The sequence below is a fragment of the Mesorhizobium sp. B2-8-3 genome (genome assembly GCF_006440815.1).
Taxonomy (GTDB): Bacteria; Pseudomonadota; Alphaproteobacteria; order Rhizobiales; family Rhizobiaceae; genus Mesorhizobium.
Genome location: NZ_VFTW01000009.1, coordinates 172,525 through 221,101, shown reverse-complemented (window position 1 = coordinate 221,101; position 48,577 = coordinate 172,525). Strand labels below are relative to the sequence as shown.

42 protein-coding genes and 1 pseudogene (1 of these 43 cut by a window edge) are annotated in these 48,577 nt (G+C 64.8%); 31 read left to right on the top strand and 12 right to left on the bottom strand.

What is annotated here, in order from left to right:
• The 4 genes and pseudogenes from FJ418_RS16505 to FJ418_RS16490 all read left to right on the top strand — a co-directional run.
• Positions 1-81, top strand: a pseudogene (locus tag FJ418_RS16505) (aldehyde-activating protein); the annotation flags it as partial.
• Between the two features lie 487 nt (positions 82-568).
• On the top strand, positions 569-1,552 hold the full coding sequence (locus FJ418_RS16500; protein ID WP_140651196.1) for an ABC transporter substrate-binding protein: 984 nt from the start codon (positions 569-571) through the stop codon (positions 1,550-1,552).
• A gap of 191 nt (positions 1,553-1,743) precedes the next feature.
• Positions 1,744-2,547: an ABC transporter permease gene (locus FJ418_RS16495; protein ID WP_140867306.1), complete on the top strand. Its 804-nt coding sequence runs from the start codon at positions 1,744-1,746 to the stop codon at positions 2,545-2,547.
• A 122-nt stretch (positions 2,548-2,669) separates the two neighbouring features.
• On the top strand, positions 2,670-3,428 hold the full coding sequence (locus tag FJ418_RS16490; RefSeq protein WP_210243151.1) for an ABC transporter ATP-binding protein: 759 nt from the start codon (positions 2,670-2,672) through the stop codon (positions 3,426-3,428).
• A gap of 309 nt (positions 3,429-3,737) precedes the next feature.
• Here FJ418_RS16490 and FJ418_RS16485 read toward each other — a convergent pair whose 3' ends face one another.
• Entirely contained in the window at positions 3,738-5,339 is a 1,602-nt protein-coding gene (locus tag FJ418_RS16485) for a GMC family oxidoreductase N-terminal domain-containing protein (RefSeq protein WP_140867300.1), read from the bottom strand.
• Positions 5,340-5,359: 20 nt separating this feature from the next.
• Positions 5,360-6,991, bottom strand: coding sequence for an amidohydrolase (locus FJ418_RS16480; protein WP_140867297.1), 1,632 nt, complete (start codon positions 6,989-6,991; stop codon positions 5,360-5,362).
• Positions 6,992-7,272: 281 nt separating this feature from the next.
• Here FJ418_RS16480 and FJ418_RS16475 point away from each other — a divergent pair, with 281 nt between their 5' ends.
• From FJ418_RS16475 to FJ418_RS16455, 5 genes are read left to right on the top strand one after another with little or no spacing between them, the layout of a single operon-like run.
• On the top strand, positions 7,273-8,547 hold the full coding sequence (locus FJ418_RS16475) for an NAD(P)/FAD-dependent oxidoreductase (protein ID WP_140651205.1): 1,275 nt from the start codon (positions 7,273-7,275) through the stop codon (positions 8,545-8,547).
• 35 nt (positions 8,548-8,582) lie between these two features.
• Positions 8,583-8,999 carry a RidA family protein gene (locus tag FJ418_RS16470; protein WP_140640275.1) on the top strand — a complete coding sequence of 139 codons (417 nt, stop codon included), beginning with the start codon at positions 8,583-8,585 and terminating at the stop codon, positions 8,997-8,999.
• 5 nt (positions 9,000-9,004) lie between these two features.
• Positions 9,005-9,679: a DUF1028 domain-containing protein gene (locus tag FJ418_RS16465; RefSeq protein ID WP_140651206.1), complete on the top strand. Its 675-nt coding sequence runs from the start codon at positions 9,005-9,007 to the stop codon at positions 9,677-9,679.
• Positions 9,680-9,703: 24 nt separating this feature from the next.
• Positions 9,704-11,194 carry an aldehyde dehydrogenase gene (locus FJ418_RS16460; protein ID WP_140651208.1) on the top strand — a complete coding sequence of 497 codons (1,491 nt, stop codon included), beginning with the start codon at positions 9,704-9,706 and terminating at the stop codon, positions 11,192-11,194.
• A 45-nt stretch (positions 11,195-11,239) separates the two neighbouring features.
• Positions 11,240-12,169, top strand: coding sequence for a LysR family transcriptional regulator (locus FJ418_RS16455; protein WP_140651210.1), 930 nt, complete (start codon positions 11,240-11,242; stop codon positions 12,167-12,169).
• Between the two features lie 6 nt (positions 12,170-12,175).
• On the opposite strand, the gene argE is transcribed toward FJ418_RS16455, so the two are convergent.
• Positions 12,176-13,333 carry an acetylornithine deacetylase gene (gene argE / locus FJ418_RS16450; protein ID WP_140867294.1) on the bottom strand — a complete coding sequence of 386 codons (1,158 nt, stop codon included), beginning with the start codon at positions 13,331-13,333 and terminating at the stop codon, positions 12,176-12,178.
• A 221-nt stretch (positions 13,334-13,554) separates the two neighbouring features.
• Here argE and FJ418_RS16445 point away from each other — a divergent pair, with 221 nt between their 5' ends.
• From FJ418_RS16445 to FJ418_RS16430, 4 genes are all read left to right on the top strand, one after another.
• Positions 13,555-15,624 carry an NAD(P)-binding protein gene (locus FJ418_RS16445; RefSeq protein WP_140867291.1) on the top strand — a complete coding sequence of 690 codons (2,070 nt, stop codon included), beginning with the start codon at positions 13,555-13,557 and terminating at the stop codon, positions 15,622-15,624.
• A 209-nt stretch (positions 15,625-15,833) separates the two neighbouring features.
• Entirely contained in the window at positions 15,834-16,613 is a 780-nt protein-coding gene (locus FJ418_RS16440; protein ID WP_140855938.1) for an SDR family NAD(P)-dependent oxidoreductase, read from the top strand.
• The gene (locus FJ418_RS16435) at positions 16,610-17,206 is read left to right on the top strand and encodes an SDR family oxidoreductase (protein WP_246680718.1); all 597 of its coding nucleotides are present in this window, start codon (positions 16,610-16,612) and stop codon (positions 17,204-17,206) included. Before FJ418_RS16440 ends, FJ418_RS16435 begins: the two co-directional genes overlap by 4 nt.
• Positions 17,190-18,098 carry an aldose 1-epimerase gene (locus FJ418_RS16430; RefSeq protein ID WP_140855936.1) on the top strand — a complete coding sequence of 303 codons (909 nt, stop codon included), beginning with the start codon at positions 17,190-17,192 and terminating at the stop codon, positions 18,096-18,098. The genes FJ418_RS16435 and FJ418_RS16430 overlap by 17 nt, the downstream gene beginning before the upstream one ends.
• Here the strand turns inward: FJ418_RS16430 and FJ418_RS16425 are convergent.
• The 4 genes from FJ418_RS16425 to FJ418_RS16410 form a co-directional block, all read right to left on the bottom strand.
• Positions 18,095-18,856, bottom strand: coding sequence for an SDR family NAD(P)-dependent oxidoreductase (locus tag FJ418_RS16425; protein ID WP_140855934.1), 762 nt, complete (start codon positions 18,854-18,856; stop codon positions 18,095-18,097). The two genes, FJ418_RS16430 and FJ418_RS16425, sit on opposite strands and share 4 nt — an antisense overlap.
• The gene (locus tag FJ418_RS16420; protein WP_246683067.1) at positions 18,853-20,388 is read right to left on the bottom strand and encodes a sugar ABC transporter ATP-binding protein; all 1,536 of its coding nucleotides are present in this window, start codon (positions 20,386-20,388) and stop codon (positions 18,853-18,855) included. The genes FJ418_RS16425 and FJ418_RS16420 overlap by 4 nt, the downstream gene beginning before the upstream one ends.
• 83 nt (positions 20,389-20,471) lie before the next feature.
• The gene (locus FJ418_RS16415) at positions 20,472-21,446 is read right to left on the bottom strand and encodes a substrate-binding domain-containing protein (protein WP_140855930.1); all 975 of its coding nucleotides are present in this window, start codon (positions 21,444-21,446) and stop codon (positions 20,472-20,474) included.
• A 113-nt stretch (positions 21,447-21,559) separates the two neighbouring features.
• Positions 21,560-22,552, bottom strand: coding sequence for an ABC transporter permease (locus FJ418_RS16410; protein WP_246680716.1), 993 nt, complete (start codon positions 22,550-22,552; stop codon positions 21,560-21,562).
• Positions 22,553-22,820: 268 nt separating this feature from the next.
• Between FJ418_RS16410 and FJ418_RS16405 the strand changes: the two genes are divergently transcribed.
• On the top strand, positions 22,821-23,861 hold the full coding sequence (locus FJ418_RS16405; RefSeq protein WP_140855926.1) for a LacI family DNA-binding transcriptional regulator: 1,041 nt from the start codon (positions 22,821-22,823) through the stop codon (positions 23,859-23,861).
• 62 nt (positions 23,862-23,923) lie between these two features.
• Here the strand turns inward: FJ418_RS16405 and FJ418_RS16400 are convergent, their stop codons facing one another.
• From FJ418_RS16400 to FJ418_RS16385, 4 genes are read right to left on the bottom strand one after another with little or no spacing between them, the layout of a single operon-like run.
• Entirely contained in the window at positions 23,924-25,105 is a 1,182-nt protein-coding gene (locus tag FJ418_RS16400; protein WP_140867285.1) for a mandelate racemase/muconate lactonizing enzyme family protein, read from the bottom strand.
• A 7-nt stretch (positions 25,106-25,112) separates the two neighbouring features.
• Positions 25,113-26,102: a transketolase C-terminal domain-containing protein gene (locus FJ418_RS16395; protein WP_140867282.1), complete on the bottom strand. Its 990-nt coding sequence runs from the start codon at positions 26,100-26,102 to the stop codon at positions 25,113-25,115.
• Positions 26,099-26,947 (bottom strand): transketolase, encoded by an 849-nt coding sequence (locus FJ418_RS16390; RefSeq protein WP_140867279.1) that lies wholly within the window; start codon positions 26,945-26,947, stop codon positions 26,099-26,101. Before FJ418_RS16390 ends, FJ418_RS16395 begins: the two co-directional genes overlap by 4 nt.
• A 7-nt stretch (positions 26,948-26,954) precedes the next feature.
• On the bottom strand, positions 26,955-27,749 hold the full coding sequence (locus FJ418_RS16385) for an SDR family oxidoreductase (RefSeq protein ID WP_140867276.1): 795 nt from the start codon (positions 27,747-27,749) through the stop codon (positions 26,955-26,957).
• Between the two features lie 108 nt (positions 27,750-27,857).
• Here FJ418_RS16385 and FJ418_RS16380 point away from each other — a divergent pair, with 108 nt between their 5' ends.
• The 17 genes from FJ418_RS16380 (at position 27,858) to FJ418_RS16300 (ending at position 48,068) form a co-directional block, all read left to right on the top strand.
• Positions 27,858-29,078 carry a mandelate racemase/muconate lactonizing enzyme family protein gene (locus tag FJ418_RS16380; protein WP_140867273.1) on the top strand — a complete coding sequence of 407 codons (1,221 nt, stop codon included), beginning with the start codon at positions 27,858-27,860 and terminating at the stop codon, positions 29,076-29,078.
• Positions 29,079-29,292: 214 nt separating this feature from the next.
• Positions 29,293-31,689: a thiamine pyrophosphate-dependent enzyme gene (locus FJ418_RS16375; protein WP_140867270.1), complete on the top strand. Its 2,397-nt coding sequence runs from the start codon at positions 29,293-29,295 to the stop codon at positions 31,687-31,689.
• A gap of 23 nt (positions 31,690-31,712) precedes the next feature.
• Positions 31,713-32,723, top strand: a complete 1,011-nt coding sequence (locus FJ418_RS16370) for an NAD(P)-dependent oxidoreductase (RefSeq protein WP_140867267.1) — start codon at positions 31,713-31,715, stop codon at positions 32,721-32,723.
• Positions 32,720-33,433 carry an E3 binding domain-containing protein gene (locus FJ418_RS16365; protein ID WP_140867264.1) on the top strand — a complete coding sequence of 238 codons (714 nt, stop codon included), beginning with the start codon at positions 32,720-32,722 and terminating at the stop codon, positions 33,431-33,433. Before FJ418_RS16370 ends, FJ418_RS16365 begins: the two co-directional genes overlap by 4 nt.
• A 93-nt stretch (positions 33,434-33,526) precedes the next feature.
• Positions 33,527-34,297, top strand: coding sequence for a GntR family transcriptional regulator (locus tag FJ418_RS16360; protein WP_140640235.1), 771 nt, complete (start codon positions 33,527-33,529; stop codon positions 34,295-34,297).
• A 201-nt stretch (positions 34,298-34,498) separates the two neighbouring features.
• Positions 34,499-35,563, top strand: coding sequence for a substrate-binding domain-containing protein (locus FJ418_RS16355; protein ID WP_246683066.1), 1,065 nt, complete (start codon positions 34,499-34,501; stop codon positions 35,561-35,563).
• A 68-nt stretch (positions 35,564-35,631) separates the two neighbouring features.
• Positions 35,632-36,699: a substrate-binding domain-containing protein gene (locus tag FJ418_RS16350; RefSeq protein ID WP_140867261.1), complete on the top strand. Its 1,068-nt coding sequence runs from the start codon at positions 35,632-35,634 to the stop codon at positions 36,697-36,699.
• Between the two features lie 167 nt (positions 36,700-36,866).
• Positions 36,867-38,369, top strand: coding sequence for a sugar ABC transporter ATP-binding protein (locus FJ418_RS16345; RefSeq protein WP_140867258.1), 1,503 nt, complete (start codon positions 36,867-36,869; stop codon positions 38,367-38,369).
• A gap of 42 nt (positions 38,370-38,411) precedes the next feature.
• Entirely contained in the window at positions 38,412-39,401 is a 990-nt protein-coding gene (locus FJ418_RS16340; RefSeq protein ID WP_246683064.1) for an ABC transporter permease, read from the top strand.
• A complete protein-coding gene (locus FJ418_RS16335; protein ID WP_140867251.1) occupies positions 39,398-40,366 on the top strand; it encodes an ABC transporter permease in 969 nt (322 codons plus the stop codon). Before FJ418_RS16340 ends, FJ418_RS16335 begins: the two co-directional genes overlap by 4 nt.
• Positions 40,367-40,368: 2 nt before the next feature.
• Positions 40,369-41,250 (top strand): SMP-30/gluconolactonase/LRE family protein, encoded by an 882-nt coding sequence (locus tag FJ418_RS16330; RefSeq protein WP_140867248.1) that lies wholly within the window; start codon positions 40,369-40,371, stop codon positions 41,248-41,250.
• Positions 41,251-41,515: 265 nt separating this feature from the next.
• On the top strand, positions 41,516-42,556 hold the full coding sequence (locus tag FJ418_RS16325; protein WP_140867245.1) for a proline racemase family protein: 1,041 nt from the start codon (positions 41,516-41,518) through the stop codon (positions 42,554-42,556).
• A gap of 216 nt (positions 42,557-42,772) precedes the next feature.
• Positions 42,773-43,765, top strand: coding sequence for a cell division protein FtsZ (ftsZ, locus tag FJ418_RS16320; protein WP_040996104.1), 993 nt, complete (start codon positions 42,773-42,775; stop codon positions 43,763-43,765).
• A gap of 219 nt (positions 43,766-43,984) precedes the next feature.
• Positions 43,985-44,272, top strand: coding sequence for a YciI family protein (locus tag FJ418_RS16315; protein ID WP_140651249.1), 288 nt, complete (start codon positions 43,985-43,987; stop codon positions 44,270-44,272).
• A 14-nt stretch (positions 44,273-44,286) separates the two neighbouring features.
• Positions 44,287-45,348 carry a maleylacetate reductase gene (locus FJ418_RS16310; protein ID WP_140867242.1) on the top strand — a complete coding sequence of 354 codons (1,062 nt, stop codon included), beginning with the start codon at positions 44,287-44,289 and terminating at the stop codon, positions 45,346-45,348.
• Between the two features lie 31 nt (positions 45,349-45,379).
• Entirely contained in the window at positions 45,380-46,288 is a 909-nt protein-coding gene (locus FJ418_RS16305; protein ID WP_140867239.1) for an intradiol ring-cleavage dioxygenase, read from the top strand.
• Between the two features lie 88 nt (positions 46,289-46,376).
• A complete protein-coding gene (locus FJ418_RS16300) occupies positions 46,377-48,068 on the top strand; it encodes an extracellular solute-binding protein (protein ID WP_140855893.1) in 1,692 nt (563 codons plus the stop codon).
• A gap of 173 nt (positions 48,069-48,241) precedes the next feature.
• Here FJ418_RS16300 and FJ418_RS16295 read toward each other — a convergent pair whose 3' ends face one another.
• Positions 48,242-48,577 carry the end of an SDR family oxidoreductase gene (locus FJ418_RS16295; RefSeq protein WP_140651256.1) on the bottom strand. It continues 471 nt past the right edge of the window, so only the last 336 of its 807 coding nucleotides appear in the window; its start codon lies beyond the right edge, outside the window; it ends in the stop codon at positions 48,242-48,244.

Below are 48,577 nucleotides of genomic sequence, written 5' to 3'. Positions count from 1 at the left end.
CCCTATGACTGCCTCAGCCCCGGCCTGATGGACTATATCGCCACCTGGACCGCCAAGAAGTCGGGCGCCTTGGCGGCATAGTCCGCATTGCCACGTCGGGGGGCGTGGCGATCGCGCCGAAAATCTCCGGGTTGCGGCCGACGAGGCCGCATCCCTTGACAGTGCCCCAAAGCGCCTGAATTTGCCACTCATCCTGGCGCCGCCGTCGATTTCCCGATGGTCGAGAGCGCCTTCGATCGGGCGAGCGTCCCCACCGCAAGAATCTCTTTGGTCAGCAAGCCGTCCACGGTCATTGGCGCATCTGCCGGCGCCATCGGAACCGCGGTCGCCTGGCGCCGTCAATTCAAGCGCGTCAACCATGCAGGGTCCGCTGCTTCGGTTTCGGCGAAGCAAAGGACAGAAAAAGACTTCTTTTTGCGATCCGGCCCGGATGCTCTCTTGCGGGACCTAGAACAAGGCCCGCCTGGGAGGGCGACGCATAACAAGAGAGCGGCTGCCGAAACGACAGCCTGGCATACGCCACTCGAACGAGGTCGATGCCGGTAACAGCCATAGGGGAACCACGACAATGAAGACATTTCGAAATTGCCTGATGACCGCGGTCAGCGCGGGCCTGCTGGGCCTGGGGCTTGCCGCTCCCGCCAACGCCGGCGCCATTCGCCTCGGCATGACCACCTGGGTGGGCTACGGGCCGCTGTTCCTTGCCCGCGACCTTGGCTACTTCAAGGAAGCCGGCGTCGATGTCGACCTGAAAGTCATCGAAGAATCAGCGCTTTACATGGCGGCGGTGGCTGGCGGCGATCTCGACGGCGCCGCCTCCACCGTCGACGAGCTGATGAAGTACCGCTCTGACGAACTCTGCTTCAAATACGTGGTGGCGCTTGACGACAGCCATGGCGGCGACGGTGTCGTCACGCAGGCCGACGTCAAATCGCTCAAGGATTTGAAAGGCCAGCCCGTCGCCTTGAACGAGGGCTCTGTTTCCGAATTCTGGTTCAACGTGCTCCTGAAAAAGGAAGGCATGACCGAGGACGATGTCAGTGTCACCAACATGACCGCCGACGATGCGGCGACCGCCTTCATCGCCGGCCAGGTTCCCGCCGCCGTGACCTGGGAGCCGCACCTCACCGAAGTCCGCAAGGGCGGAAAGGGCAAGGTGCTGATCGATTCCACGACCACGCCTGGCCTGATCGTCGATGTGATCGCGCTCAAATGCGACCTGATCGAGAAGCACCCCGAGGATGTGAAGGCCCTCATCAAGGGCTATTACAAAGCGGTCGACTACATCAAGACCAACCCGGAAAAGGCCTATGAGATCATGGCCAAGGGCATTGGCGGCTATCTCGAGAAGCCCGAGGATTTCGCGGCCGGCGCCCAGGGCGTGCGCTACTATGACCGCGCCCGCAACCTGGAATTCTTCGGCACGCCGCAGAAGAGCGAAGCGTCCGACCTGGTGAACTTCGCGCAGGACATCTGGGGCAAGGCCGGCAAGCTCAAGATGACGATCGACTCGAAGACCATCCTCGACACCGATTTCATCAAGGAACAGTGAGCCTTCGGGATAGCCGGGATCGGCCCGCCCGGGCCGATCCCGGTTTCTCGAACGCCTGAGCTTCGCGCCTGGGTCGGTTCACCGTTTCACCGAAACGGCGAACCTTTCTATCTCTTGTTTTGACGTAATTCCGAACGGAAAACCGCCCTCACTTTTCCTGGAATTGCTCTAAAATCAACGGAGGCCATCTTATGGCACAAAGGCGGACGGCGTGGACACGCCTGACGACCCCATTCGCCAACATCTCCGCCAGCACGGCAACGACACTCGCGCTGGCGATGTGGGTGGTCGTTATCGGCGGTTGGGCGTTGCTGTCCTATGGCCGCGTCGTGCCGAACATGTTCCTGCCGACGCCTGGAACCGTGCTGCAGACGACCTATCGCATGTCGCTGGACGGCAGCCTTTTCTACCACACGCTCACCAGCGCCAAGGTGGTCATCCTGGGCTTCATCGTGTCCTCGGTGATCGCGGTGCCGCTGGGACTGTGGATGGGGACCTACCGGGCGGTGCAGGCACCGCTGGAGCCGCTGGTCAATTTCATCCGCTACCTGCCGGTGACCTCCTTCGTGCCGCTGTTCATCCTTTGGATCGGCATCGGCATCGAGCAGCGCATCGCGGTCATCTTCTTCGGCACCTTCTTCCAGCAGCTCGTGATGATCTCCGACTGCGCGCGCGGCGTGTCCAGGGATCTGGTCAACGCCTCCTACACTCTGGGCACCAAGCGCTCGGAGGCGGTGTGGCACGTCATTTTCCCTGCCGCGCTTCCCTCGATACTCGACACGCTTCGCGTCACCATGGGCTGGGCCTGGACATATCTCGTCGTGGCGGAGCTCGTCGCGGCATCGAGCGGCCTCGGCTATATCAGCCTCAAGGCGATGCGCGGCTTCCAGGTCGATGTGATCTTCATGGCGATCGCCGCGATCGGGCTTCTCGGCCTGATCACCGACACGGCATTCCGCATTCTCCGGGCAAGGGTCGCGCCATGGGCACCTTGATGTTGAACGCATCCTCGCAAACCGCAGCCGGATCAAGGGTAGTGATGACCGAAACCGTCAAGGCGAACATTCCGGCCGGCACGGCCCATGCGGCCGGCGATCCGCATTCGACCGGCACCACGATGGCCATCGAGGACGTGACGCTGCGCTATGGCGACGCCAACGGCGTGCTGGCGCTGGACGATGTGTCGCTGAAGGTGGCCAAGAACGAATTCTGCGTCATCGTCGGCCCTTCGGGATGCGGCAAATCCAGCCTGCTTTATCTCGCCGCCGGCCTCAATGACGCGACCTCGGGCACCATCAAGGTGGACGGCAGGGAAGTGATCGAACCCGGCCCCGACAGAGGGATGGTGTTCCAGAGCTACACCCTGTTTCCCTGGCTCACGGTGCGCGCCAACATCGAATATGGACCCAAGCGCAAGGGCCTGCCGGGGGAGCAGCGCAAGCAGATCGTCGACCAGTATCTCAACGAGGTCGGCCTCGCGCCCTTTGCCGACCACTATCCCGCGCAGCTGTCCGGCGGCATGAAGCAGCGCGTGGCGATCGCCCGCGCGCTCGCCAATGATCCGGCCGTCCTCTTGATGGACGAGCCGTTCGGCGCGCTCGACAGCCAGACGCGCGGCACCATGCAGAAGCTGCTTTTGCGCGTCTGGGAGCGGCAGCAGAAAACGGTGCTGTTCGTCACCCACGACATCGATGAGGCGCTGGTGCTTGGCGATCGCGTTCTGGTGATGACGGCCAGGCCCGGCAAGATCAAGGCCGAGATCAAGGTCGACATCCCGCGGCCGCGCTCGATGGACGTGATCCTCGAACCCGACTTCATCGCGCTCAAGCGCCGCATCCTCGGCCTCCTGCACGACGAGATCGACGAGGATCACTAAACCAATCTCGTCGCGGCAGGATTTCACCGTTCATTTCCGTGAAATCAGCGCAGCCGCTGGGGATTGACCAAAGCCTCTCAGCTTCGTCATCCACGGGCGGAGCGGACGCGGAGACCCGAGGATCCATTCCGTAACCTTGGCCGAGGCGCAGCGGAGCAGAATTCTTCACCGCGGCGGCGCCTCGGCGTCACGGAATAGATTCTAGGGTCTGCGCGCGTCGCTCCGCCCCTTGCTCCGCCCTAGAATGACGCTGTTTGGGGGACAAGCCAATTCCAGACGTTTGCGATGGTTCACCGAAACAGCGGCGACCTATTTGCCGAGGATCATCTCCGAAGCCTTCTGCCCGATCATCATGCTTGGCGCATTGGTGTTGCCGCCGATCAGCTTCGGCATGACCGAGGCATCGGCGATCCGGAGCCCGTCCACGCCGCGCACCTTGAGCGTCGCCGGATCGACGACAGTCATATCGTCGGTTCCCATCTTGCAGGTTCCGACGGGGTGATAAACCGTCAGCGCCTCGGCGCGCAGATAGGCGAGGATCTCGTCGTCGCTGCGGACATCCTTGCCCGGCAGCATCTCCTTGCCGCGCACCGCGTCGAACTCGGGCGAGGCAAAAATCTGGCGCGCGATCTTGATGCCTTCGACCAGCACCATTGCGTCGTCTTCATGCGTGAAGAAGCGGTGGTCGATCAGGACGTCGCGGCGGGAACTGTCGCGCGACAATTTGATCTCGCCCACGCTTTTCGGCCGGAGCACGCAGGTGTGAATGGCGTAGCCGTGGCCGTATTCGATCAGCCTGCCGCGATGGCTGCGATAGCCGGGCACGAAGTGGAACTGGATGTCGGGAAGGCCGTTCGCGAGCCTGGTCTTCGCGAAGCCGCCGGCTTCGACATAGTTGGTAGTGAGCATGCCCTTGCGGCGCGCGAAATACTGGAAGGGCGCCGCCGCGATACGCGGCAGGTTGGCGATCGACAAGCCGAGCGTCCTGGTGCTCCTGGAGCGCACCGTGATCATGCCGTCGACATGGTCCTGCAGGTTCTTGCCGACACCCGGCAGATCAAGAACCGGCGTGATGCCGATCTGCCGGAGCTCGGCTGCGGGGCCGATGCCGGACGCCATCAGGATCTTGGGCGAATTGATGGCGCCGGCCGAGAGCACGATCTCGCGGTTTGCGGAGAGCGTCTTCTGCTGGCCCTCGTGCCGCACGCGCATTGCCGTGGCGCGGCCTTCGGCAATGACGAGGTCGATCACCTCGCATTGGCTGAGCAGCGTCAGGTTCCTGCGGTCGAGCACTGGGCGCATGAAGGCACTGAAGCTGCTGAAGCGCTGACCCCTATCTTGCGTGACGTTGTAGATGCCGAGGCCGAACTGGCTTTCGGCATTGAAGTCCGCGTTGGCGGGCAGGCCGGCGTTCCTGCCGGCCTTGACGAACATGCTGGAAAGCACGTTCGGATGACGCGGATTGTCGACCAGCAATTCGCCGTCGTCGCCATGATAGCGCGGGTCCTGTCCGAGCAAATTGCGCTCCAGTTTCCTGAACACCGGCAGCACGTCGCGATAGGCCCAGCCGGCGCAGCCGAGTCCTGCCCATTCGTCATAGTCATCGGCCGCGCCGCGAATATAGACCATCGAGTTGATCGAGCTCGATCCACCCAGCGCCTTGCCGCGATTGACCGGAATGCGGCGGTTGTTGAGCTCAGGCTGCGGGACCCCGACGAAACAATAGTCGTAGGCCGGGTTGCCGTAGAGCGAGAGGATGCCCGCCGGCACCTTGACCCGCAGGCTGTTGTCGCTGCCGCCGGCCTCGATCAGGCACACTTTGACCGACGGATCGGCGCTCAGCCGATTGGCGACCACGCAACCGGCCGAACCCGCGCCGACGACGATGTAGTCAAATTCAGCCGCTTCCATCCAACCCCCAAGACGCGGCCTCAAGCCGCCGGTTCGTCCCAGACCGATCTGCCGCCGACGATCGTTTTCAGCACCTTGATGTCCGCGATTCTGTCCGGCTCGACCTGCAGCGGATCATCGGAAAGGACGATGAAGTCGGCGAGCTTTCCCGCCGCCAAACTGCCCTCGTCGTTTTCCCGGTGGCAGGCAAAGGCCGCCCCCAGCGTATAGGCATGAACCGCCTGCGCGACGCTGATCCTCTGCTCAGGGACCCAGCCGGCTTCCGGCTGGTGATCCCAGCTCTGGCGCAACACTGCATTGCGAATGCCGATGAGTGGATTGAGGTCGACGATGGGCCAATCGGTTCCGAACGCGACGGCGCCCGCGGCCTCGAGGATGGAGCGAACCGGAAAGGCCCGCGGAAGAGATCCGGAGCCGACACGCATTTCCCAAAGCCCTTCCATCCCGAGCCATTGGTCTCGTGGATAGATCATGGCGGGCTGGAAGCTGGCTATCGCTCCTATCTCGCCAAAACGCTCGATGTCGCGCGCGGTGGGTATTTCGCAATGCTCTACCCGCGGCCGGCGCTGCCGCGAGCGTTCCCCGTCCGCGGCATAGGCGTCGAGGGCCATTTCGATGGCGCCCGTCCCGATCGCGTGTGTCCAGACCTGAAATCCTTCCTGCTGCGCACGGCTGACGGCCGCGTTGTAGGCCGATACCTTCCAAAGGCATGTTCCGGTTTCGCCCGGTTTGTCGGCATAGCCCTGGGGCATGAAGCCGGTGTGGGATTCCAGCACGCCGTCCAGGAAGAATTTGATGACACGCCCATCGAGAAAGTCAGGGTCGAGGTCACCCCTCCATCCCGATACGCGCGCAATCACCTCGTCGAGGTTCGAATCCGGATTTGCAATGCTCGAAAGCGTGAACCGCAGGCTTAGCTCGCCATTCGCGAATATTTCAGCCAGCAAGGGGACCGCTTCGTCGTCCATCCCGGCGCTTTGAACCCGCGACAGTCCCAAACGGCTTGCTTCTTTGATGGCGGAGAGCAGCGCCGCTCGCATATCGGATTTCGAAGATTGGGGGACCAAAGTTTCAAACTGGGACCACGCTTTCTCCTTCAACCACCCGGTCGGCTCGCCGCTCGCGTCTCTCACGATCTTGCCACCTTCGGGGTCGGGCGTGTCCCGTGTGATGCCGGCAAGTTCCAGCGCCTTGCTGTTCACCCAGGCCGCGTGCGCCATGCCGGAGCGGAAGAAAACGGGGCGATCGGCAACAACCTGATCGAGAAGCGATTTGTGGAAGCCGCCTTCGGGGAGATCGGGGTAGCCGTAACTGAATTCGCTGCCCACGATCCATGCGCGGTCGGGATGGGTTTGCGAATAGGCCTTCAACCGGGCGAGGACGTCGCCAAAGGTGTTTGCCTCGCGCAACCGTACTTCATCGAGATATTTGCTCCCCCAGGCAAAATGGACATGGGAGTCGATGAAGGCCGGCATTGCGAACCGACCCTGGAGATCAATGATTTCGGCATTCGCGGAGGCCTGCGCCCTGACGGAGGACCAAGAGCCGACAGCAACGACGCGGTCGCCGCGAACCAGCATCGCCTCAGCGGTGGGATTCGCCGCATCGACCGTGTATAGCGCGCCGTTTGTATAAAGGGTCTCTCGCGCCATTTCACTCTCAGCGGTCGTCGCTCTGATGCGGGTGACGCAGGGAACCACCAAATCCAAGGCGCAAGAATTATTTTTTCCAGCACCCTTGCTTAGGGTCCGCCTAAGCTTTTCCCGATGTCCGGAGCCGGGAATTGGATGCCCCTCGGTGATCCCCTTCCAGCGTTTAGGGATAAGCTAAGCACTGACACATGAAATCATAATTTTCGCTCCGCCAGCCCGTCACTAAAAGCAAACCGGACCTCCATCGCAGCGGCGAAAGCCCTATCGAAAGAGACGTGGATATGTCGGTTGAGAAGGTAGACACGCTCGTCGTCGGTGGCGGCCAGGCCGGGGTGGCGATGAGCGAGCACCTGAGCAAATGCGGGGTGCCTCATCTTGTCCTCGAACGCGGCCGGATCGCCGAACGCTGGCGCTCGCAGCGGTGGGACTCCCTGGTCGCCAACGGTCCGGCCTGGCATGACCGGTTTCCGGGCATGGAGTTTCCCGTGACTGGCCCCGATGGCTTTCCTTCCAAGGAGGAGGTCGCCGACTATTTCGTCGCCTATGCAAAGCAGATCAACGCGCCGATTCGCTGTGGCGTGGAGGTCAAGCTCGTGCAGAGAAATGTCGGCCGTCCGGGATTTCGCGTCGAGACGTCGGATGGCGTGATCGAAGCCAACAGCATTGTTGCCGCGACCGGACCTTTCCAGGTCCCCGTCATCCCGCCCGTCGTTCCTGCGGATGCCGGCATCCTGCAAATCCACTCCAGCGCCTACCGCAACCCGGCGCAGCTGCCAAAGGGTGCGGTGCTGGTGGTCGGCGCGGGATCCTCAGGCGTGCAGATTGCCGACGAGCTGCAGCGCTCAGGCAGGCGCGTCTATCTCTCGGTCGGTCCGCACGATCGCCCGCCGCGCGCCTATCGCGGCCGCGACTTCTGCTGGTGGCTGGGCGTTCTCGGCAAATGGGACCTGGAGACCCCGGGACCCGGCACGGAACATGTCACGATCGCGGTCAGCGGCGCTCGCGGCGGCGAGACGATTGATTTCCGCCGCCTGGCCGCGCAGGGGCTTACGCTTGTCGGCATGACAAAGACATACCAGGACGGCGTGATGACTTTCGCGCCGGACCTTGCAAAGAACATTGCCCGCGGCGACGCCAATCTGATGTCGCTGCTGGACGAAGCCGATGCCTATGTTGCCCGCAACGGTCTCGACCTTCCGGAAGAACCCGCTTTGCGCAAGATCGACCCCGATCCGGACTGCGTGACCAATCCGATCCGCGAACTCGACCTGGCCGAGGCCGGGGTCGCGACGATCATCTGGGCAACGGGCTTTGCCGTCGATTACAGCTGGCTGAAGGTCGACGCTTTCGACGAGAAGGGCCGGCCAAGGCATCAGCGAGGCGTCTCGGTCGAGCCCGGGATCTACTTCCTGGGACTGCCCTGGCAGTCGCGAAGAGGGTCGAGCTTCATATGGGGCGTCTGGCACGATGCCAAGCATGTGGCCGACCGTATTTCGACGCAGCGCAAATATCTGGCCTATCACGCCGCCGCGACCCGCGAGCCCGTGGACGCCTGACCAAAGCTGCGAGCCCGACCCTTATGGAGACCAAGATGGCGCATACGCGAATTCGCAAATTCAATACCAAGGACACCTATCCCGAGCAGAAGCTCGACAATGATCTCTGCCAGGCGGTCGTCACGCGTGGCGGCCGGACCGTCTATCTGCGTGGGCAGTGCCCGCAGGACCTCGATACGGCGAAGAACATCGACAGCCACGATCCGGTCGAACAGACCCACAAGGTCATGCAGAACATCAGGCAGCTCATCGAGGAATGCGGCGGCACGATGGAGCATCTGGTGAAGGTGGTTATCTACATCACCGACGTCCGCCATCGCGAAGCCGTCTACCGGACGATGGGCGAGTACATCAAGGGCGTCCATCCGGTTTCCACCGGGCTGGTCGTGTCGGCCCTGGCGCGGCCGGAATGGCTGGTCGAGATCGACGGCACCGCCGTCATCCCGGACTGAACGCCATGACCTTCTCCATCGTCGCGCGTTGCAGGCGTACAGGCATGTTCGGCGTCGCGGTGTCATCGTCGTCTCCCGCGGTCGCGGCGCGTTGCGCCTACGCGCAGGCCGGCGTCGGCGCGGTCGCCAGCCAGAACGTCACCGACCCGACTCTCGGGCCACGGGCGCTTGAGTTGATGGCGCGCGGCGCCTCGGCCACGGAGGCCGTCGCCATCCTGAAGCGCACGGACGCTTTTATCGAATACCGGCAGATACTGGCTGTCGACGCCGCGGGGGTCAGCGCGATCCACTCCGGGCCGAAAGCGCTCGGCATCTGGGCCGAGGCGCGCGGCGAAGACGTGGCCTGCGGCGGCAACCTGCTTGCAAACGACGGCATCCCGCGCGCCATGGTCGACGCCTTCCTTGCCTCCGAAGGCGATCTCGGCGATCGGCTGATCGCCACGATGCGCGCCGCGCTCAAAGCAGGCGGCGAAGCGGGGCCTGTCCGCTCCGCCGGCATGAAGCTGGTGCGCGATGTTTCCTGGCCCGTCGCCGACCTGCGTTGTGACTGGACCGAGGACTGCCCGATCGAGCAGCTGGCGGGGCTGTGGGACATCTACAAGCCCCAGCTCGATGCCTACGTGACCCGCGCCCTCAACCCGTCCGGCGCGCCGAGCTATGGCGTTCCCGGTGACGAATAGCCCGACCAGTCTTCTGGAGCCAGCATGAGCGAACTCAGCCATAAGGAATGGATCGGCAAGGCGTCGGCGATCCGTTTTCGCGACAAAGCCTTCATCGACGGCAAGGCCGTGCCGGCCCGCTCCGGCCGAACCTTTGCCAGCATCAATCCGGCTACGGGAGCGACGCTCGCCGAGGTCGCTTCCTGCGGAGAAGAAGACATCGATCTGGCCGTCGCCGCGGCCCGGCGCAGCTTCGAGGCCGGTGTGTGGTCGCGAACGGGCCCCGCGCATCGCAAGCAGGTGCTGCTCAGGCTGGCGGAGCTGCTGCGCGAGAACCTGCCGGAGCTGGCGCTGCTGGAATCGCTGGATATGGGCAAGCTGGTCAAGGACGCGGCCACCATCGACGTGCCGGGCTCGGCGGCGATCTTCCAGTGGTATGCCGAAGCGATCGACAAGGTCTATGACGAGGTGGCGCCGACCGGCCATGGCGACTTGGCACTGGTGCGACGCGAGCCGCTTGGCGTCGTGGGTGCCGTGGTGCCGTGGAATTTCCCCCTCGACATGGCGACCTGGAAATGCGCGCCGGCGCTGGCGGCCGGCAATTCGGTGGTGCTGAAACCGGCCGAGCAATCGCCTTTCTCGGCGCTCAGGCTGGCGGAGCTCGCCATGCAGGCGGGCTTGCCCGCCGGTGTGCTCAATGTGGTGCCCGGCCTCGGCGAGACCGCCGGCCAGGCGCTTGGCCGCCATATGGACGTCGATTGCCTCGCCTTCACCGGGTCGACCGCCGTGGGCAAGCTGTTCCTGCAATATTCCGGCCAGTCGAACATGAAGCAGGTCTGGCTGGAGACCGGCGGCAAGAGCCCCAATCTGGTGTTCGCCGATTGCGCGGACCTCGACGCGGCGGCCGACATGGCCGCCTTCGGCATCTTCTTCAACCAGGGCCAGGTGTGCTCGGCCAATTCCCGGCTTCTGGTGGAGCGCGGCATCAAGGATGCGCTGGTCGAGAAGCTGGCCGAGCGTGCGGCGGCGACCCAGCCCGGCGACCCGCTCGATCCGGCATCCAGGATGGGGGCGATGGTCGACGCGCGGCACGCCGCGACAGTCATGCGCTTCATCGATGGCGGCAGGAAGTCGGCCCGGTTGGTTACGGGCGGCGGTCGGATCTCGGTCGACGGGCGCGGCAGCTTCGTGCAACCCACCATCTTCGACAATGTTGCGCCCGAGGATCCGCTTGCCCGCGACGAGATATTCGGTCCGGTGCTGTCTGTCATCGCTTTCGACACCGAAGACGAGGCGCTCCGGATTGCCAACGACAGCGTCTACGGGCTGGCGGCATCGCTTTGGACCGACAGCCTGTCGCGGGCACACCGCATCGCGGAAAAACTGCGCGTGGGCACGGTCTCCGTGAACACCGTCGACGCGCTGAGCCCGATGACGCCCTTCGGCGGCTTCAAGCAGTCCGGCTTCGGGCGCGACCTGTCGCTGCATGCGCTCGACAAATACACCGCGTTGAAGACCACCTGGATCAAGTACTGAGGACCGTGACCTTGATCACCGGGTGCAAACCGGCAACATAGGACCATGCCGCTCCGCTTCACACTCAGACAACTCGAGTACTTCGTCGCCGTCGGCGAGGCGGGTTCGATTGCCAAGGCGGCCGAGCAGGTCAATGTCTCGCCGCCCTCGATCTCGGCCTCGATCGCCCAGCTCGAAGCGGAGTTCGGCGTGCAGCTCTTCGTGCGCAAGCACTCGCACGCGCTGGCGCTGACGGCAGGCGGGCGCCTGTTCCTCAAGGAAGCCGCGCGGCTGCTCAACGACGCGGATGCGCTGCACGACATTGCCGGCGATATCGCCGAAAAGGTGCGCGGCCCGCTGGCGATCGGCTGCCTGCTGACCTTTGCGCAGATCGTGCTGCCGGCGCTGCGCCGGAAATTCGAGGACGCCTATCCGGATGTGCGCGTCAGGCAGTTCGAGCGCAACCAGGGGCAGTTGTTCGAGATGCTGCAGCGTGGCGAAATAGACGCAGCACTGACTTACGATCTCGAATTGTCGCAGGACATGACGTTCGAGCCGCTGATGCAGCTGCCGGCCTATGTCATGCTGCCGGCCGCGCATCGCCTGGCCGCGAGGGCGGGCATCACGCCCGAGGAACTGGTCGACGAGCCGATGGTGCTGCTCGATCTGCCCTATAGCCGCGAATACTTCCTTTCGGCGTTCCAGGGCCTGCGGCCCAGGATCGTCGAGCGCACTGGCGATATCGCCGTGATGCGTTCGATGGTGGCCAATGGCTTCGGCTACGGCATCGCCAATATGCGGCCGCTCAACACCATGTCGCCGGACGGCAAGCTGCTGGTCTTCGTGCCCTTGCTGGGCGACCTCCGGCCGCTGACCATGGGAATCGCGCTGCCGAACGCCGAGCACCGCACGCTGACGGTGCAGGCCTTCATCGACCACTGCCGCCGCTTCGTGGTCGAGCAGGGCGTCTTCGGCACCGAACGCATCGTCAAGTGAGCGATATCACGGCCAGCCGTCGGCGAGCCGTGACAGCAGCCTCTCCAGCATCTCGTCGCAACGCCGCAGCTGTTCGACGCTGACGAACTCGTCCGGCTTGTGCCCCTGCGCCATCGAGCCCGGTCCGCAGACGACGGCGGGCGTGCCGAGATCGCGGCTGAACAAGCCGCCTTCCGTGCCGAAAGCGACCTTCATGGTGCTATTGGCGCCGGTCAGCGATTTGACGAAGGCGACGGCTTCCGAAGCGGCCGGCGTGTCGAGACCCGGATAGGTGTTGGTGATCTCGATGTCGATCGCCGCTTCGGGCGCGATCGAAGCGGCGTCGGCGGCAATGCGCGCCGCAGCACTGCGCAGCCTGTCGAGAATGCCGGCGGCATCGTCGGCGGCGACGTTGCGGATCTCGAAATCGACCTGGCAAAGGTTGGGCACGATGTTGAGCGCCACGCCGGCATTGATCTTGCCGACATGCACGGTCGTGTAGGGAATGTCGTAGTCGCCGTCGCGAGCGCCGTCGCGGGCCAGCCGATCCTGTTCGTCGCGCAAGGCCCGCACGAAATCACAACCGAGATGGATGGCGTTGAGCGCCAGCGGGGCGAGCGCCGAATGGCCTTCACGTCCCTTGCAGAGAGCGCGCGCCGCAAGCTTGCCCTTGTGCCCGGTCGCCACCTGCATGCTGGTCGGCTCGCCGACGATGCACAGCAGCGGCCGTTGGGGCGCTGCACTCAGCATTTCGATCAGGTCGCGCACGCCGAGACATCCGACTTCCTCGTCGTAGGAGAGCGCCAGATGCAAGGGCGTGCGCAGCGCCATCTTCCGGGCCTTGAGACAGGCCGCGAGAGCCGAGGCCACGAAACCCTTCATGTCCGCCGCGCCGCGCCCGAAAAGCTTGCCGGCGCGCTCGGTCATCGCGAATGGCGGCAGGGTCCAGTTCTGGCCGTCGACGGGAACGACGTCGGTATGGCCGGACAGCATGATGCCGGGCTTGTCGGCCGGTCCAATGGTGGCAAAGAGATTGGCCTTGTGGCCGTCCGCGCTGTGGATGATCTGGCTGGCGATGCCGCTCGCTCCGAGCAGCTCCGCCGCATAGCCGATGAGGTCGAGGTTCGAGTCGCGGCTCACTGTCGGGAAGGCGATCAGCTTTTCGAGGATCCTGGTGCTGTCCATATCTCTTGTTCCGTTGCCGCAGCCGGCTGTTTACATCGCGCCATAGCGGTCCTGAAGTCGCATTTGGCTCAGCCCCGATTCATCGCAGGCTAATCCATTGCAAGGGCGATTAGGCGCGTCCTAATCCGCGCAGAAGAAATCCATAGTTTTCCCGCGCCGGCGCCAACTTATGAGTAGTCTCGGCAACTGCGGCAGCGCCAAGCCGACAGGAAGGAAGCACCATGCGCGACCCACGCTACGACATTCTGTTCGAGCCGATGAAGATCGGTCCGGTGACGGCCAAGAACCGTTTCTACCAGGTTCCCCATTGCAATGGCGGCGGCTATCGCGATCCTTCCGCCGCTGCCGAGATGCGCCGGATGAAATCCGAAGGTGGCTGGGGTGTCATCTTCACCGAGCAGACGGAGATGCACCACACCTCCGAGATCACGCCCTTCATCGAGCTCAGGCTCTGGGACGACGCCGATATTCCGGCCTTGGCCAAGATGGCCAAGGCGATGCACGAATATGGCGCGCTGGCCGGCGTCCAACTCGCCTATTCCGGCATCAACGGCCCCAATCTCTACACCAAGGAGGTCCCGCGCGGGCCGTCGGCCTTGCCGATCCGCACCTTCACCAACGATCCGGTGCAGGCGCGCGCGATGGACAGACAGGATATTCGCGACCTGCGCCGCTGGCACCGCAACGCCTTCAAGCGTGCGAAGCAGGCGGGCTTCGACCTGGTGTGCCTCTACGGCGCGCACGGCTTCGGCATCATCCAGCACTTCCTGTCCACCGCCACCAACCAGCGCAGCGACGAATATGGCGGCTCGCTGGAGAACCGCTCGCGGCTGATGCGCGAACTGATCGAGGAAGGGCGCGACGCGATCGGCGACACGTGCGGCCTGACGCTCAGGCTGTCGCTGGACGAGATGATCGGCGAGCTTGGCTTTGCCAATTCGGAAGTCCGCGACATGATCGAGATGCATGCCGAGCTGCCTGATCTCTGGGATCTCGCCCACGGCGCCTGGGAGGATTGCTCGGGACCGTCGCGCTTCAAGGTAGAGGCGGCGCAGGAAAGCCTCGTCTCCGGCATCAAGAAGCTGACCTCAAGGCCGGTCGTCGGCGTCGGCCGCTTCACCTCGCCGGATGTCATGGTCAGGATGATCAAGTCGGGCACGCTCGACTTCATCGGCTGCGCCCGCCCGTCGATCGCCGATCCCTTCCTGCCGAGGAAGGTCGAGCAAGGCCGCATCGAGGATATCCGCGAATGCATCGGCTGCAACATCTGCATCACCGGCGACATGACGATGTCGATCTCGCGCTGCACCCAGAACCCGACCTTCATGGAGGAATGGCGCAAGGGCTGGCATCCGGAGCGCATGCAGGCCAAGGGCGACAGCGACAGCGTGCTGATCGTCGGCGCCGGGCCCGCCGGGTTGGAGGCCGCCCGCGCGCTCGGCCTGCGCGGCTACCAGGTGGCCATTGCCGAAGCCGGCACCGAGCTCGGTGGCCGCGTGGCGCGCGAGTGCCTGCTGCCGGGCCTGTCGGCCTGGGGCCGGGTGCGCGACTACCGGCAGTACCAGCTCAGCCAGATGCCGAATGTCGACATCTATTTCGAGAGCCGGCTGTCGGCGGACGACATCCTGTCCTTCGGCTTCCAGAACGTAGCCATCGCCACCGGATCGACCTGGCGTCGCGACGGCGTGGCACGCGCCCATGTCGTGCCGATGCCGATCGACGCCGCAATGCCGGTCTACACGCCCGACGATCTGATGGGCGGCAAGGTGCCCTCCGGCAACGTCGTGCTGTTCGACGACGACCACTATTACATGGGCGGCGTGCTGGCCGAGCTGATGGCGCGCCAGGGCGCGAAAGTGACCCTGGTAACCCCTTCGGCCTATGTCTCGGACTGGACCCGCAACACGTTGGAGCAGGGGGCCATCCACCGCCGCCTGGCGGAGTTGGGGGTCGATATCGTCCTCAACAGGACCGTCACGAGCATCGTTTCGGGCGGCCTCGCGACGGCCTGCGTCTATACCGGCGCGAAAGTGGACATGGCCGCCGATGCCGTCGTCCTGGTGACGTCGCGCAATCAGGACGACGCCGTCTGGCACGCGCTGAAAGCCCGGGAAAACGAGTGGGCCAACAATGGCATCCGTTCCGTCAAGGTCATCGGCGATGCGGAAGCGCCGGGGCCGATCGCCTGGGCTACCTATGCCGGCCATCGCTTCGCCCGCGAGCTGGACGAAGCCGATATCGGTGACGCGCTGCCTTTCCGGCGTGAGGTGACGGCGCTGGCGGACGGCTAGCGCCGCTCAATTGGGACCCTTCGAGGCGATCGACCGGCGCGGTAGCGCTTTGCTAGATCCGCGCGGCTTCCGTCGGCAGATCGTGCCGAGGCTGAAATGGCTCTGGTCATCCAAGGAAATCCGATATCATCGGCTCCGTTTTGGGACTTCCTTGACCTTTGATATTATTATAATAGCTTCATATCGAAGGGTGATGATGACGGCGAGCAATGCGGTGTAACTTATCGGATCGGGTCGCCTTGGTTACCGGGGCGGCGGGCGCAATCGGAAGTGCCATCGCCAAACGGCTTTCGGATAACGGGGCCGCGGTTGTCGTCGCGGACATCGACATGGCAGGCGCCGAGCGCGTCGCGGCCGGACTGTGCAATGCGAGGGCCTGCGCGCTCGATATTCGCGACGGCCAATCGGTCGATGCCGCGATTGCCAGGGTTTGCGAGCAGTACGGACGGCTCGACATCCTGGTCAACAATGCCGGCGTCAATACCTTGGCGCACCGCGTCACCATAGACGAATTTCCTGCCGAGGAGTGGGATCGCATCACCGGCATCGACCTCGACGGCCTCTACATCATGAGCCGCGCCGCATTGGCGCCGATGCTTGCGGCCGGGAGGGGTGGACGTATCGTCAACATCGCTTCGGTCGTCGGCCTTGCCGCGATGCGCCTGCAAAGCCCGTTCGTCGCCGCCAAGGCCGCCATCGTGCATCTGACGCGGTCGATGGCGATCGAACTGGGCGCCAAGGGGATCCTTACCAATGCGGTCGCGCCCGGCTCGGTGATGACTGCGCTGACCGCCAAGCTGTTCTACGGCGACGACGGCAAGTTCGCCGGTCGCACCCAGGAGTTCCTCGCCCATGTGCCGCTCGGCCGGCCGGCGCAGCCGGGGGAGATCGCCGAGGCGGTGCTGTTCCTGGCTTCTCCGGCCGCCAGCTACATCAACGGCCAGGTGCTGGCCGTCGATGGCGGCTGGACCGCGGGATACATGATGTGAGCGCCGCCATGGAAATCGATCTTGCCGGCGCCACGATCGCGCTGGACGGCGAAACCAATGCGATCGTCGACGCGGTGCTCGCCGCATTGCGCGCCAATGGCGGTCGTATCGTCGAGGGCGTCCCGACGCGCGCCGCCGCCGATATCCTGCTGATCTCGTGTGCGCTACGCCCGGGAACGAAAGCCGAAGATCCGCGCTCCTGGTATGCCGACGCGCGCAAGGCCGCCATGGCGATGACCGAGCGCGGCGGCCGCATCGTCTTCCTGATCTCGGCGGTCGCCGGCATGCCGATGCGTCGCCATCCGCGCTTTTCCATGGAGAACGCGTCGATCCTTGCCGGGATGCGTGCCCTGGCCATGGAATTCGGGCCGAAAATCCTGGTCAATGCGGTTGGCTTCGGCGCGGTCGAGGACCACGCCTTCGTTTCGGGCGACAAGGCGATGCTCAGCCACACGCCGGTCGGCCGCGCCGGCAGCATCGAGGAAGCGGTCGTCGCGGTGCTGTTCTTCTGCGATCCGTTGAACAGCTACACCACCGGGCAGATGCTGGGCGTCGACGGCGGCTGGGCGGCGGGCTATGGGCGCAACTTCTGAGGCGCTGACACTGAGGGCAGGGGCGCTGGATGTCGAACTGGCACCGGCAATCGGCGGCAGCGTCAGCGCGATGCGCTGGCGCGGCGTTGATCTCATGCGCCGGCTTTCGGATGACGATCGCGATGCGGGCAACGTGCTGGGCGTCGCCATGTTCCCGATGGTGCCCTACGCCAACCGCATCGCCGGGAACGAATTCGACTTCGGGGCAAGGCGCTGGCGGGTTCTGCCCAACAATCCGCCTGAGACATTCAACGTGCATGGCAGCGGCTGGAAACAGCCGTGGACCGTCACCGGAAGCGGTGCCGCCGCGGCCACGCTGGTGCTTGAGGTCGCCGCCGGCGCGGAACCCTATTCCTATCGCGCCGAGCAGGCCTTCGTCGTCTCGGAGGAGGGTCTCGGCGTGACCATGACGCTGACCAACACCGGGCCGGTTCCCATGCCGTTCGGCTTTGGCCTGCATCCCTGGTTCGATCGAGATCGCGGCGTGACGCTGCAATTCAGCGCCGGGCGCTTCCATCTCGAAGAGCCCGAAGGCATTTCGGGCGATCCGATCACGCTGCCGCCCGAACTGGATTTCGCGAAGGGCGGGCCGCTGCCCGACGGTTGGCGCAACAATGACTACGGCGGCTGGACCGGCGAAGCGATCATCCGCTTTCCGTCGCGCGGCGCCGGATTGCGGATCGCCGCCGATCCCGTCTTCAAGCATCTGATGCTCTATGCCAACCCGACCAAGCCCTATTTCTGCCTGGAACCGCAGACGAATGCCTCAGGCGCTTTCGGCCGTGGCCGATGGAGCGATCCGGATGAAGGCGTGATCGTGCTTGGGCGCGGCGAAAGCGCGGCGGGCGCAGTCTCGTTCATGCCGTTCGCGCTTCCACCCGGGGCAGCTTAGAGCAGCCGGGCCAGGAGACCGCCATCCACCTGCATAGCGCTGCCGGTGACGAAGGACGAGGCGTCCGAGATCAGGAAGCCGATGGCGCTGGCGATCTCGGAGGGGTTGGCGATGCGGGCGATCCTGTTGGGTTCGAAAGAGAGGCCCAGCGCTTCCGCGCCGCCGGCCGCCTCCAGCCCGTCCAGTGTCATTCGGGTGGCGACCGAGCCGACAAGCACCGCGTTGACGCGGATGCGGTCGACGGCATAGTCGAGCGCCATCTGTCGCGACAATCCAACGACCGCCGCCTTTGTCGCCGCATAGGCTGGCACGCCGGGAACCGTGGCATCGGCGTGCACCGAGGCGATGTTGACGATCGAGCCGCCGCCAGCCGCGCGCAGCAGCGGCAAGGTCGCGCGGCAGACACGGAAGATGGCGGTCAGGTTGACGGCAATGGTCCTGTCCCAGTCTTCGTCGGAAAGCTCCTCGAGCCGCTTGCCGGTCGGATAGATGCCGGCGCAGTTGACAACGGCGTCAAGCCCGCCGAACCGCTCCGTCGCCTCCGCCACGGCCGCTCGCACCTCGATTTCGCGGGCGAGATCCGTCTTGCGAAAGATCAATTTGTCGCCGGCGTAACGGCCGGCAAGCGCCTTGCCCTCCTCGGCATCCAGCCCGGCGCCGAACACGGCCGCGCCCTGAGCGACGAGATGCTCGGCCGTCGCCCTGCCGATGCCGGTGGCCGCGCCGGTAACCAGAACGCGTTTGCCGGCGAACATCATGGCAATACCTGCACCTGCGAAGCGTGGCGTTCTGCTTGCGCCGTGGTCACCGAACGCAGCACGCGATCCTCGCCGCCTTCGCCGCGCCTGAATTCGTCGACGATGCTGCCATCGGCAACGACGAGGCAACGGTCGCAAAGACCGATCAGCTCCTCGAGCTCGGAGGCCACGATCAGCAGGCCCACGCCCTTTTCGGCAAGATCGACCACGAGCCGGTAGATTTCGTGCCGGGTTGCCGCGTCGACGCCCTTGGTCGGCTCGTCGAGCAGCAGCACTTTCGGTGCGCGCATCAGCACGCGGGCGAACAGAAGTTTTTGCTGGTTGCCGCCCGAAAGATGGCTGACCGAAGCCTGCGGCGACGATGCCTTGACGTTGAGCGCGCGCATGGCGGCCAGGATGGAGCTTCGTTCAAGCCCGCCGCGCACGACGCCGCGCCGCGACAAGGGGGCGAGATTGCCGATGGTGATGTTGGCGCCGACCGGCAGATTGAACAGCAGGCCGTCGCGCTTGCGGTCCTCGGTCAGAAGCGCAATGCCGGCGGCACGGGCGTCGCCTGGCGATCTGATCGGCAGGGACTCGCCGGCGACGCGGATTTCGCCCGTGGCCGGGACGCGGCCGTAGATGCCGTGCAGTATCTCGCTGCGGCCGGAGCCAAGCAGGCCTGCAAGCCCGACGATCTCGCCAGCGGCCACCGACAGATTGATGTCCTTGGCGCCGTGGACGGCGCCGCTGTGGCCGGCGACGGTCAGATCGCGAACCTCCAGCGCGGTTGGGGCTCCGGCAGGGGCCGCATGCTCGGGAAACAGCCGCTGCAATCGTTGTCCCGACATCGAGAAGATGAAGGTCTCGGCGTCGAAATCCTCCCTCGCGATGCGCACCGCCACCTGTCCGTCGCGCAGCACCGTGGCGCGGTCACAGATGGCCAGCACTTCCGGCAGCCGATGGGTGATGTAGATCATCGCCACACCTTGCGCCTTGAGGCGTCGCAGCACGCTGAAGAGCGCATCGACCTCGGTGCCGGAAAGCGAGGCGGTCGGCTCGTCCAGCATGAGCACGCGCGGCTTCATGACGATGGCGCGGGCAATCATCACCAGATGTCGCTGCGCCGAAGTCAGCGATGCGACATAGGCCCTGGGATCGATGCCGATGCCAAGCTCGGCAAAAATCTCGCCCGCCTTCTGTTCCAGTTTCCGCTGGTGGACCATGAAGCCGTCGCCCAGCCCCGTGCGGCCGGCAAAGACATTCTCGGCGACCGAGAGCTGCTCGAGCACTTCGATCTCCTGCGGCACATAGCCGACACCGTTCGACCGCGCGTCGGCGGGCGAAGCGAAGCTGACGGGCCTGCCGTCGAGCTTGATGGTGCCAGCATAAGAGCCGGCCGGATGCACGCCGTTGAGGATCTTGACGAGCGTCGACTTGCCGGCGCCGTTCTGGCCAAGCAGAGCGTGAATCTCGCCCGGAATCACGTCGAAATCCACGCCGCGCAGCGCCTGCACGCCGCCGAAGCTCTTGGCGATTGCGGTGGCCGACAATAGCGGTTCTTGGGCGGCGTTGGGCAAGGCGATCCTCTCGGCGGATGCCGGGTCCGGGCAAGCCGCGGACCCGGCGGTGGGCGTTACTGGCCGGCGTTGTCCAGCATCTTGTAATAGGGGTCGAGGTCGGCGGCGGTGATCACCTTGGCCGGCAGCGGGTTGCTGTAGGGGACGGCCTTGCCCTGGGCGAGATCGCCGAGCAGTTCGGCAACCTTGGCGCTCTCTTCATAGAGCGGCTGCGCGACGATGCCGTAGGCGGCGCCCGATTTCACCAGGTCGAGATTCTGCCTGATATAGTCCATGCCGATGATGACGACGTCGCGTCCAGCCTTGCGGGCCGCGCCCGACCAGGTCTGGATGCTGTTGCCGGTGGTGCCGAAGGCCGCGGTCACGTCCGGATTGCCTTGCAGGATCGCCACCGCCTTGGCCTCGGCCGCCGATGGTTCGAAGCCTTCCATCTGGGTGTCAAGCACCTTGATGTTGGGGTACTTCTCGGCGATGGTCTTGCGGAAAGCGGCCGACATGGCGTTCTCGGTATCGTTGGACGCACCCTGGGTGAGCGCCACTGTGCCCTTGCCGCCGAGCTTTTCGCCGATTGCGACGGCGGCGTTCTGGCCGGCGCCGGCAATATCCTCGCCTGTCGCTGCCTTCAGCCCCTGGACCGTGCCTTCCGGCGGCAGCACATGCCAGGTCACGATCGGGAATCCCTCCTTGGCCAGCTTGGAAATGTAGGAGTAGATCGCCGGATCGGGACCATAGACGCCGATCGCGTCGTATTTGGTGCGGGCCAGGGCGGCTTCGGCCAGCGGCAGCGTTGCTGGAATGTCCCAATTCGTCGCGCTCGGGTCGCCGACGACTTCGCAGATGTAGCCGAGCTCCTTGCATTTGTTGAGGAAACCCGCCTGCATCAGCCGGTGCACAGGGTGATCCTTCATCGCCTGCACCCAGAGCAGGTGGATGTCGGCCGCCTGGGCGAGGCTCGCCGAACCCAGCGACGTGGCAGCCGCCACGGCCGCGAAAGCAGTGCGGATCAGTCCTTTTCTCAAATCGATTTTCATGTCCTACCTCCCTTGCTTCACCGGCGTTCTTGCCGGCGTAAGATCTGCTGTTCGCGTCATCTTCCGGCGTTTGGAAATGGTCCGTGCGTGAGTTCGTTGCTCCTCGTGGCCGGCTATGCGCCGGCGATGAAGTAGCGGCGGCGCACAATGTCGAGCCCAACGGCCATGACCATGATCACGCCCACCGCGATCTGCTGCCAGTTGGAGTTGACGCCGATGACGACGAGGCCGCTCTGCACAACCTTCAGCATCAGGATGCCGACAACGCCGCCGGCGACCGTGCCGGCGCCGCCGAACAGGCTGACGCCGCCGACCACGACTCCGGCGATGACCGTCAGTTCCCAGCCGCTGCCGATCGAGGTGCCGCCGCTGCCGAGATCGGCCATGACGAACATGCCGGCAATCGCCGCCAGCGCGCCGACGACGATGAAGGCGCCGATCTTGTAGGCGCTGGTGTCGATGCCGACGAGGCGCGCCACTTCCTGGTTGCCGCCGGTGGCGTAGATGTTGCGTCCAAGCACGGTGCGCCGCAGGACGAAATCGGCGGCGATCGCCGCGACGATGAAGAAGGCAAAGCTCCAGCCGAGGCCGAAGGCGAGGTCGGTGCCGCCGATCGCACTGATCGCCTCCGGCAGCGGATAGACGGGGTAGCCGCCCGTCACCACCTGGATCAGGCCCTGGCCGATGAACAGCATGCCGAGCGTCTGGATGAAGGCGGGGATGCCGAGCCTGACGACGATAAGGCCGTTGACCAGGCCGATCAGCGCACCAACGCCCACACCGCCTAGAATGGCGACGGTCACCGGCAGCGCGGCCGCCGTCATCAGCTTGGCGGCGACGACCGCGGACAGCCCGGCCACCGAGCCGACGGACAGGTCGAACTCGCCGGCGACCAGAAGGATGGTCTGGCCGATGGCGATGATGCCGACAAACGACACGACGTTGAGAATGGCGCGGATGTTGCGCTCCGACAGGAAAGCCGGTTCGAGCAGCCAGAAGAAGACGATCAGCAGAGCCATCGCCGCCAGCACGCCCACTTCGCCGATGGCAATGAAGCCGATCAGCCGCCGCCGGAACGATTGCCCATCCCGGGGCGGCGATCTCACGTCAGCCGCGCTTTCCATCCTGACCTCCCTGGCGGCGCACGCCACCGGCCCCGCAACCGGCACTGTCGCGCCCACGCCGATCCCGGCGCACTCCTCTACGTCATTAAGATTATAATATTATAACTTGTCAACGACGAAAATTTCAGAAGTCGGAAGACGCCGGCACATCGCTGGAAAGCACATGCCGCAGCCGCTATGAATGGCGGTGGCCGTGCGACCCGGAGCTGGGTTTTTCCCTTGGCGCATCGTGCTTTGTTGGAGCTTGGCGATGACGGATGGGTCACGGGACGACCCTGGCGGAAACACACCGTCGCAGCGCCTCGGGGTTCGCGAGATCGCGAGACGCATCGGCGTCGCGCCCATAACCGTGTCGCGCTCCCTGTCCAATCCCGGCAGGGTCTCAGCGGAGACGCGTGCCAAAGTTCTGGAAGCCATAGAGCAGATCGGCTTCGTGCCCAACCAGCTTGCTTCCAGCATGCGCGGCAACGGTCGCATGATCGGGACGGTTGTGCCGCCGCTGATCAATTCGGGCATCGCAGAGCAGGTGCAAGGCATGTCCGACGAATGCCATGAGGGCGGCTATTCGATGCTCCTGGTGCAGGGCGAATTCACGCGGGAAGCCGAGGAGAAAGCGATCCGCACGCTGCTCGGCTGGCGCCCGGTCGGCATGATCCTTCAGAGCTTCGTGCAAAGCGAAACGGCGCGCGCCTTGCTGAAGGGCAGCGGCGCGCCGGTGGTCGAGATCTCCGAGGTCAAGGGCCGCGATCCGATCGACATGGTGGTCGGCGTCTCCAATTTCGAAACCGCCTACGCCATGACCATGCATCTGGCCGCCAAGGGCTACAGGCGGATCGGCTTCGTCTCGACGCCGATCCACGGCAATGACCGCCTGCAACAGCGCCGCACCGGTTATCACGCGGCGCTGACCGAGCTCGGCATCAAGAACCATGACGCTATGGAGGTCGAGGTGCCGATCACCGCGCAGGGCGGCGCCGAGGCGCTGATCACGCTCACGTCACGGCACAAGGACATCGATGCCATCTTCTTTTCCAGCGACACGCTGGCCGTCGGCGCCGTGCAGGAATGCCACCGGCGGGGTTGGGCGGTGCCCGGCAGGATCGCCATCGCCGGTTATGGCGACATGGACCTCGCCGCGCAGCTCTATCCGCGGCTGACCACGGTGAAGGTCAATCGCTACGACATGGGCCGTCGCGCCGTGCGGCAATTGCTGGCGAGACTGGGCGGCGACGGCGAGGTGCCGGCCGTCACCAGCCTAGGCTTCGAGATCATCGACCGTGAAAGCGCCTAGTTTTTCGTCATGCACCGGCGGAGCAGCCGCGAAGCGGCGTCGCTCACGGAGGCCTTGCCAGTTTAGAGGCCAGGTTTCCCCGCTTCTTCCCGTCGCCCCAGGCGCTTCTCCCAGCCTTCGGCATGGACGTTGAGATAGGCGTTGGGGTCGTAAGGGTGGTCCTTGATCGCATCGAGGTTGAGATCGATGCCGAGCCCCGGCGCTTGCGGCAGCGACAGGTGACCATTGTCCGGGTTGACGGTCGGGTGCCAGGTCACCAGCTCGCGGGTCCACGGATCGTTGAAGGCGTCGAAATGCTCCTGGATCAGGAAATTCGGCACCGCCGCCGCCAACTGCAGGCATACCGCCGTCGCCACCGGTCCGCCGCTCTGATGTGGCGCGATATGGCTGCCATGGGCTAAAGCCAGATTGGCGACCTGCATCGATGGCGCGATGCCGCCAAGGGACATCGGCTCGGGCTGGAAGATGTTGACGCCGCCGCCGGCCGCCAGCGTGTAGAACTGGCCGACCGTGTCGTACATCTCGCCGGTCGCCACGGGAATGGGCGAGCGGTGCGCCACCTCATGCACGGTCTCCTGACGGTCGCGCGAGGTCGGCTCCTCCCACCAGTAGATGTCGAGGTCGGCGAATTTCTGTGCCGCCTGAAGTGCTGCGATCTCGGTGAAGCGCGCATGTACGTCGATCAGGATCAGCGTGTCGCGCGGCAGCTCGTCGCGCAGTTTGCGGCAGATCGCGTAGGAAAGATCCAGCTCCTCGCGCGAAATGAAACCTTGCGCGGTACCGAACGGGTCTAGCTTGAACGCCTTGAAGCCTTTCGCCAGGACGGCCCTCGCGGCTTCGAGAAAGGCCTCCGGCGTGCGCTCGGTGCGATACCAGCCATTGGCATAGCCAAGCACGCTGTCGCGCACCTGCCCGCCGAGAAGCTGGTGGATCGGCACGCCCAGGCTCTTGCCCAGAATATCCCAGCAGGCGACCTCGATCGCCGCGATCACCGTGCGGTGGATGTGGCCGCCGTCGAGCGAAACACTGTCCAGCATGCGCTTGGCCAAAGCGTTGATGCGGCGCGGATCCTGGCCGATGGCGAGATGCTTGAGCTCATGCACGCCGGCTTCTGTGGTCTTGATGAAACCGTTCAGCGTGCCTTCGCCGATGCCGTGAATGCCCTTGTCGGTATGGACCTTGACGAACAGCCAGTTCTTCCAGCCGGCGCCGACGGCAAAGGTCTCGATGTCGGTGATCTTCATGCGGAATCTAACCCAAACCAGTGATCGTCGCGACGACGGCCTCGGTCGTCAGGCCGTATTTTGCCTGCAAGGTCGGCACCGCGCCGCATTCGATATAGCGGTCGGGCAGGCCGATGCGCGTCACTTTCTTCGCGATGCCGGCCTCGAACAGGCTCTCGACGACAAGGCTCGCAAGGCCGCCGGTGGCGACATGGTTTTCCGCCGTGACGATCCGCTCGACGCCCGACGCGAACTCAGCCACCGCGCCGGCGTCGAACGGCTTGATCGTCGGCACGTGCAGGACGCCAGTCGAAATGCCCTGTTTCTGCAGGGTCTCCGCCGCGTCCAGCGCCCGCTCGGTCATGAAGCCGGTCGAGATGATGCCGACATCGGAGCCTTCGCGAAGCCGCCGCGCCTTGCCGATCTCGAATTTGTAGCCAGGCTCGAACACGACGGGAACGTTGCCGCGCAGCAGGCGCATGTAGACAGGACCTTGATGCTCGGCGATCGTGACCGTCGCCGCTTCGATCTCGGTCGCATCGCAGGGGTCGATGACGGTCAGGCCGGGGATCATGCGCATCAGCGCCAGATCCTCGATCGCCTGATGCGTGCCGCCATAACCGGTCGTCAATCCCGGCAGGCCGGCGATGATCTTCACATTGAGGTTCGAGTGGGCAAGCGCGATGGCGACGAAATCATAGGCGCGGCGTGTCGCGAACACCCCATAGGTGGTGGCGAACGGCACCTTGCCGGTGCGGGCCAGCCCGGCGGCGACGGCAACCAGATTCTGCTCGGCCATGCCGACATTGAAGAAGCGCTCGGGAAAAGCATCCCGGAACGGCAGGATGTCGGTGTATTTGCCAAGGTCGGCGGTCAGCCCGACGATGTCGTTACGGGTCTGCCCAAGCCTGGCCAGGGCCCGGCCGAACGGCGCTTCGACACTTTGCCGGCCGCCGCCGACAGCCTCGTCCTGGCCCATGGCCAGCGTCCGTCCGGCTTTGGTGCCGCTGCCGCTCATTGCTCCGGTCCCACGCTTTTGTCGAACTCGGCGATGATGCCGTCCCATTGCGCCAGATCGATGCGGAAGAAATGCGATTTCTCGCTGGTCTCAATGCACGGCACGCCCTTGCCGGGCAGGGTGCGCAGCACGATCGCCTTCGGCTTGCGGTTGCGCTGGCGCGCGCCGGCCAGCGCGTCGACGACGGCCTTCATGTCGTTGCCGTCGATCTCCGCCGTCTCCCAGCCGAAGGCGCGCCATTTGTCGGCCACCGGCTCCATGTCCAGCACCACGGGCCCATCGGCCTGGATGCCGTTGCAGTCGATCAGCGCCACCAGCCCGTCCAGCTCGAAATGGCTGGCCGACATCGCCGCTTCCCAGGTCGAGCCTTCCTGCATCTCGCCGTCGGAGAGCTCGACGAAGACGCGCGCGTCCGAGCGATCGAGGCGCAGTCCGAGCGCCTGGCCGACACCTTGGCCGAGGCCGTGGCCGAGCGAGCCGCCGATAACCTCGACGCCGGGCGTGGTGTCGAGCGTCGACATCTCGAGCCGGCTGTCGTCGGCGCCATAGGTGACAAGTTCCTCGACAGGGATGATGCCGGCCTCGGCCAGGGCCGCCCAAAGCGCGATCGAGTAATGCCCGGTCGACAGCAGGAAACGGTCGCGATGCGGCCATGCCAGATTGTGCGGGTCGTAGCGCAGTTCGTGGAAATACAGCGCCGCCAGAACGTCGGCGATGCCGAGGCCCTGGCCGATATAGCCCTGGCCCTGGCCGCGCGCCATGGTCAGCATGTGGCGACGCAGCAGCGTAGCCTTGCGTTGAAGCGCCGCGACATCGGCGCTGCCGGGAGGAGAGTTTCGCAGCATGGGATGCCTAGTCCTTGTCCAGCCCGCCCGACATGTTGAGCCGCTCGGCGGTCATGTATTTGGGCGCATCGAGGCAGAGCCAGACGACGGCCTCGGCCACCTCGGAAATCTCGGCGCGGCGGCCGAGCGGGATGCGGCGCGTCCGCTCGTCGAGGAAGGCCTGCAGATCGGAGCGGCCATTGGCGCGGGCGAGATCGAGCTCGGTCGAACGCTGCATCTCGGTGTCCATCATGCCCGGCGCCAGGCTGTTGACCAACACGCCATAGGGCGCAAGTGCGACCGCCGCGGCGCGGGTGATGGAATCGACGCCAGCCTTGCTCGCCGTATAGGCGGTGTAGTCGGGCAGCGCCATGCGCGAGCCGGGCGAGGTGATGTTGACGATGCGCCCCGAGCGCTGCTCGCGCATCACCCGGCCGGCCGCCTTGCAGGCCATGGCAAGCGCCGTGACGTTGAGCGCGAGCGTGCGCGTCCAGGCCTTGAAGGTGGCGTCGAGGAAGGGCTCGATCACGCCATAGCCGGCATTGTTGACGAGTATGTCGATGCCGCGCCAGCGCGCGACCACTTTTTCGACCGCCGTTTCCGGAGCGCCTTCGAGCGTGAAGTCGCCGATGATGATCTCGGCTTCCGCCCCGGTCCGGCCGATCTGCCGGGCCGTCTCTGTCAGGCCTTCGCCATTGATGTCGGTAACGGCGACGGCACAGCCGCGCCTGGCCAGTTGCAGCGCCACCTCGCGGCCAAGCCCCCCGGCGGCGCCGGTGACAAGCGCCCGTCGCGTCATCGTGTCTGGAATTTCAGCAGGCAAGCCAACCTCCTCTCAAGGTCATCTTGACGCGATGGATACCGGTATCCATAGATGGCTGTCAACGGGCTTGTGCTACTGTTCGCGGGCCGTTGGAGCCGGGAGGAAAAATTGAAGATCGTCGCGCTTGAAACGCTGCAGCTGGCGGAGTTCCCGTTCCTGTTCTGGCTTCGCGTCCACACCGATGCCGGCCTCATCGGCACCGGCGAAACCTTCTGGGCGCCGGGGCCTGTCGCCTCCTACATCCACGACAATGTCGCGCCCTACCTCATCGGCAAGGACCCCCGCGATATCGAGCTGCACGACCGCACGCTGGGCAGCGTCTATGTCGGCGCGCGCGATTCCGGCGCCGAGGTGCGCGGCAATTCCGCGGTCAACATCGCGTTGTGGGATATTTACGGCCAGGCGCTTGGCGAGCCGGTCTGGCGGCTGCTGGGCGGCCGCACGCACAGAAACGTGCCGATCTACAACACCTGCGCCGGCTACAAGCATGTGCGCGCCAGCAAGAAGAACGCGCTGTTCGAGCGCGGCGAGGACTGGTCGCTCAAATCGGGCGATTCCAACGAAGGCCCGTATGAGGATCTGCTCGCGTGGCGCTACAACGCCGGCGACCTCGCCAGAAGCCTGAAATCCGAAGGCATCGGCGCCATGAAGATATGGCCGTTCGATATCGCGGCCGAGGCATCGAACGGCGCCCGCATTTCGCTTGCCGACCTCGACAAGGCACTGGAGCCGTTCCAGAAGATCCGCGACGCCGTCGGCCGCGACATGGAGATCATGGTCGAATTGCATGGCCTCTGGAGCCTGCCGCCGGCGCTGCGCATCGCCGAAGCGCTGAAAGCCTATGACGTCGCCTGGCTGGAGGAGCCGATCCGCTACAACGAACTCGACGCCATGGCCGAGTTGGCGCGCCACACATCGATCCCGATCGCCGCCAGCGAGCGGCTGGCCACGCGGCAGATGTTCAAGCAGCTTATCGACAAGCGCGCCGCTAGCGTGATCATGATCGACCTCGCCTGGTGTGGCGGCCTTTCCGAAGCGCGCAAGATCGCCAACATGGCCGAGGCCAGCGAATTGCCGGTGACGCTGCACGACTGCACGGGGCCGATCGTCTATACAGCCAGCTGCGCGCTGTCGGCCACCTTGCCGAACGTCAATTACCAGGAAGCCGTGCGCGCCTATTTCACTGGATGGTACACCGAGATCGTCGCCGACATTCCGCCGGTGAGTGACGGCCGTGTCGCGCCGCTCGAGGGGCCGGGGCTCGGTCTCAGCCTTCGGCCGGAGCTGTTCCAGCGGCCCGATGCCACGGTGCGCATGACCAGGATCTAGCGCACGGTTTTTTCGCCAGGACCTTTGTCAAAACAAAGTGATGGAGCGTTTCGCCGGCTCGGTGAAACGGTGAACGCGCTTGCGCCTCGCAGGCTCTGCTCAGAGCCTGTAGACATTATGCTATTATAATCTATGATGAACCCGAAGCGAGCAGCCACAAGCTCGCCGCCGGCGCGTTTCTGTCCGGCGCCAGACGGATTCACGGGAGGTTTTGGTGGCAATTTCTGCGGCGCGCGCACGCGAGGATTTCAACGGTGCGCCAAATCTGCCCGACCGAAAAATCCTGCTCGACCTGTTCGAGCGCATGGTGTTGCTGCGCCGCTTCGAAAGCATTGCCCAGATCGCCTGCCGCAAGGGTGAGACGCCCGGCTTTCTGCATCTTTACATCGGCGAGGAAGCGACCGGCGTCGGGGTCTGTGCGCATTTGCGGCCGACCGACTGGGTCACGTCGACCCATCGCGGCCACGGCCATGCCCTGGCCAAGGGCGCCAATCCCGGGCGCGTGATGGCCGAGCTGTTCGGCAAGGCCGACGGCATTTGCGGCGGCCGCGGCGGCACCATGCATCTCTATGACCGCTCGGTCGGCTTGTTCGGCACCAACGGCATCGTCGCCGCCGGGATCGGCCATGCCGTCGGCATCGGCATGAGCGCCCGCCAGCAGGGCCGCGACGACATCGGTGTTGCTTTCTTCGGCGACGGCGCCGCCAACCATGGCGGCTTCCACGAGGCGCTCAATTTCGCGGCGGTGCAGCGGGCGCCTGCGGTTTTCATCTGCGAGAACAATCTCTACGCCACCGCCACGCCGCTCAAATCGATCACGCTCAATCCCGAGATCGCCACCAAGGCCGCGTCCTACGGCATGCCCGGCGTCGCCGTCGACGGCAACGACGTCTTCGCCGTCTGGTTGGCCATGAAGGAAGCGACCGAACGTGCCCGCGCCGGCAAGGGCCCGACGCTGATCGAAGCCAAGACCTATCGCACCGTCGGCCACCACGAGGGCGACCCGGTCATCGGTACCTATAGGACGCAGGAAGAGCTCGACGCCTGGATCAAGCGCGATCCGATCGACATGTTCCGCAAGCGGCTGATCGAAGAGTACGGCGTCGCCGATGCCGAGGCGCTCGCGGCAATAGAGGCGCGGATCGAGAAGGTGGTCGAGGAGGCGCTCGCCTTCGCCCGCACTTCGCCCGAGCCAGATCCAGCAACGGTGCGCCTGCACGTCTTTGCCGATCCGATCAATCCGCCGGCTGCCCTGCAGCCGCGCGCCGTCGGCGAGACGCGAACGCAAGGCTGGCTCGAGGCGGTGCGCGACGGCATTGCCGAAGAGATGCGCGCCAATCCAGCGATCCTTTACTTCGGCGAGGGCACCGGCGAGCGCGGCGGCAGCTTTGCCCACACGAGGAACCTGTGGCAGGAGTTCGGTGCCGAGCGGATGGTCGACACGCCGATTTCGGAGCAGGGTTTTACCGCCGCCGCCGTCGGTGCTTCGGCTACCGGCGCGCGCACCGTTTCCGACCTGATGTTCGCCGACTTCGCCTTCGAAACCGCAGGGCAGATTTTTCTGCAGGCGGCGAAGCTGCGTTACATGACCAGCGGCGTCATGAGCGCGCCGATGGTGGTGCGCGTCGGCGCCGGCGCGCTGCGCAGTTCCGGCCCGCATCACAGCGGCATCTACCACCCGGTCTTCGCCCATATGCCGGGCTTGATCGTCTGCGTGCCGTCGAACCCGGCGGACGCCAAGGGCCTGATGAAGACCGCGCTCCGGGCCGGCGATCCGGTCATCATGCTCGAACCCAAGGCGCTGTTCGCCTCCAAGGGTGAGGTGCCGGTCGGCGAGCATTATGTGCCGTTCGGCGTCGCGCGGATCGCGAGGGTGGGCCGCGACATCACCATCGTCGCGGCCGGGCAGATGGTGCAGCGCGCGTTGGAAGCCGCGGAGGCATTGGCCGCCGATGGCATCGAGGCCGAGGTGATCGACCCGCGCACCATCATGCCGCTCGACATCGACACGATCGTGGCCAGCGTCAGGAAGACGCATCGCCTGCTCGTCATCGACGAGGCGTGGGCAATGTGCGGCCTTGGCGGCGAGATCGCTCAGGCGATCAACGAGCTCGCCTTCGACGAGCTCGACGCCCCGCCCGGAAGGCTGCATACAGCACCGACGTCGCATCCCTTCGCGCCGGTGCTGGAGCGAGCCATGCTGGTCGACACCGCACGCATCGCCCAAGGCATTCGCGACGTCGTCGCCGGCAAGCCGCCGGTGCCGGATCACTGGTACACCGTCGGCCTGAAAAGCGCCGCGCCGGCAAAGCCAGCACCTGTTTCAGCCAAGCCGCAGCCCACGGCACCAGCCGCTTCCATCGCCACCGCCGGCGACGACGAGCCGATCACGATGCCGTTCGGCGATCTCACCGTCAGCGAAGGCACGGTCGTCAAATGGCTGAGGGCGGTGGGCGACGCGGTGAAAGAAGGCGAGCTGATCGCCGAGATCGAGACCGACAAGGCCGTGGTCGAGATCGAGGCGCCGGTCAGCGGAACGCTCAACGCCATCGATCAGCCGGTCGGCGCCGTGGTGCCGATGGGCGGGCGCATCGGCGGCATCAAGAGATAATCATCCATATCCGAAGGGCAAGCATGAAGATCCTGTGCGCCAATTGGCAAGCCGCGGACGAGGCCGAGCTCGAACGCGAGCACTATCCCGACATCGAGCTCATCCTGGCCCGCTCGACAAATGACAAAGCCGCCGCGCTCGATCCGGCGGTTTGCCAGGCGGTCGACGCGGTCATCAACTATTCGCCGACCCATAATGTCGCCGCCGCGCCAGCCGCCTTTCCCAAAGCCAGGATCGCGGTGCGCTCCGGCGTCGGCTTCGACAACATCGATACGTCCGGCTGGGGCGCGCGCAAGATTCCCGCCTGCAACGTGCCCGACTATGGCACCACCGAAGTCGCCGATCACGCCATCGGCCTGATGCTGGCGCTGACGCGCGGCACGTCCACCTATGGCGCCGAGCTTTCGGCCAATGGCGCCGAGGGTTGGCATTTCTCCAAGGCGCCGCTGGTGCGCCGTCACAAGGGGGCGACCTTCGGCGTCGTCGGGCTGGGCCGCATCGGACTTGCGGCGGCCCGCCGCGCCGCCGCCTTCGACATGAAGGTGGTGTTTTATGATCCGCATCTTCTGTCCGGTGTCGACCTGTCGACCGGCTATGACAGGGTGCATTCGCTGGCCGAGCTTATGGGGCGGGCCGATGTGGTTAGCGTGCATACGCCGTTGAGCGAGGAAACGCGCAAGCTCATCGGCGCGGATGCCTTCGCGGCCGCCAAGCCTGGCCTTGTCCTTGTCAACACGGCTCGGGGTCCGATCGTCGATCTCGACGCGCTGGAAGCAGCGCTGCGCAATGGCGTCGTCGCCGGCGCTGGGCTGGACGTCCTGCCGAACGAGCCCGGCGATCTCGAGCATTCGCTTCTGGCGGCGTGGCGGCGCCGCGAGCCGTGGATCGGCAACCGGCTGATCGTGACGCCGCACGCGGCCTTCTACAGCCCGGCGGCGATGCGCGACCTCAGGCTGAAATCAATCGAAGTCGTGCATGCCTATCTCGCCGAGGGTCGGCTGACCAACTGCGTCAACGCCGAGTTTCTGAAATGAACATGGCGGTGGCATCGCGGCTGGCTGTTTCGCCCTATGCGCGCCGGCTTGCCCGCGAGCGTGGCTTCCCGCTCGAAGCGCTCCACGGCAGCGGTCCGGGCGGTCGCATCCTGGCCGCCGACGTGCTTGACTTTACCCCGGTCGATGCGCCGGCAGAGCTTCTGGCCGCGGCCCCGGCGTCTTCGCCTGTCGCGTCCAGCATCGCCGCCTTCGCGACATCGATCGCGCTGGACGCGTTGCACGAGTTGCTGAGCGTGCTGGAGAGCTCGGGGAAGGTGTTCGACATCGACGACATCGTGTTGCGTGCCACCGGTTGCGCGTTCGGCGAGATTTCAGAAGTGGCCAAGGTCAGGGAAGCGCCCGTGGCGCTCGAACTCGGCAACAGGCAAGTCATGTTCGCGACCACATCGGGAATGCCGCTGACGGCGCTGCGCGCGGCGCGGCTTGCGGCGCAAGCGGACAATCGCGACGATGCGCAAAAACCGGCCGTCCTGTCGGTGCGGCTGCTGCCGCCGAGCGATATCCGGCCGGTGACGATGCCGCTGTTGCCGGGCCGGGCCATGCGCCTGACAGTCTCGGTCGGCTCCGCCGGTGACAACGCCGAATGCCTGCTGACGGTGGACGCCGCGCGTGTCGACGAGGCAACCTCGACGGTCTGGCTCGCCGAGTTGAAATCGGCGGTCGAACATCCGCTTCGGCTCTTTGTCTAAGCATTGCCGCAAAACCGCAGTTTTGCGCGTCATGCGATAGCCTCGGGCGGCGGAAGCTATTATAAAAGCTTCGACACAGACGCGACGAGGCTCATGGACAACACCGTTCCCACCATCGACAGTCTTCCCAGGCGCTCGCTTGGACGTTCCAACGGGCCGCTCTATCGCCAGCTCGCCGACATCTTGCGCGTGCCGATCGGTGACGGCACCTTTCCCGTCGGCGGGGAATTGCCGAAGGAAGCGGCGATCGCCGAGCACTTCGGGGTCAGCCTGATCACCGTGCGCCAGGCGCTGCGCGATCTCGAAGCCGACGGACTGATCAAGAAGCGCTCGGCGAAACCGGCGGTGGTCGCGGCGCGCAGCCCGTCGGTCAATCTGAGCTGGAAGTTCAAGAACTTCGCCGACATGGCGGCCTTCACCAAGGACGCGCAGCTTACGGTGAAATCCTATCGCAAGGAGGTCTCACCTGTGCTCCAGCGCCATTTCGGCATGGGCAAGGAGGAGGCGGGCTATTGCCTGCGCAGCGTGCTGTCGATCGGCGAACAGAGGAAGGCGCAGATCACCACCTATTTCCCTCCCGACATCGGCGCCAGGCTGAAGCGCGAAGACTTCTCCGACGTGCTGATCTTCCGCTCGGTGCAGAAGCATCTCGGCCTGCGCCTCGACGTGGCGCATGTCACCGTGCGCGCCGAAATCGCCGACGAGGCGGTTGCCGCCGATCTCGGCATCGCACTGGGCAGCGCGGTGCTGACGGTGGAGATGCTCTATCAGTCGGCCGACCAGCGCAGCATCGAATTCTCCGTCGCCCGCCATCCCGCCGATATTTTCAGCATCACCTACGACGCGCCGAACGACCTCTCGTGAGACCGCTCGAAAGTGCGATTTCTGCCGTCGCGTGCATGGACAGGCCTATAAAATTATAATAGCATGATAGCTAGGCTGAGGTGCCGGCGGTAGGCGAGATAGCGCGCGAATTCCGCCCGCGGCCGTAGCTGTCGAGACGCCCGGTGTCTGATCAAGAAGGCGCAGTCCATCGCCAGCCGGGAGGAACATAGGGAGGAGACAATGCAGTCGAGGAGCCTGTGCGCCGGCCTGGTCGCGCTTGCCGGATTCGCAGCCTGCGCTGGAGCGACATCCGGCCATGCCGAAGCCAAGAAGACCTACGCCATCTACCTTTCCAACAATTTTGTCGGCAATGACTGGCGCCAGCAAATGGAGCGCGTCGCCAATGTCGCGGTCAACAAGGGGCCGCTGAAAGGCCGCGTCGACCTCAAGATCGAAAATGCCGAAAACACTGTACAGGCGCAGATCAATTCCCTGAACAACATCATTCGCCAGAAGCCCGACGCGATCCTGATCGACGCGTCGTCGGCCGAGGCTCTCAATCCAACGATCAAGAAAGCCTGCGACGCCGGCATAATCGTCGTCAGCTTCGACCAGACCGTGTCGGCCGAATGCGCCTACAAGCTGCATTCCGACTTCGACATCATGGCCAACAACCAGGCCGAATGGATGGCCTCCATGCTCGGCGGCAAGGGCAAGGTCTTCATGGACCGGGGCCTCGCAGGCGCGCCGATATCCGAGCAGTTCGAAAGGAATTTCGGCGCCGTGCTCAAGAAATATCCCGGCATCGAGATCGTCGGCTATTTCAACGGCAACTACGCCGCAGGGCCTGAACAGGAAGGCGTGGCGAGCCTGCTCGCCGCGCACCCGGAGGTCGACGGCATCTTCTCGCAAGGCTACGGCACCGGCGCCATCAAGGCGCTGCAGAATGCCGACCGGCCGATGGTGCCGGTCGTCGCCGCCGCCTTCAACGGCACCGGCGTCAGCTGCGCCGAGACCAAGGGAGCGAAATGCTGGCTCGGCGCCAATCCGCCGTCCCTGTCAGCCGAAGCGACCAAGCTCGCCGTCGACATTCTCGATACCGGCAAGAAGCCGGCCGACACGACCGTGCTGTTCAATTCGCCCGGCCTGACCACGGATATGGTCGATGCCAAATACGCGCCGAATTCCTCGGCCGTGAAGATCGAACTCGGCAAGACCGTATTCCCCGATCTGGCGCCGGGCCTTTCGCTGCCGGTATCGCCAAGCTGGGTGGAGATCACGCCCAAGGAGGCCTCGGGAAGCTGATTTGATGAGGGCAGGGGCACCGCATCGCGGCGCCACGATTTCGAAACGAAAAACGGGAGGAGAAAATCATGAAATTATTGAGCCGTTACACCGGCCTTGCAGCGCTTGCAGCCACCATGATGGCGGTTGGCATGCAGGCCGGCCATGCCGAAGACAAGAAACCCTACACCATCTATCTCTCCAACAATTTCGTCGGCAATGACTGGCGCCAGCAGATGGAGCGCGTCGCCATCGTGTCGGTCAACAAGGGGCCGCTGAAAGGCCGCGTCGACCTCAAGATCGAGAATGTCGAGAACACGGTACAGGCGCAGATCAACTCGCTGAACAACATCATCCGCCAGAAGCCGGACGCGATCCTGGTCGATGCCGGTTCGGATTCGGCGCTCAACCCCACCATCAAGAAGGCCTGCGACGCCGGCATCGTCGTCATCAGCTTCGACCAGGTGGTGACCGAGCCTTGCGCCTATGCCGTCGCTTCCGATTGGGACCGCATTCCCGCCGTCATGGCCGAGTGGATGGCCATCCAGCTTGGCGGCAAGGGCAACATCATCCTCGACCGCGGCCTCGCCGGCGCACCGATCTCGGCGCAATTGCAGAGTGGGTACGAAAAGGTGCTGGCCAAATATCCCGACATCAAGGTTGTCGGCTATTACAACGGCAATTACGCGCTCGGTCCGGAACAGTCCGGCGTGGCGGCACTGCTTGCCGCCAATCCGAAGATCGACGGCATCATGACGCAAGGCTACGGCTCGGGCGCCATCCAGGCGCTGAAGGATGCCGGCCGGCCGATCGTCCCGGTCGTCGGCTTCTCCTACAATGTCGCCGCCGTCACCTGCGCGCAGACGCAAGGCGCCAAATGCATCCTCGGCTCGAATCCGGCCTATCTTTCCTCCGAAGCGATCAAGCTGGCGGTCGATATGCTGGACACCGGCAAGAAGCCGGCCGAACGCTCGGTGTCGGTCAAGGGTGATTTCGTGACGACCGATCCTTTCGAGTCGAAGCTTTATCCGGGCACCAAGATGATCAAGATCGCGGTCGGCGAAAATGCCTTCCCCGACCAGGCGCCCGGCCTGACGCTGCCGATCACGCCCGATTGGGTCGAGATCACCGCCGCGGAAGCCGCTGGCAGCAAGTAACATCCGGTTCCACGATCCTGTCTCCCGGCATCGAGCGATGCCGGGAGACCTTTTCGAGCAATTCCAGGAAAAGTGCGAGCGGTTTTCCGTCCGGAATTGCGTAAAAACAAAGAGATAGAGCGGTTCGCCGTTTCCTTGAAACGGTGAAACGCTCTGGAAAGCGGCCCATGGATCTCGTCACCGTCAACGGTCTGTCAAAACGCTATGGCGGCATCGTCGCGCTGAGCGAAGCTGCATTCAGCGCCCGCGCCGGCGAGGTGCACGCGCTGCTCGGGGAGAACGGAGCGGGCAAAAGCACCTTCATCCAGATCCTGTCGGGAGCGGTGCAGCATGACGGCGGCTCCATCCTCGTCGATGGCCAGGACTATCGGCCCGCGAACCCGGATGCCGCGCAGGCGCGCGGCATTGCCGCCGTCTTCCAGGAACTGTCGCTCATCCCCGATCTCAGCGTCGAGCAAAACATCTGGTTCCGGCACGAGCCAAGGACATGGCTTGGTACCGTCAACCGCGCGGAAATGCGCCGCGGGACGCTGGCGCTCCTGGCGAAATACGATTTCCCGGCGCTGCGTCCCGAACAGGAATTGCGGCGGCTGACGCTGGCCGAACGGCAGATCGTCGAGATCGCCAAGGGCCTGGCCAAGGACCCGCGCATCCTCATCCTCGACGAGGCGACTTCGGCGCTGCCGGCGCGGGAGGCGGAATGGCTGTTGAAGCTCACCCGGCAACTGGCCGCCGAAGGCAGGCTGGTCATCTTCATCTCGCATCGCATGGCCGAGGTGCGCGCCATCGCCGACCGGCTGACGATCTTCCGCAATGGCAGCACTGTCGCCGCGCATGAGGCCGCTGCCGTCTCCGACGACGAGATCGTCACCCAGATGATCGGCCGCCATCTCGACCGGCTCTATCCCGAGCGCGTGCCGACGATGACCGATCGCGTCGCGCTCAAGGTCGCAAACCTCGCCAGCGGCAGCCGTCTCTCAGGGGTCGACTTTTCGCTTCGCGAGGGCGAGGTGCTCGGCGTCGGCGGCTTGCAGGGCCACGGCCAGCGCGAATTGTTCCAGGCGCTGTTCGGCGCCACAAAGGCGAGCGGCACGATCGAGCTCTGGGGCAAGCCCGCGGCGATCGGCAATCCGCGCCAGGCCTTGACCGGCAAGGATGGCATCGCGCTGGTGCCGGAAGACCGGCGCGGCCAGGGCCTGCTCTTGACCAAGAGCGTACGCGAGAACCTGACGCTGTCGGTCATCAAGCGCTTCACCGAAAATGGCCTGCTCAGCCGGCAGAAGGAAGCAGCCCTGGTCAAGGAGATGGTCGATTTCCTGCGCATCAAGGCCGGCACGCCGGAACAGCTCGCCGGAACGCTGTCCGGCGGCAACCAGCAGAAGGTGATCTTCGGCAAGATGCTTCTGACGCAGGCGCGCGTGCTCCTGCTCTACGATCCTACACGCGGCGTCGATGTCGGCACCAAGGGCGAGATCTTCCAGCTGATGCGCGATCTCGCCGCCAAGGGCTACGCGATCCTGTTCCATTCGAGCGACATGCCAGAGCTCGTCCATGTCGCCGACCGCGTGCTGGTCATGCGCAACGGCCGTATCGCCGCGACGCTGGAGGGCGGGCATATTTCGGAGGAGGAAATCCTGCGCGCCGCCATGCTTGAAACCAGGGCGGCCTGAGGCATGGTGATGTCCGCGGAGCAAACTGTGGAAAGGGCGCGAATGCCGGCGCGAACCAAGGACAGCAGGCCAGGCATGGATTGGCGCGGCCGCGCGCTCGACCGCGCGCCGTTCCTCGTCGCCTGCCTGATGCTGGCCTTGATCGTCGCCATCTATGGCAGCCTGCAGTCCGGCGTCTTCAGCCTGGACGAGCTCAATCTCGATACGGCGGCGGCGATGACGCTGATGCTGGCGGCAACCGGCCAGACCATCGTTCTGGTGCGCGGCGGCATCGATCTGTCGATCGGCGGCATGATCAGCCTCGGCACGGTGATCGCGGCGACGCGTTTCACCGACGATCCTTCGACCACGGCGTTCTGGGCGCTGGCCATACTGGCGCTCGGTTTCCTCATCGGCGCGCTCAACGGCCTGCTGATCTCGCTGCTCAAGCTGCAGCCTTTCCTGGTGACGCTCGCCACCTGGTCGATCCTCAATGGCGTCGCCATGATCATCCTGCCGACCGATGGCGGCAGCGTTCCCGGCTGGTGGGTCGGTTTTGCCTCGGTGCAACTCCTCGGACTGACCAGCCCGGTCTGGATGTTGCTGGCGCTGCTCGTGTTCTGGTGGTGGTTCCGTGCGACGCGCGTCGGCATCACCATCCAGGCCTCCGGCTCCAACGAGAAATCGGCGTTTCTGTCGGGGGTTTCCATCACCCGCGCCAACATCGTCACCTACGGCCTGTCAGGTCTGTTCGCCGCGGGCGCGGCGCTGTTTCTGATAACACAGACCGGCGCCGGTTCGCCGACCATCGGCAAGGACTACATCCTGCCTTCCGTGGCGGCCGCGGTCATCGGCGGCGTCAGCCTGTTCGGCGGTCGCGGCCATCTCGCCGGCACGCTGATCGGCGCTTTCGTGCTTACCCTGATCGGCAATCTGGTCTTCGTCCTGCACGTGTCGAGCTATTGGCAGCCGGTCGCGTCCGGCATCATCCTGCTGCTCTCGGTGCTCGCAAGCTCGATCGCCGAAAAGGCCGCGAGGAACCGCGTCCAATGAGCGCTTTCCTCGCCCGCAACCGCCTCATCGTGCTTGCCTATGCCGGCATGGTCGTGCTGCTCCTGGTTACGGCGATTTTCTCGCCTGGCTTCCTCTCGGTCTCCAACATGCGCTCGACGGTGGTGCTGGCGGCCTTCGTCGGTATCGTCGCGCTCGGCCAGACCTTCGTCATCATCGGCGGCGGCATCGACCTGTCGGTGCCCTGGGTGCTGAATTCCGCGGCGATCGTGATGGCGCTGCTCTGCGGCGGGCAGGATCTGCCGCTTATCTGGGTCATGCCGCTGCTGCTTGCCGGCGGCGCCTTCATCGGGCTCATCAACGGCGTCGGCGTCGCCCAGTTCGGCGTGCCGCCGATCATCATGACCTTGGCCACCAATGTCATCCTGCAGGGCCTGATTCTGGTGCTGACCGGCGGTTCGCCGACGCCGTCCGCGCCGGCGCTGATCCAGTTCCTGTCGGTCGGGCGCATCGGCGGCTTCCCGGTCATAGCGCTGATCTGGCTCGCGCTGACGCTGGTCGCCACGCTGTTGCTCTCCAAGGCCGCGTTCGGGCGTCATCTCTATGCGCTGGGAACCAGCGCGACCGTCGCCGAATTCTCCGGCGTGCCGACCGCGCGCACCACCATCCTGACCTACGTCGTCTCCGGGCTCACCGCCGCTTTCGCCGGCATGCTTTTGACCGGCTATTCCGGCCAGGCCTATCTCGGCATGGGCGATGCCTATCTGTTCACCTCGATCGCGGCGGTCGCCATCGGCGGCGCTTCGATCCTCGGCGGCAGCGGGCACTATCTCGGCACCGTCGCTGGCGCCATGGTGCTGACCATTCTCACCGGGCTCCTACCGGCGCTCAACCTGTCGAGCGGCGCGCTGCTCGTCGTCTACGGCGCCGTGATCCTGATCACCGTGTCGATCGGCAGCGAGACCTTCGCCGGGCTCAGCGGCAGAATTCGCGGCAGAAGGGCTTGAGCATGGTCGAAATCACTTGCGTCGTCGATGCCGGAGCAGAGCTGGGCGAGGGTACGCTCTGGGATCCTAAGGCCGGCGTGCTCTGGTGGATCGACATCTGGAAGAAGCTGATCCACCGCTACGACCCGTCGACCGGCAAGGACGAGGTGTTCGAGGCGCCGGAATATCTCGGCTGCCTCGGCCTGCGCGAGAAGGGTGGCCTGGTGCTGACCATGACCGACGGTTTTCATTTCTTCGACCCTGCGACGGGTGTGTTCGAAGCGATCGTCGACCCGGAAGCGCATATGCCGAAGACCCGCTTCAACGACGGCAAGCCGGACCGGCAGGGACGGTTCTGGTCAGGCTCGATGTTCGAGGTGCCCGGCAAGCCGATCGAATTCATCGGCGCGCTATACCGGCTCGATCCCGATCTTTCGGTGCACAAGATCATCGACGGCATCGGCTGCTCCAATGGGCTCGCCTGGAGCCCGGATTCGAAGACCATGTATTTCTCCGACAGCCATGCCGGCGCGGTGTGGGCCTATGATTTCGACCCCGCCACCGGCGATATCGAGAACCGCCGTACCTTCGTCGACATGACGGTCACCGGCGGCGTCGCCGACGGAGCTACGGTCGATGCCGAAGGCTGCTACTGGGTGACCATCCCGGTGACCAGCAAGGTCTGCCGCTACGATCCGACCGGCAAACTGATGCAGACGGTGCTTTTGCCGACCGACCTGCCGACCTGCTGCGAGTTCGGCGGCAAGGACCTCGATATCCTCTATGTCACCTCTGCCGTGCTCAAGCGTCCTGCCAGCCACTTCGTCGGCCAGAAGCATCCGGGCGGCCTGTTTGCGCTCGATGTCGGCGTCAAGGGTCTGACGCTGCCGACATTCAAGGGATAGCGCCGGCAATCTAGGCGCGACATCGCGGGCAGCGCCTCGACCTTGCGCGCCGAGATGGTCCCATCGCCATAAGCGGGTTGACATTCACAGCGCGGGGTGCGTGCCAGCCACCAGAGGAATTTTCCGCGATTTCGGCGTGCAGCTGGAAAACCGTTGGCGGTCATTCGCGGAATCTCCTTGAGGCTGGCGCGCGGATTGATCAGTTTGTCCCCAAGCAGGACCACTTGCCAGGCGGATAGTCGCGGCGGACAGGGAGAGAACAGCAATGCGCACCAAAACCAGCATCCGCGTCGTCGGCTGCCACGCCGAGGGCGAGATCGGCGATGTCATCGTGGGCGGCGTGCTGCCGCCTGCCGGCCGCACGATGATGGAGAAGATGATCACGATGGAACGCGATCACGACCATATCAGGCGCATGCTGATCTGCGAGCCACGCGGCAGCGTTGCCCGGCATGTCAATCTCCTGGTGCCCTCGACGCGCGAGGATTGCGCCGCGGGCGCCATCATCATGGAGCCGACCGAATATCCGCCGATGTCCGGCTCCAACACGATCTGCGTCGCCACGGTGTTGCTCGAGACCGGCATGGTGCCGATGCAGGAGCCCGAGACGCGCTTCAAGCTGGATATGCCCGGCGGCGTCATCGAGGTGCGCGCCGAATGCAGCGACGGCAAATGCCTGTCGATCACGCTGCGCAATGCCCCCGCCTTCGCCGAGCGCCTCGATGCCAATATCGAGGTGGAAGGGCTCGGCACGATCAAGGTCGATATTGCCTATGGCGGCATGTTCTACGCGATTGTCGATGCGCCCGCGCTCGGCTTCTCGGTCACCCCCGACGAGGCCCGCGAATTGGCCGTGGCCGGCGAGAAGGTTCGCCGCGCGGCGCGCGAGCAGCTCGATGTCGTGCATCCGCAGTTCGACAATGTGCGCGGTGTGTCGATCGTGCAGTTCGCCATGCCGTTCCAGGGGCCGGGCAACGTCACGCGCAACACCTGCATCGTCTCGCCAGGACGCTCGGACCGCAGCCCGACAGGAACCGGCACCTCGGCCCGCATGGCCGTGCTGCAGGCGCGAGGCCAGATGAAGGCCGGCGAGGTGCTGATCCATGAATCGATCATCGGCTCGCGCTTCACCGGCAAGATCCTCGAACTCACCGAAGTCGCCGGGCGCAAGGCGATCGTGCCGCAGATAACCGGCAGAGCCTGGATCACAGGAGAGCACAACTACTATCTCGATCCGACGGATCCCTATCCGCAAGGCTATGTGCTGTCGGATACCTGGGGCACCTCGACTTCGGTGACGCAATAGAATTTCCTGCAGCGCGCCGGCCCGGATCACTCGAGCGCCCAGACGCTTCCAGCTCTTGGCCGGGGCGTTTGCGCTTGCAGAATGTCAGCGGACCTTGCAGGGAGGCGCCTGCTCTGATTCCCTGCGGTTGGTGGGGTTGCCTGATTCGTGTGCTTGCTTCGGTTCCGCATGATCGTGCGGCGGAGCCGCAGGTGCCTTCGGTAGAAAGATGAGAAAATGACCGCCAAGCCGGAAATCCTGGAGATGAGGCCCAAGATCACCGTTGTCGGGGTCGGGGGCGCCGGCGGCAACGCCGTCAACAACATGATCGCCGAAGGGCTGCAGGGCGTCGAGTTCGTCGTCGCCAACACCGACGCTCAGGCGCTCACCATGTCGAAGTCGTCGCGGCTGATCCAACTGGGCGCGCATGTGACCGAGGGCCTGGGCGCCGGGTCCTTGCCCCAGGTCGGGAGCGCTGCCGCGGAAGAATCCATCGACGAGATCATGGATCACCTTGCGGGAACGCATATGTGCTTCATCACCGCCGGCATGGGCGGCGGCACGGGGACGGGCGCCGCGCCCGTGATCGCGCGTGCCGCGCGCGATGCCGGCATCCTGACGGTGGCCGTCGTCACCAAGCCTTTCGTGTTCGAAGGCAAGCGCAGGACGCAGGCGGCCGAGGAAGGCATCGAACGGCTTCGCGAGAGCGCCGATACCGTGATCGTCATCCCGAACCAGAACCTCTTCAGGGTCGCCGACGCCAGGACCACGTTCGCCGACGCCTTCGCCATGGCGGACCGCGTTCTCTACGCGGGTGTCGGCTGCATCACCGATCTCATCGTCAAGGAAGGCCTGATCAATCTCGATTTCGCCGACGTGAAGTCGGTGATGCGGGACATGGGCCGGGCGATGATGGGGACCGGCGAGGCCTCCGGGGAGGGGCGCGCCAAGATCGCGGCCGAGGCGGCGATCGCCAATCCGCTCCTCGATGAAGCTTCCATGTCCGGCGCCAGGGGGCTGCTCGTGTCGATTTGCGGCGGCATGGACATGACGCTGTTCGAGGTCGACGAAGCCGCGACGCGGATACGCGAAGAGGTCGACGCCGATGCCGACATCATCGTCGGCGCCATCTTCGACCAGGCATTGGCGGGAAAGTTCCGCGTGTCCGTCGTCGCGACCGGACTGCGCAAGAGCGCCGACATCGCGCAATTCGAGCAGAGGATCGCCTGAGACCACAGGGATCTCGCGGCTGCGCTAGCCCCCGACGGCACGATGCAATCGGCCGATATCCGTTTCCGGCGGCGAACAATCACGACCGCATGGACCCATATCTGTCCAGTTTGGACAAATTCATCGGTCCGTTCGACAGGAGTCGATTTAAGTTCCGGCAGGGAGGAGTAGAACTTAGCGACGATCGATGAAGCGTCGCGCCCCCCGGGGAGGACTATCTTGCTCTTTGCCGTCCACTGTCTCGACCATGCCGATGCGCTTGCGCGCCGGCTTGCCAATTACGATGCCCACAAGGCCTATCTTGCCGCCGGATCGGTCGCGACCGTAATCTCCGGGCCGCTGGTCGCTGCGGACGGTGCGACCATGATCGGCTCGCTCTTCGTGTTTTCCGCGGACAGCATCGAAGATGTGAAGGCGTTCAACGCCGCCGACCCGTTCAATGCCGCCAATGTCTGGCAAAGCGTCAGCATCAATCCCTTCCTGCTGCGTGTCGACAATCGCGGCTGACGGGGAGAGGCTCGATGAAAAGCTTCGTCTATAATGGCCAGCCGGCGCGCGTCGTCTTCGGATCTGGCACCATTGCAAGGCTGCCGGAGGAGATCGACCGTCTGGGGCTGAAGCGTGTGCTCGTGTTGGCAACGCCGCCGCAGGAGGCGGACGCGCGGCGTCTGGCCGGATCGCTTGGCGGCACCGCGGCCGGGGTCTATGCCGGGGCGACGATGCATACGCCCGTGTCCGTGACCGAGGACGCGCTGCGGGTCGTGGCGGAACTCGAGGCCGACGGGCTGGTCGCGGTCGGCGGCGGCTCCACGACGGGCCTCGCCAAGGCGATCGCGTTGCGCACCGACCTGCCGCAGATCGTAATGCCGACGACCTATGCCGGCTCGGAAATGACACCCATCCTCGGCGAGACGAAGGATGGCGTGAAGGTCACCCAATCGAGCCCGCGCGTGCTGCCGGAAGTGGTCATCTACGACGTCGACCTGACGATGACGCTTCCCGCCGCGTTGTCGGGGACAAGCGGCATGAACGCTATCGCCCATGCGGTCGAGGCGCTCTACGCGAGGGAAAGCAACCCGGTTATAAACCTGATGGCCGCCGAGGCCATCGGCGCATTGGCGAGCGCCTTGCCGGTCATCGCCGAGAAGCCGCATGACCGCGATGCACGCTCCAAGGCGCTTTACGGCGCCTGGCTCTGCGGCATCTGCCTCGGCTCGGTCGGCATGGCGCTGCACCACAAACTTTGCCACACGCTGGGCGGCAGTTTCGATCTGCCGCACGCGGAGACCCATACGATCGTGCTCCCGCATGCGCTGGCCTATAACGCCCCCGCCATTCCGGCGGTCATGGAAACCCTGCGGGCCGTGCTGAAGACGAACGACCCGGCGACGGCTCTCTACGATCTTGCGGGCAGGATCGGCGCAAAGCGCGCCCTGTCTGAGATAGGCATGCCGTCCGACGGGATCGACACCGCGACGGACCGCGCGCTGGCCAATCCCTACTGGAACCCGCGGGCGCTGGAGCGGGAACCGATCCGGGCTCTTATCGCGCGCGCCTATGCCGGCGAGCCGCCGCGGGCCTAAGAAACCGAACGTCCCTCGAGGAGTTATCGCCATGACAGGCACCGCAGACGCCGCTCGACCGAAATATCCCTATTTCGAGGAAGAGACCTCGGTCGACGTGGTCAACGCGCGCATGGGGCCGGATGTCGACCCGCGCCTGCGGCAGGTGATGGGCGTGCTGGTGAAGCACCTGCACGCCGCCATCAAGGAGATCGAGCCGACGCATGAGGAGTGGCTGCAAGGCATCAAGTTCCTCACCGATGTCGGCAAGATGTGCTCCGACTGGCGGCAGGAATTCATCCTTCTTTCCGATACGCTCGGCGTTTCGATGCTTGTCGACGCGATCAATCACCGGCGTCCGAACGGCGCCACGGAAAACACCATCCTCGGACCGTTCTATGTGCCGGAGGCCCCGCGCTACGAGCACGGCGCTAACATCTGCCTCGACGGCAAGGGCGAGCCGATGGTGGTGCGCGGTCGCGTGCTCGACACGCAAGGCAAGCCGATCGCCGGCGCGCTGATCGACGTCTGGCAGACCAATGACGACGGCTTCTACGACGTCCAGCAGAAGGACGTCCAGCCCGACTGGAATCTGCGCGGGGTCTTCACCGCCGACGAGAAGGGCGAGTACTGGTATCGTTCGGTCAAGCCGCGCTACTATCCGATCCCCGACGACGGACCGGTCGGAAAGATGCTCGCCGCGCTCGGGCGTCATCCGAACCGCGCGGCGCATGTGCACTACATCGTCAGCGCGCCGGGTTACGATCCCGTCATCACCCACATCTTCGCGCCCGATTGCCGCTACCTCGCCGAGGACGCCGTCTTCGGCGTGAAGGATTCGCTGATCGCCGATTTCACCAAAGTCACCAACCCGGAAAAGGCGCGCGAGCTCGGTTTCGACGCTCCGTTCTGGTCCGTCGAATGGGATTTCGTCCTGGCTCCCAAGACCGCCGGAACTTGAGGCTGGGCAGTTTCGTCCAAATTGGACAAAAGCTGGCGTCGAGCCGCCTGATCGGCTTATCCTTCCGCGCTGGAAGGAGAATGTTCGGATGAACGATCACGAGTTCCTGCGCGTCTATGATTTCGTGGATCGCCTGCGCAGACCTTTCCTCGGCGTCACGGATGTCGAGGACGAGGCCGCCTGGCGCATCATCCACTACCTCATGCGCTCGGAGCTCGAGGGCTATCCGGTGACGATCAGCAAGCTCGCGCTGGTCTCCAATCTCCCTCACGGCACCGCGATCCGGCGCATCCAGGGCATGATCGACGGCGGATTGATCGAAAGGCGGGCGGCTTCCGAAACGGCCAAGCGCTTCACGCTTCACCCGACGGCACGCCTCTCGAACCTCGCCATCAATTATGCGGCGGAGACAAAAGCCCTGATCGCCGAGATCGTCGGCGGCCGCAACAATGAGGAGCATGAGGCCGACTATTATTTCGGCGCGCCGCAGCGCGGCAGTCCGATCATCCCGCCGATCAACCTTTTGACCAACAGGGTCACGAAAGGCGTCGAGCTGCAGTTCCTGCTGAACGACGACAATTACTTCGCCGCCATGCGCAACACGTGGTCGGACTTCCGCAACAATCTGGCGAGCGCCAAGAGCTTCAAGCTTGTGCACCAGAACGATCTTTACCGGGAGGGCCTGGCGAACGGCGCGCGCACCATCTCGGCCTACGACATGATCGCGATCGACATGCCTTGGCTCGGAGAATTCGCGAGCAAGGGACTTGTCCTGCCGATCGGCGAGACGATCCGCGAATCCGGCATCAACCCGATGGATTTCCATCCGTCGATCTGGTCGACGACGACCTGGCAGCGCGTCGAATACGGTGTGCCGATCTATTGCACGATAGAGGTGCTGGCCTGCCGGTCGGATCTCTTCGAAAGCGAGGGGCTGGCGCTGCCGCGCACCTTCGACGACGTCATCAGCGCCGGGCGCGCATTCCACAATCCGGCCGCGGAACGCTACGGCATCGCCTGGAACGCGGCGCACCGGCCGCTGGCATCGAGCTTCATGTTCTTCCTCGGCTGCTGCGGCCAGACCGTGCTGTCGATCCGCCGCACGCCGACGGGCTATTCCACCGAAAACCTCGATGCGCAGCATATGCGGCCGCAGATCGACAGCGAAGCCGGCCTGCTGGCGCTCGACTACATGCATCGCATGCTGGAGATCGCCCAGCCCGGCGCGCTCGAGGCGCATTGGGACGATTCCTGCGCGGTCTTCCTGCGCGGCCAGAGCGCGATGGGCTATGTCTGGACGATGCGCGCCGCGCAGTTCGAGGCCGAAGTCCGCTCCGCCGTCAAGCGCCGCGTGGCCTACGTTCCGCAGCCTTCAGGACCGGGCGGCACCAACACCTCGCCGATCGGCGGGTTCCTGTTGTGCATCCCTTCCAACATCGATCCGAAGCGTCTGCCGCTGGCGGCTGAAGCGCTGGCCTGGATGGCATCGCGCGAGGCGATGAAGGAGCATGTGAAGAACGGCTTTCCCGTCGCGCCGCGTTTCTCGGTCAGCGCGGATCCGGAGGCGATCGGCAGCTCGCAGCTCGTGCGCTTCGTCGGCAGCCTCGCCAACCGCAATCTGCTGCGCAACTGGCAGCGCCCGCCGGTGCCGTTCTACACCGGCATGGAGCGCATCATCGGCGAGGAGGTTCACGACGCGCTTTCCGGCCGCAAATCCGACCGAGCGGCCCTGAAAGACGCCCAGGACCGCATCGAGCGGATCGTCGACCGCGTCGGCTGAATCCGTTTTCTTGCGACGCGCCTTGAAGCAGTTCAGCGTTTGATGGAATCGCCTGCTGCAACTCCTTGTTTTTGCGCAATTCCAAAGGAGAACCGCAGTGCGGTTCTCCTGAAATCTCTTTGTTTTGACGCAATTCCGGACGGAAAACCGCTCACACTTTTCCGGGAATTGCTTTAGGCGATCGCCCGTATCGAGCCGCCATCCACGCCCCAGACGGAGGAGGTGACAAAGGAGGCGAGATCGGAGGCCAGGAAGACGATGACGTTGGCCACTTCCTCCGGCTTGCCGAGGCGGCCGAGCGGCAGCTGGCGCAGCGACATCTCGTGCTCGACGGCCTTCTGCGGCTCCATATTGTGAAACTTGCCCATGGTTTCGGCAAAGCCGCCGGGCTGGGTCCAGAACGGCGTCCAGATCGGGCCGGGAGCCACGGCGTTGATGCGGATGTTGTTGGCGCCTTCGGTGCGCGCCAGACCCTTGGTCAGGGCGAGCACCGCCGCCTTGGACGCCGA

Bases quoted from the DNA above. Each gene is read 5' to 3' on its own strand.
- FJ418_RS16490 (WP_210243151.1), top strand. From the start codon at position 2,670: ATGGCCATCGAGGACGTGACGCTGCGCTATGGCGACGCCAACGGCGTG.
- FJ418_RS16415 (WP_140855930.1), bottom strand. From the start codon at position 21,446: ATGAAAATCGATTTGAGAAAAGGACTGATCCGCACTGCTTTCGCGGCC.
- FJ418_RS16330 (WP_140867248.1), top strand. From the start codon at position 40,369: ATGGTCGAAATCACTTGCGTCGTCGATGCCGGAGCAGAGCTGGGCGAG.
- FJ418_RS16305 (WP_140867239.1), top strand. From the start codon at position 45,380: ATGACAGGCACCGCAGACGCCGCTCGACCGAAATATCCCTATTTCGAG.
- FJ418_RS16340 (WP_246683064.1), top strand. From the start codon at position 38,412: ATGCCGGCGCGAACCAAGGACAGCAGGCCAGGCATGGATTGGCGCGGC.
- FJ418_RS16390 (WP_140867279.1), bottom strand. From the start codon at position 26,947: ATGCTGCGAAACTCTCCTCCCGGCAGCGCCGATGTCGCGGCGCTTCAA.
- argE (WP_140867294.1), bottom strand. From the start codon at position 13,333: ATGGACAGCACCAGGATCCTCGAAAAGCTGATCGCCTTCCCGACAGTG.
- FJ418_RS16425 (WP_140855934.1), bottom strand. From the start codon at position 18,856: ATGATGTTCGCCGGCAAACGCGTTCTGGTTACCGGCGCGGCCACCGGC.
- FJ418_RS16400 (WP_140867285.1), bottom strand. From the start codon at position 25,105: ATGAAGATCACCGACATCGAGACCTTTGCCGTCGGCGCCGGCTGGAAG.
- FJ418_RS16395 (WP_140867282.1), bottom strand. From the start codon at position 26,102: ATGAGCGGCAGCGGCACCAAAGCCGGACGGACGCTGGCCATGGGCCAG.
- FJ418_RS16460 (WP_140651208.1), top strand. From the start codon at position 9,704: ATGAGCGAACTCAGCCATAAGGAATGGATCGGCAAGGCGTCGGCGATC.
- FJ418_RS16300 (WP_140855893.1), top strand. From the start codon at position 46,377: ATGAACGATCACGAGTTCCTGCGCGTCTATGATTTCGTGGATCGCCTG.
- FJ418_RS16430 (WP_140855936.1), top strand. From the start codon at position 17,190: ATGGGCGCAACTTCTGAGGCGCTGACACTGAGGGCAGGGGCGCTGGAT.
- FJ418_RS16440 (WP_140855938.1), top strand. From the start codon at position 15,834: ATGCGGTGTAACTTATCGGATCGGGTCGCCTTGGTTACCGGGGCGGCG.
- FJ418_RS16455 (WP_140651210.1), top strand. From the start codon at position 11,240: ATGCCGCTCCGCTTCACACTCAGACAACTCGAGTACTTCGTCGCCGTC.
- FJ418_RS16355 (WP_246683066.1), top strand. From the start codon at position 34,499: ATGCAGTCGAGGAGCCTGTGCGCCGGCCTGGTCGCGCTTGCCGGATTC.
- FJ418_RS16365 (WP_140867264.1), top strand. From the start codon at position 32,720: ATGAACATGGCGGTGGCATCGCGGCTGGCTGTTTCGCCCTATGCGCGC.
- FJ418_RS16345 (WP_140867258.1), top strand. From the start codon at position 36,867: ATGGATCTCGTCACCGTCAACGGTCTGTCAAAACGCTATGGCGGCATC.
- FJ418_RS16495 (WP_140867306.1), top strand. From the start codon at position 1,744: ATGGCACAAAGGCGGACGGCGTGGACACGCCTGACGACCCCATTCGCC.
- FJ418_RS16445 (WP_140867291.1), top strand. From the start codon at position 13,555: ATGCGCGACCCACGCTACGACATTCTGTTCGAGCCGATGAAGATCGGT.
- FJ418_RS16310 (WP_140867242.1), top strand. From the start codon at position 44,287: ATGAAAAGCTTCGTCTATAATGGCCAGCCGGCGCGCGTCGTCTTCGGA.
- FJ418_RS16500 (WP_140651196.1), top strand. From the start codon at position 569: ATGAAGACATTTCGAAATTGCCTGATGACCGCGGTCAGCGCGGGCCTG.
- FJ418_RS16405 (WP_140855926.1), top strand. From the start codon at position 22,821: ATGACGGATGGGTCACGGGACGACCCTGGCGGAAACACACCGTCGCAG.
- FJ418_RS16480 (WP_140867297.1), bottom strand. From the start codon at position 6,991: ATGGCGCGAGAGACCCTTTATACAAACGGCGCGCTATACACGGTCGAT.
- FJ418_RS16370 (WP_140867267.1), top strand. From the start codon at position 31,713: ATGAAGATCCTGTGCGCCAATTGGCAAGCCGCGGACGAGGCCGAGCTC.
- FJ418_RS16475 (WP_140651205.1), top strand. From the start codon at position 7,273: ATGTCGGTTGAGAAGGTAGACACGCTCGTCGTCGGTGGCGGCCAGGCC.
- ftsZ (WP_040996104.1), top strand. From the start codon at position 42,773: ATGACCGCCAAGCCGGAAATCCTGGAGATGAGGCCCAAGATCACCGTT.
- FJ418_RS16335 (WP_140867251.1), top strand. From the start codon at position 39,398: ATGAGCGCTTTCCTCGCCCGCAACCGCCTCATCGTGCTTGCCTATGCC.
- FJ418_RS16465 (WP_140651206.1), top strand. From the start codon at position 9,005: ATGACCTTCTCCATCGTCGCGCGTTGCAGGCGTACAGGCATGTTCGGC.
- FJ418_RS16485 (WP_140867300.1), bottom strand. From the start codon at position 5,339: ATGGAAGCGGCTGAATTTGACTACATCGTCGTCGGCGCGGGTTCGGCC.
- FJ418_RS16470 (WP_140640275.1), top strand. From the start codon at position 8,583: ATGGCGCATACGCGAATTCGCAAATTCAATACCAAGGACACCTATCCC.
- FJ418_RS16350 (WP_140867261.1), top strand. From the start codon at position 35,632: ATGAAATTATTGAGCCGTTACACCGGCCTTGCAGCGCTTGCAGCCACC.
- FJ418_RS16360 (WP_140640235.1), top strand. From the start codon at position 33,527: ATGGACAACACCGTTCCCACCATCGACAGTCTTCCCAGGCGCTCGCTT.
- FJ418_RS16325 (WP_140867245.1), top strand. From the start codon at position 41,516: ATGCGCACCAAAACCAGCATCCGCGTCGTCGGCTGCCACGCCGAGGGC.